The sequence below is a fragment of the Streptomyces sp. NPDC058637 genome (assembly GCF_042717325.1).
Lineage (GTDB): Bacteria > Actinomycetota > Actinomycetes > Streptomycetales > Streptomycetaceae > Streptomyces.
In genome coordinates this window covers 81,440-138,036 of record NZ_JBHXRD010000020.1, presented here as the reverse complement: position 1 = coordinate 138,036, position 56,597 = coordinate 81,440, and the positions used below count along the sequence as shown (strand labels likewise).

General features: G+C 70.7%; 49 protein-coding genes and 3 pseudogenes (2 of these 52 running past the window's edge). 22 read left to right on the top strand and 30 right to left on the bottom strand.

Features of this window, described 5'->3' with window-relative positions:
• The 4 genes from ACFWVP_RS21500 to ACFWVP_RS21485 all read right to left on the bottom strand — a co-directional run.
• Positions 1-1,454: the 5' portion of an iron ABC transporter permease gene (locus tag ACFWVP_RS21500; RefSeq protein WP_384498805.1), read on the bottom strand. Its footprint begins 634 nt before the window's first position; only the first 1,454 of its 2,088 coding nucleotides appear in the window; the start codon lies at positions 1,452-1,454; its stop codon lies off the left edge, out of view.
• A gap of 11 nt (positions 1,455-1,465) precedes the next feature.
• On the bottom strand, positions 1,466-2,530 hold the full coding sequence (locus tag ACFWVP_RS21495) for an iron-siderophore ABC transporter substrate-binding protein (RefSeq protein WP_384498803.1): 1,065 nt from the start codon (positions 2,528-2,530) through the stop codon (positions 1,466-1,468).
• A 107-nt stretch (positions 2,531-2,637) separates the two neighbouring features.
• Positions 2,638-3,501, bottom strand: a complete 864-nt coding sequence (locus tag ACFWVP_RS21490; RefSeq protein WP_384498802.1) for an ABC transporter ATP-binding protein — start codon at positions 3,499-3,501, stop codon at positions 2,638-2,640.
• Positions 3,502-3,668: 167 nt separating this feature from the next.
• Entirely contained in the window at positions 3,669-4,544 is an 876-nt protein-coding gene (locus ACFWVP_RS21485; protein WP_384498800.1) for a helix-turn-helix domain-containing protein, read from the bottom strand.
• A 267-nt stretch (positions 4,545-4,811) separates the two neighbouring features.
• Here ACFWVP_RS21485 and ACFWVP_RS21480 point away from each other — a divergent pair, with 267 nt between their 5' ends.
• Entirely contained in the window at positions 4,812-5,426 is a 615-nt protein-coding gene (locus tag ACFWVP_RS21480; RefSeq protein ID WP_384498798.1) for a GPP34 family phosphoprotein, read from the top strand.
• 304 nt (positions 5,427-5,730) lie between these two features.
• Here ACFWVP_RS21480 and ACFWVP_RS21475 read toward each other — a convergent pair whose 3' ends face one another.
• The 3 genes from ACFWVP_RS21475 to ACFWVP_RS21465 all read right to left on the bottom strand — a co-directional run bounded on the left by ACFWVP_RS21475 (position 5,731) and on the right by ACFWVP_RS21465 (position 10,219).
• Entirely contained in the window at positions 5,731-7,590 is a 1,860-nt protein-coding gene (locus ACFWVP_RS21475; RefSeq protein ID WP_384498796.1) for an NAD(P)/FAD-dependent oxidoreductase, read from the bottom strand.
• Positions 7,590-8,903 (bottom strand): diaminopimelate decarboxylase, encoded by a 1,314-nt coding sequence (gene lysA / locus ACFWVP_RS21470; protein ID WP_384498794.1) that lies wholly within the window; start codon positions 8,901-8,903, stop codon positions 7,590-7,592. Before lysA ends, ACFWVP_RS21475 begins: the two co-directional genes overlap by 1 nt.
• A gap of 104 nt (positions 8,904-9,007) precedes the next feature.
• A complete protein-coding gene (locus ACFWVP_RS21465) occupies positions 9,008-10,219 on the bottom strand; it encodes an MFS transporter (RefSeq protein ID WP_384498793.1) in 1,212 nt (403 codons plus the stop codon).
• A gap of 1,451 nt (positions 10,220-11,670) precedes the next feature.
• Here ACFWVP_RS21465 and ACFWVP_RS21460 point away from each other — a divergent pair.
• Entirely contained in the window at positions 11,671-12,576 is a 906-nt protein-coding gene (locus ACFWVP_RS21460) for a hypothetical protein (protein WP_384498791.1), read from the top strand.
• A 185-nt stretch (positions 12,577-12,761) separates the two neighbouring features.
• Here ACFWVP_RS21460 and ACFWVP_RS21455 read toward each other — a convergent pair whose 3' ends face one another.
• The 4 genes from ACFWVP_RS21455 to ACFWVP_RS21440 all read right to left on the bottom strand — a co-directional run bounded on the left by ACFWVP_RS21455 (position 12,762) and on the right by ACFWVP_RS21440 (position 15,634).
• Entirely contained in the window at positions 12,762-13,595 is an 834-nt protein-coding gene (locus tag ACFWVP_RS21455) for a PIG-L family deacetylase (protein WP_384498789.1), read from the bottom strand.
• A 178-nt stretch (positions 13,596-13,773) separates the two neighbouring features.
• The gene (locus ACFWVP_RS21450) at positions 13,774-14,004 is read right to left on the bottom strand and encodes a hypothetical protein (RefSeq protein WP_384498787.1); all 231 of its coding nucleotides are present in this window, start codon (positions 14,002-14,004) and stop codon (positions 13,774-13,776) included.
• 71 nt (positions 14,005-14,075) lie between these two features.
• Positions 14,076-14,858, bottom strand: coding sequence for a type I methionyl aminopeptidase (gene map / locus ACFWVP_RS21445; protein ID WP_384498785.1), 783 nt, complete (start codon positions 14,856-14,858; stop codon positions 14,076-14,078).
• 200 nt (positions 14,859-15,058) lie between these two features.
• The gene (locus ACFWVP_RS21440; protein WP_384498784.1) at positions 15,059-15,634 is read right to left on the bottom strand and encodes a TetR/AcrR family transcriptional regulator; all 576 of its coding nucleotides are present in this window, start codon (positions 15,632-15,634) and stop codon (positions 15,059-15,061) included.
• 74 nt (positions 15,635-15,708) lie between these two features.
• Here ACFWVP_RS21440 and ACFWVP_RS21435 point away from each other — a divergent pair, with 74 nt between their 5' ends.
• Positions 15,709-16,758, top strand: a complete 1,050-nt coding sequence (locus ACFWVP_RS21435) for a zinc-binding dehydrogenase (protein WP_384498782.1) — start codon at positions 15,709-15,711, stop codon at positions 16,756-16,758.
• A gap of 211 nt (positions 16,759-16,969) precedes the next feature.
• On the opposite strand, the gene ACFWVP_RS21430 is transcribed toward ACFWVP_RS21435, so the two are convergent.
• Positions 16,970-17,797: a glycoside hydrolase domain-containing protein gene (locus ACFWVP_RS21430; protein ID WP_384498780.1), complete on the bottom strand. Its 828-nt coding sequence runs from the start codon at positions 17,795-17,797 to the stop codon at positions 16,970-16,972.
• Positions 17,798-18,358: 561 nt separating this feature from the next.
• On the opposite strand from ACFWVP_RS21430, the gene ACFWVP_RS21425 reads away from it, so the two are divergent.
• Complete coding sequence (locus tag ACFWVP_RS21425; RefSeq protein WP_384498778.1) at positions 18,359-18,799, top strand: hypothetical protein; 441 nt, start codon at positions 18,359-18,361, stop codon at positions 18,797-18,799.
• Positions 18,800-18,918: 119 nt separating this feature from the next.
• On the opposite strand, the gene ACFWVP_RS21420 is transcribed toward ACFWVP_RS21425, so the two are convergent.
• The 4 genes and pseudogenes from ACFWVP_RS21420 to ACFWVP_RS21405 all read right to left on the bottom strand — a co-directional run bounded on the left by ACFWVP_RS21420 (position 18,919) and on the right by ACFWVP_RS21405 (position 24,298).
• Entirely contained in the window at positions 18,919-19,704 is a 786-nt protein-coding gene (locus ACFWVP_RS21420) for a HEAT repeat domain-containing protein (RefSeq protein ID WP_384498776.1), read from the bottom strand.
• 1,009 nt (positions 19,705-20,713) lie between these two features.
• Positions 20,714-20,848: pseudogene (locus tag ACFWVP_RS21415) on the bottom strand (IS5/IS1182 family transposase); the annotation flags it as partial.
• A 123-nt stretch (positions 20,849-20,971) separates the two neighbouring features.
• Positions 20,972-23,002 (bottom strand): CocE/NonD family hydrolase, encoded by a 2,031-nt coding sequence (locus ACFWVP_RS21410; RefSeq protein ID WP_384498774.1) that lies wholly within the window; start codon positions 23,000-23,002, stop codon positions 20,972-20,974.
• A gap of 39 nt (positions 23,003-23,041) precedes the next feature.
• Complete coding sequence (locus ACFWVP_RS21405) at positions 23,042-24,298, bottom strand: acetyl-CoA carboxylase biotin carboxylase subunit family protein (protein ID WP_384498838.1); 1,257 nt, start codon at positions 24,296-24,298, stop codon at positions 23,042-23,044.
• A 209-nt stretch (positions 24,299-24,507) separates the two neighbouring features.
• Here ACFWVP_RS21405 and ACFWVP_RS21400 point away from each other — a divergent pair, with 209 nt between their 5' ends.
• The gene (locus tag ACFWVP_RS21400; protein ID WP_384498772.1) at positions 24,508-24,741 is read left to right on the top strand and encodes a hypothetical protein; all 234 of its coding nucleotides are present in this window, start codon (positions 24,508-24,510) and stop codon (positions 24,739-24,741) included.
• A gap of 279 nt (positions 24,742-25,020) precedes the next feature.
• A complete protein-coding gene (locus ACFWVP_RS21395) occupies positions 25,021-26,427 on the top strand; it encodes an MFS transporter (protein WP_384498770.1) in 1,407 nt (468 codons plus the stop codon).
• An 83-nt stretch (positions 26,428-26,510) separates the two neighbouring features.
• On the opposite strand, the pseudogene ACFWVP_RS21390 reads toward ACFWVP_RS21395, so the two are convergent.
• The 4 genes and pseudogenes from ACFWVP_RS21390 to ACFWVP_RS21375 all read right to left on the bottom strand — a co-directional run bounded on the left by ACFWVP_RS21390 (position 26,511) and on the right by ACFWVP_RS21375 (position 30,104).
• A pseudogene (locus ACFWVP_RS21390) lies at positions 26,511-26,997 on the bottom strand (NUDIX domain-containing protein).
• A gap of 1 nt (position 26,998) precedes the next feature.
• Complete coding sequence (gene lnt, locus ACFWVP_RS21385) at positions 26,999-28,624, bottom strand: apolipoprotein N-acyltransferase (RefSeq protein ID WP_384498768.1); 1,626 nt, start codon at positions 28,622-28,624, stop codon at positions 26,999-27,001.
• Between the two features lie 51 nt (positions 28,625-28,675).
• A complete protein-coding gene (locus tag ACFWVP_RS21380) occupies positions 28,676-29,248 on the bottom strand; it encodes a hypothetical protein (RefSeq protein WP_384498766.1) in 573 nt (190 codons plus the stop codon).
• A gap of 70 nt (positions 29,249-29,318) precedes the next feature.
• Complete coding sequence (locus ACFWVP_RS21375) at positions 29,319-30,104, bottom strand: glutamate racemase (protein ID WP_384498765.1); 786 nt, start codon at positions 30,102-30,104, stop codon at positions 29,319-29,321.
• A gap of 58 nt (positions 30,105-30,162) precedes the next feature.
• Here ACFWVP_RS21375 and ACFWVP_RS21370 point away from each other — a divergent pair, with 58 nt between their 5' ends.
• Positions 30,163-31,344, top strand: coding sequence for a glycosyltransferase (locus ACFWVP_RS21370; protein ID WP_384498763.1), 1,182 nt, complete (start codon positions 30,163-30,165; stop codon positions 31,342-31,344).
• 26 nt (positions 31,345-31,370) lie between these two features.
• On the opposite strand, the gene ACFWVP_RS21365 is transcribed toward ACFWVP_RS21370, so the two are convergent.
• Complete coding sequence (locus tag ACFWVP_RS21365) at positions 31,371-32,687, bottom strand: TerD family protein (RefSeq protein WP_384498836.1); 1,317 nt, start codon at positions 32,685-32,687, stop codon at positions 31,371-31,373.
• 496 nt (positions 32,688-33,183) lie between these two features.
• Here ACFWVP_RS21365 and ACFWVP_RS21360 point away from each other — a divergent pair, with 496 nt between their 5' ends.
• Positions 33,184-33,363 carry a hypothetical protein gene (locus tag ACFWVP_RS21360; protein ID WP_384498761.1) on the top strand — a complete coding sequence of 60 codons (180 nt, stop codon included), beginning with the start codon at positions 33,184-33,186 and terminating at the stop codon, positions 33,361-33,363.
• A 177-nt stretch (positions 33,364-33,540) separates the two neighbouring features.
• Here ACFWVP_RS21360 and ACFWVP_RS21355 read toward each other — a convergent pair whose 3' ends face one another.
• The 4 genes from ACFWVP_RS21355 to ACFWVP_RS21340 form a co-directional block, all read right to left on the bottom strand.
• Positions 33,541-34,008: a GNAT family N-acetyltransferase gene (locus ACFWVP_RS21355; RefSeq protein WP_384498759.1), complete on the bottom strand. Its 468-nt coding sequence runs from the start codon at positions 34,006-34,008 to the stop codon at positions 33,541-33,543.
• Positions 34,005-34,523 carry a hypothetical protein gene (locus ACFWVP_RS21350; protein WP_384498757.1) on the bottom strand — a complete coding sequence of 173 codons (519 nt, stop codon included), beginning with the start codon at positions 34,521-34,523 and terminating at the stop codon, positions 34,005-34,007. Before ACFWVP_RS21350 ends, ACFWVP_RS21355 begins: the two co-directional genes overlap by 4 nt.
• Positions 34,520-34,912 carry a hypothetical protein gene (locus tag ACFWVP_RS21345; protein WP_384498756.1) on the bottom strand — a complete coding sequence of 131 codons (393 nt, stop codon included), beginning with the start codon at positions 34,910-34,912 and terminating at the stop codon, positions 34,520-34,522. Before ACFWVP_RS21345 ends, ACFWVP_RS21350 begins: the two co-directional genes overlap by 4 nt.
• Positions 34,913-35,095: 183 nt before the next feature.
• Positions 35,096-35,458: a hypothetical protein gene (locus tag ACFWVP_RS21340; protein WP_384498754.1), complete on the bottom strand. Its 363-nt coding sequence runs from the start codon at positions 35,456-35,458 to the stop codon at positions 35,096-35,098.
• 101 nt (positions 35,459-35,559) lie between these two features.
• Here ACFWVP_RS21340 and sigJ point away from each other — a divergent pair, with 101 nt between their 5' ends.
• Positions 35,560-36,471, top strand: a complete 912-nt coding sequence (sigJ, locus tag ACFWVP_RS21335) for an RNA polymerase sigma factor SigJ (protein ID WP_384498752.1) — start codon at positions 35,560-35,562, stop codon at positions 36,469-36,471.
• A 119-nt stretch (positions 36,472-36,590) separates the two neighbouring features.
• Here the strand turns inward: sigJ and ACFWVP_RS21330 are convergent, their stop codons facing one another.
• Positions 36,591-38,366 (bottom strand): protein kinase, encoded by a 1,776-nt coding sequence (locus ACFWVP_RS21330; protein WP_384498750.1) that lies wholly within the window; start codon positions 38,364-38,366, stop codon positions 36,591-36,593.
• 1,687 nt (positions 38,367-40,053) lie between these two features.
• Here ACFWVP_RS21330 and ACFWVP_RS21325 point away from each other — a divergent pair.
• The 4 genes from ACFWVP_RS21325 to ACFWVP_RS21310 all read left to right on the top strand — a co-directional run bounded on the left by ACFWVP_RS21325 (position 40,054) and on the right by ACFWVP_RS21310 (position 44,831).
• The gene (locus tag ACFWVP_RS21325) at positions 40,054-40,536 is read left to right on the top strand and encodes a DUF6643 family protein (RefSeq protein WP_384498748.1); all 483 of its coding nucleotides are present in this window, start codon (positions 40,054-40,056) and stop codon (positions 40,534-40,536) included.
• A gap of 47 nt (positions 40,537-40,583) precedes the next feature.
• A complete protein-coding gene (locus ACFWVP_RS21320) occupies positions 40,584-41,408 on the top strand; it encodes an MOSC domain-containing protein (protein ID WP_384498747.1) in 825 nt (274 codons plus the stop codon).
• Positions 41,409-41,542: 134 nt separating this feature from the next.
• A complete protein-coding gene (locus tag ACFWVP_RS21315; protein ID WP_384498745.1) occupies positions 41,543-42,160 on the top strand; it encodes a hypothetical protein in 618 nt (205 codons plus the stop codon).
• 232 nt (positions 42,161-42,392) lie between these two features.
• Complete coding sequence (locus tag ACFWVP_RS21310; protein WP_384498744.1) at positions 42,393-44,831, top strand: right-handed parallel beta-helix repeat-containing protein; 2,439 nt, start codon at positions 42,393-42,395, stop codon at positions 44,829-44,831.
• Here ACFWVP_RS21310 and ACFWVP_RS21305 read toward each other — a convergent pair.
• The gene (locus ACFWVP_RS21305) at positions 44,801-47,077 is read right to left on the bottom strand and encodes a hypothetical protein (RefSeq protein WP_384498834.1); all 2,277 of its coding nucleotides are present in this window, start codon (positions 47,075-47,077) and stop codon (positions 44,801-44,803) included. The genes ACFWVP_RS21310 and ACFWVP_RS21305 overlap by 31 nt on opposite strands.
• Positions 47,078-47,414: 337 nt before the next feature.
• Here ACFWVP_RS21305 and ACFWVP_RS21300 point away from each other — a divergent pair, with 337 nt between their 5' ends.
• Entirely contained in the window at positions 47,415-48,245 is an 831-nt protein-coding gene (locus tag ACFWVP_RS21300) for a DeoR/GlpR family DNA-binding transcription regulator (protein WP_384498743.1), read from the top strand.
• Positions 48,246-48,541: 296 nt separating this feature from the next.
• Positions 48,542-48,976 (top strand): SRPBCC family protein, encoded by a 435-nt coding sequence (locus ACFWVP_RS21295; RefSeq protein ID WP_384498741.1) that lies wholly within the window; start codon positions 48,542-48,544, stop codon positions 48,974-48,976.
• 33 nt (positions 48,977-49,009) lie between these two features.
• Here the strand turns inward: ACFWVP_RS21295 and ACFWVP_RS21290 are convergent, their stop codons facing one another.
• Positions 49,010-50,143, bottom strand: a complete 1,134-nt coding sequence (locus tag ACFWVP_RS21290; protein WP_384498739.1) for a PLP-dependent cysteine synthase family protein — start codon at positions 50,141-50,143, stop codon at positions 49,010-49,012.
• A 229-nt stretch (positions 50,144-50,372) separates the two neighbouring features.
• On the opposite strand from ACFWVP_RS21290, the gene ACFWVP_RS21285 reads away from it, so the two are divergent.
• The 4 genes from ACFWVP_RS21285 (at position 50,373) to ACFWVP_RS21270 (ending at position 52,967) form a co-directional block, all read left to right on the top strand.
• On the top strand, positions 50,373-50,690 hold the full coding sequence (locus ACFWVP_RS21285; protein WP_384498737.1) for a hypothetical protein: 318 nt from the start codon (positions 50,373-50,375) through the stop codon (positions 50,688-50,690).
• A gap of 217 nt (positions 50,691-50,907) precedes the next feature.
• Positions 50,908-51,432, top strand: coding sequence for an ATP-binding protein (locus ACFWVP_RS21280; RefSeq protein ID WP_384498735.1), 525 nt, complete (start codon positions 50,908-50,910; stop codon positions 51,430-51,432).
• 367 nt (positions 51,433-51,799) lie between these two features.
• Positions 51,800-52,369 carry a TetR/AcrR family transcriptional regulator gene (locus tag ACFWVP_RS21275; protein ID WP_384498733.1) on the top strand — a complete coding sequence of 190 codons (570 nt, stop codon included), beginning with the start codon at positions 51,800-51,802 and terminating at the stop codon, positions 52,367-52,369.
• A gap of 10 nt (positions 52,370-52,379) precedes the next feature.
• Positions 52,380-52,967, top strand: coding sequence for a DUF4865 family protein (locus ACFWVP_RS21270; RefSeq protein ID WP_384498731.1), 588 nt, complete (start codon positions 52,380-52,382; stop codon positions 52,965-52,967).
• Positions 52,968-53,019: 52 nt separating this feature from the next.
• On the opposite strand, the gene ACFWVP_RS21265 is transcribed toward ACFWVP_RS21270, so the two are convergent.
• Complete coding sequence (locus ACFWVP_RS21265; RefSeq protein ID WP_384498729.1) at positions 53,020-54,234, bottom strand: ROK family protein; 1,215 nt, start codon at positions 54,232-54,234, stop codon at positions 53,020-53,022.
• Positions 54,235-54,356: 122 nt separating this feature from the next.
• Here ACFWVP_RS21265 and ACFWVP_RS21260 point away from each other — a divergent pair, with 122 nt between their 5' ends.
• The 3 genes and pseudogenes from ACFWVP_RS21260 to ACFWVP_RS21250 form a co-directional block, all read left to right on the top strand.
• The gene (locus tag ACFWVP_RS21260) at positions 54,357-55,583 is read left to right on the top strand and encodes an MFS transporter (RefSeq protein ID WP_384498727.1); all 1,227 of its coding nucleotides are present in this window, start codon (positions 54,357-54,359) and stop codon (positions 55,581-55,583) included.
• A 79-nt stretch (positions 55,584-55,662) separates the two neighbouring features.
• Complete coding sequence (locus ACFWVP_RS21255; protein WP_384498725.1) at positions 55,663-56,028, top strand: SCO4225 family membrane protein; 366 nt, start codon at positions 55,663-55,665, stop codon at positions 56,026-56,028.
• A gap of 34 nt (positions 56,029-56,062) precedes the next feature.
• Positions 56,063-56,299: pseudogene (locus tag ACFWVP_RS21250) on the top strand (deazaflavin-dependent nitroreductase); the annotation flags it as partial.
• A 261-nt stretch (positions 56,300-56,560) separates the two neighbouring features.
• On the opposite strand, the gene ACFWVP_RS21245 reads toward ACFWVP_RS21250, so the two are convergent.
• On the bottom strand, positions 56,561-56,597 hold the 3' portion of the coding sequence (locus ACFWVP_RS21245) for a geranylgeranyl reductase family protein (RefSeq protein WP_384498723.1). The gene runs 1,181 nt beyond the window's last position; only the last 37 of its 1,218 coding nucleotides appear in the window; its start codon lies beyond the right edge, outside the window; it ends in the stop codon at positions 56,561-56,563.

The window sequence follows — 56,597 nt, the reverse complement described above, 5'->3', positions numbered from 1 at the left end:
ATGAGCACGGGCCGTCCGCCGGGCAGGCCCGACGTGACGACGCTCGCCGCACCGAGCCCCGCGCCCGCCGTGATGCCGAGCACGCCCGGCTCCGCCAGCGGGTTGCGTACCGCGCCCTGCACGACGCATCCGGCCAGCCCGAGCGCCGCACCGGCGAGGACGGCGGCGGTCACGCGCGGGACCCGGTCGTCGAGCGCCTGGCCGATGAGGTCGGGGGCGAGGCCTTGGATCCAGAGGGCGATGTCCCCCGTCCGTAGCCAGAGGCTTCCCGCCAGGACTGCCACGACGACCGCCCCGGCCAGGAGTGCTGTCGCGCCGGACACGACGAGGAGGAACCCGCGGCGTGACCGTGCGGCGACCCGCGCGTGCGGTGGTTGCCGCAGCTGACCCGTGTCACGGAGGCGCATCGCGAGGACCACGATCACGACGGAGCCGAGCAGTGCGGTCGGTACGCCGGTGGGGATGGAGGCGGCTCCGTCCGCACCCTGCACGGCGCGCAGGGACGCGTCCGCGAGCAGGATGAGCAGCGCGCCGAGCAGCCCGGCCACGGGCACCAGGAGGAGATGCCGGCGCAGCACCCCTACCCGGCCGGCGATCAGGCGGGCCAGGACGGGGGCGCCGAGGCCGACGAAGGCGATCGGGCCCGCGAGTGTCACCGCCGTGCTGGTCAGGAGTACCGCGCAGACCACGGCGGTCACGCGGGTGGTCCGGATCGGCACGCCGAGGGTGGACGCGGCGTCGTCGCCGAGGTTCATCACGTCCAGCCGCCGGGACAGTGCCAGGGCGACGCACAACACAACGGCCACGAGGGGGAAGGCGCGTATCGACGCGTCGATGTTCAGCTGCGCGAGAGAGCCGCTCCCCCAGGCGAAGAGGCCGGTCGTGTTCTGGTTGAACAGGATGAGGAGCATCCCGGTCGCCGCGTCCAGGGCCATCGCCGTCGCCGATCCGGCGAGGATGAGGCGGGTGCCCGCGGTGCCCGCGGCCCGGCCGGCGAGGAGCAGGACGAGCGCCGCCGCGACCATGCCGCCGGCGAAGGCGACGGCACCCGACGCCCACAGCGGGACGGCGATGCCGAAGGCGGCGACGAGCGTGATGGTGAAGTAGGCCCCGGCCGTGACCGCGAGGGTGTCGGGCGAGGCGAGCGCGTTGCGCGTGACGGACTGGAGCAGCGCGCCGGCACAGCCGAGGGCGAAGCCCACCGCCACGCCCGCGAGCAGGCGCGGCAGGCGCGAGCCGGTGAAGATCTCGTCGACCGGCGCCCCACCGGTGTTCTCCCGTTCCCCGGTGAGATGGCGCACCAGGTCGCCCACACCGACGCCGGATGTCCCCTGCGTCAGGTGCCACATGCCCACGAGGGCGGTCACGACGACAAGGAGGGTGAGGACGAACACCCCGGTGGGGCCGCCACCGCGCTCGGCGCGCGGCAGCGGCTCCCCTCCGGGTGCCGACATGTGCGGTGTGCTCACTTCTTGTCGAGTACGTCGACGTACGCGTCGATCGCCTGGGCGCACGAGCGCGGACCACCGGCGCCCCACACCCGGGCCGGGAACGCGTGCGCGCGCCCTTCCTTCACGGCCGGGAGGGTCTTCCAGATCGGGTTCTTGGCCAGTGCCCCGACGTATCCGCCGGCTCCCTCGTCGTTCGCGTAGAAAAGGTTGGCGTCCCCGACCGCGGTGAGTCCCTCGACGTCGGTCTGCGCGAGGCCGTAGGCGGGGTCGACACCGCCGTCTCCGTGAGCCTTGTTGACGTCATCGGTCCAGGCGGGGTTCATGCCGAGTTCCTTGCCTATCTCGGTGAACAGGGCGCCGTCGCTGTAGGGGCGGACGGTGAGGTTGCCTCCCTGGAGCCATCCGTCGAAGAAGAGGAAGTCCTTCGTCGGCAGATCGGCGTCGGTGACCTGCTTCTTCGCCGTCGCGAGGTGCTGGTCGAACTCCTTGAGCACCTGGTCGGCGCGCTCGGTGCGTCCCGTCGCCTCGCCGATCATGCTGAAGACCTCGCGCATGTTCCCGATCGGGTCCTTCGGGTTCGCGCCCCGTGTGGCCATCACCGGGACACCTCTCTTCTCCAGCTTCGCGATGGTCTCGTCGTCGGCGGCGAACGCTTCCACGACGATGAGGTCGGGCTTGGCCGCGTAGAGGGTGTCGAGGTCGGGCTCCTCACGGGTGCCGATGTCCGTCACCCCGCCGGGCAGCTTCTCGGCGCTGACCCAGGTGCGGTACCCCTTCGCGTCGGAGACCGCGGTGGGGGTGACGCACAGTGTCAGCGCGTCCTCGATCTGCTGCCATTCCAGGACCGCGATCCGCTGGGCGGGCTTGTCGAGCTTCACCTGCCGGCCGACGCCGTCCTTGAAGGAGACCGGCTTCGTCGAGGTGGTCGTGGTGTCGTCGGCGCAGCTCTGCGACGCGGGCGACGCGCTGGGGCTGCCGCCGGCCGTGGCCTTGTCGACGTCGGTCGTGCCGCAGGCCGTTGCGGCGAGGAGGGCGAGCCCTGTGGAGGCTGACGCCGCCAGGCGACGGGCACGGTTCATGGAGGGGCCTCTTTCTCGTGGTTCGTTCGTGATGCGCCGGAGCGGCCGTGGTGGGCCGGATCTCGGCTGTGACGCGGCGGAGGTGGCGGGGCGGCGGACGCGTCGCGTCAGGAGGGGTGCCGCCCGAGCGGGTCGATACGGAGGCGTCCGGTGCGGGGGTCGACACCGACCTCGACACGGATGTCGTAGACCGCGCCGATGTTCTCGGCGGTGAGGACCTCGGCAGGTGCGCCTGCCGCGTACACGCGGCCGGAGTGCATCAGGACCAGCGTGTCCGCGACACGGGATGCCTGGTCGAGGTCGTGCAGTACGACCCCGACCGCGATGCCGTGCTCCTCGACGAGGTCGCGCACCAGGTCGAGCGTCTCGATCTGGTAGCGCAGGTCCAGGTGATTGGTCGGTTCGTCCAGCAGCACGACGCCGGTGTCCTGGGCCAGGCACGCCGCGAGCCAGACCCGCTGCATCTCCCCGCCGGAAAGCTCTCCGACCGGCCTGCCTGCCATGTCCCGTACGCCGGTGATGCCCATGGCCCGATCGATGGCGGTCCGGTCCTCGGCGGTCTGCCCGGCGAAGCCACGCCGGTAGGGGTGGCGTCCGAAGGCGACGACCTCCGTGACCGTCAGCCCCTGGGGGGCGGGCCTCGACTGGGAGAACAGCGTGACCTCGCGGGCGAACTGGCGAGGGCTGAGCAGGGACGCGTCACGCTCCGGTTCACCGTCAGGGGCGCCGAGCGTCACCCGTCCGTCGTCCACCCGGTGCAGTCGGGAGAGCGCGCGCAGCAGCGTGGACTTGCCGCTGCCGTTCGGCCCCACCAGGGCGGTCGCGCGGCCGGGTTCCAGGACGAGCGATACGCCGTGGACGACCGGCGTGCCGCCGTACCGCAGCACGAGGTCGTGCCCGTTGAGGGCGGCGGCCGGCACAGCGGGGCCGGCCACGGCGCGACCGGCACGGCGGAAGGGGCTTGTGAACATCGGGGGGTTCCGGACGGTCGGAGGGGCAAGGACTGCGACACCCTCCGTCCGGCCTTCGCCGGTCGGGCTGCGGACTCCCCCGCGCACGGACAGCACCGTGCGGGGCGAGCTCCAACTAAGGGTCACCTAACTCCGAGAAGGTTATATTCCGGTTGCCGTGTCGACAATCAGGAGTTCTGGACACGCGATACGGGATTCCGGACATTCCCGGAGACGTCGTCCTCCGCGTCGAAGAACGCGCCCGGCGTGGTTCCCATGACCCGCCGGAAGGCGGCGATGAAGGAACTGGGCTGCGCGTAGCCGAGCGTCTCGGAGACCGTCATCACGTCGAAGCCCTGGGAGAGGAGCATCAGCGCCCGGTGCACACGCAGCATCTGCCGCCACTGCGCGAAGGAGAGGCCTGTCGCATGACGGAACGCGCGGGTGATCGTGCGGTCGCTGATCCCCAGCCACCGTGCCCATTCCTCCAGCGATCGGCAGTCGGCGGGATCGTCCAGGAGGGCTTCGGCGATCACGCCGATCCGGGCGTCACCGGGCAGCTGCAGCGCGAACGGGCGCTCCGACGGCTGGAGCACGTCGAACACGACGGACTCCGCCCGCGCCCTGGCCGCCGCGTCGAGATCCGTACGGGACAGATGGGTCAGCAGCGACTCGAGCAACGGCGTCATCGCGATCGCCTTCGGTTCCCCGAACGCGAACGGCGTGCGGTCGGGGGCGAAGAAGGCGTCGTGGAACTCCGCGCCCGCCGTCGCCCGGCCCCCGTGCACCACTCCGGCGGGCATCCACAGCCCGTGCCCCTCGAACACGGTGAAGACGCGGTCCCGCACCCGGGACGTCAGCGTTCCCCTGCGTACCCAGACGAGCTCGTGCAGGGGGTGCGAGTGCGGCGCCCACTCCGTGGGTACGGGAGGTATCCGGAATCCGGCGACGATGGCGAAAGGGGCTTCCGCCTCGTCCGGGAGCGCCACCGACCGGCGCACCGCGGTGCCCGCCTCGCGCCGCCACATCCCGGGGGTCGCGTCATCACGGGACGGTCGGACCATACGGAGGAGTCTATCCGGGGCCCGCACCGGTGCCGGTGCCCGGGACCGCGACAAACCGGCGAGCGTTCGGTGAGGGGGCCGGGAGCTCATGTGAACCGCGTCCTGCGACAGGTCTTCGGGTGACAGTTCTTCGGGTGACATGCCTTCGGGTGCACGTGCGGAGGTGATACTGATCGTGACAGTCGCGTCGCCGTGAACCAGCTCCGGACGCGGGCCGGTGGGCAGGGGGCGCGCACCTTTGTCGATGTCTTCGAGGGGAGCCGTTTCATGACCACGGCGAGAGACCTGTTCATCATCACCCTGGATCCGAAGCCGGAGCACGCCGTGGGGCAGGGTGATCTGTCGCTCGCCCTCGCGGGAGCCGAGCTGATCGATCTCATCGGCGCGGGGGCCGTCACCCTGGACGGCGACCGCATCGTGCCGGGCGGGGCGGACGGGGCGCCGTCGCCGGATGATCGGCTCCTCGGCGAGGCCGCGGCACAGGCCACCCGGCAACCGCCCTACGAGCGGATCGAGGACTGGCTGTGGCGCCGGGGCCGAGACCTCTCGGCCGCGTACCAGGCCGTGTTGGAGGAGGACGGCGAGCTGACGCGGAAGCGCAGCGGCCGGTTGCCCTTCGGCCCGGAACACGTCGAGCCGGCCGATACGCCCGGCCGCCGCAGGGCAGTCGAACGCCGGGAGGGGCAGGAGCCCGTCCTGGTCGCCCTCGCCTCCGCGGTGGGCATCGACGACGCACGGTCCGACGACGAACCCGGCTTCGATGACGAGGCGGTGACGACCGTGGTGGCCGCCGTCCACGACGCGGTGATGGAGCTGGAGGCCGTACGCCAGAGGCGGACCATCGAGAGCTCGGCCTTCGCCAACCTCTGGCGGGGGCCGTGAGCCAGATCCGCGGTCGAGGCCGACGGCGGGGTGAGGGGCGTCGCCCGGTCGTCGGGCGACGCCCCTGGCGTCTCCATGGGTGCGCCCGAGCAAGGGCGGTCGCCCGGTACGCCCTCCCCCCCGGAGGCACCTGGGAAACTGACGCGTCCGGGGATCAGGACCGACCGGTACGCCCACCTGAGGCCTCAGGCCGCGCCCGCCCGACAGGCCCCGTGGTACGACCCACCGTCCGCCGAGCACATACCGACCCCGAATCCGGCCCCGAATCCCCGGATGCCCTTCGGCCCCTGCTCAGTGCGACACCTCAGTGCGACACCTTTCCGAGCCCGGCCATCGCGTTGAACACACGCCGGGTCCGCAGCGGATGGTAGAGGGTGTGCATGGGGTGGTCGACGCCACGCAGAGCGTGGGCGACCGCCTCGGCGATGACGGGCGCCTGGGCGAAACCGCCGGTGTTGTGCCCGGCCGTGACGACGAAGGCCCCGTTGCCGGCCGCGCTCGTCTCGAAGATCCCGAGGTTCGACGCGGTCCACGGGCGTACGCAGTGCTTCTGCGACCCACGCAGTCCGTCGCGGCCGCCGATCCTCTCGTAGGCTTCGGGGAACAGCAGTTCCACCGTGTCCGCGACGGCGGCGTGAACGTCCTGGAGCTTCCGCTCGTCGATGTTGCGCGGATCGCTTCCCGTCCATCCGTAGCCGGAGCCGATCATCAGGACGCTCTCCCCGGACTCGTCACGGCCGACGGTGATGTTCGCGTCCTCCGCCACGTGACCGCGCCGCGCCACCTTCAGTGAGTGTTCGAGGGCGGGGGTGCCGTTCGGGACCGTGGCCCAGCAACCGAGAACCCCGTGCACCTGGTGAAGAGACGGAATCTGACGGCGCAACGCGTCGTTCCCGACGCCTGGCGACACGACGTAGTGGTCGTAGATCAGCGGACCGTCGGCGGTCAGCACTCCGGTCACCGCGGACGTCTCGTCCCTCATGATCTCCTCGACCGGCAGGTCGAAACGCATGCGCACCCCGCCTGCCTCCAGGTCGTCGAGCAGGCGGGCCATGAAGTCGTGCACGTTGACGGTGAAGCCCTCGACGACGATGCCTCCGGCGAAGGCGTCGGTGGCGGCGTGTGCGAGTGCCGGGAACCTCTCACGCACTTCGGCGGACCCGTAGGAGGCGACGGTGGCCCCCACCGCGTTCTGCCGGTGCCGGGCTGCCTTCAGCTGCGAGCCGTCCTGGTACAGACGCAGGATGTCGTGCCGCAGGTCCACGTCGTCGAACAGGTGTGGCCGGGTCTGCAGCCAGGTCTGCCACAGTTCCCCTCCCCGCCTGTTCAGCCCGAGGATGTCGCCGTTGTACGCCCGGGCCAGCCAGGGCCGGACGCGCCGGAAGTCCTGCACCCACTGCCGGTCCTCCTCGCCCTCGTGGCGACGGACGTCCCAGCCGAGTCGGGACGGGGGGCGGTCGAAGACGGTCGTGCAGTCGAGTTCACCGACGGACTTCGCGTGGTAGTCGTCCATTTCGGTGTAGGTGAACATCCGCGCGTTGCCGCCCCCGCGTGAGGCACCGTACGCGGTCCAGGGTCTCCCGGCCCTCGGGTCGGGCGCGGCGTCCACCATCGCGACGTCATAGCCTTCGGCATGCAGCAACCGTGCGGTGACCAGGTTCACGACGCCGCCGCCGACCATGAGGACCGACGCTCTCCCGGACGCGGTCCCGGACGATCGCGTCATGACCCGTGTCGGGCCGGTGAGCTGTTCCCGGTCCTGCGCGAACCGTTCGGCGACGGCGAGTGCTTCGAACAGGCTCGCGTCCTCGTCGACGCCACCACCGGCGTCGGGCTGCCGCGGGACGGTGTACATCGGTATGCCGAACGGAAGTACGGCCGAGGTCGGCCGCCCGTACATGGTCGGTAGGCGTCTGAGCGTGCCGTGGGACTCCGTGAGCCGAACGACCGCGACCGGCTTCTCGGGCATCGCTTCGCGCCAGAGGCGCAGAACCTCCCGGCCGATCGGGCGATCGGTGACGATCGCCTGGGGGCAGATCTCGCTCAGCGCGCCCGCGAGCGTGCTGTCGTCCGCGCCATGCAGATCCGGACGGCATCGGACGCCGCTCCCGGCCAGTGACTCGGCCACGGAGGGGGAGACGGGGACGGTGACAAGGAAGCGCACTACTTCTCCCCATCTCGGTGGGACGAGCCGGCGGGCGTGCTCTGTATCTCGGTCAGGATCGTGTCCGGGAACTGTTCCCTGCGTACGACGAGCCTGGACCCGCCGTCGCGTACGAAGACGACGGGCGGCTTGTCGAACCTGTTGTGCTGGTTGAACATCGAGTGGGTGTAGGCGCCTGTGCACTGAACGGCCAGCACTTCACCGGGCGACAGATCGGGAAGCCGTACACCATCGATCAGTTTGTCCGTCTCGCAGTGCCGACCGAAGATCGTCACGTCGTGCAGTTCCACGTCCCTCAGTTCGGGATTGGACGGGAGTACGACGTTGTGCACCGACCGGTACATGATCGGCCTCGGGTTGTCCGAGAGCCCGCCGTCGACGGCCACGAGCCGGTGTGCCCCGTTCCTCTTCGTCGGGCCGACGGTGTACAGCGTGACCCCCGCCTCGGCGATCACCGATCTGCCCGGTTCGATCCCGAACATCACGTCCGGGGCGCAATGGGGTGCGACCTGTTCGCCGAACACGGACAGGAGGTCCCGTGCCCATTCCTCGGGTGAGGGCGGCGAGGACATCCCGTCGTAGTTGACCCCCATCCCTCCTCCCACGGTGACGCTCTCGGGCTTCCACGACGAGACGGCGGTGACCGCCCGGATGAACTCACCCAGTTCACTCAGGGCCTGCTGATGGAATTTCGTGTCCAGAACCTGGGCGCCGAGATGGAAGTGCAGGCCGCGGAGCCGGAGGTTGTCGCGTTCGAGGACTCTCGCGACAGCGGCAGTCGCGTCGCCGGTCCGGATCCGCAGCCCGAACTTCGACTCCACGCTCCCCGTCGTGTACTTGGGGTCGGTGTGGATGTCGATCCCGAGGTTGAGGCGGATGTCGACGGCCTGGACCTGACCGTCCTCCCGGGCCTGACGGTCGATGAGGTCGATCTCGTCCAGGCAGTCGATCACCAGGGACCGGACCCGGCTGCCCACCGCGAGCTCGATGTCCTCCCGGGTCTTGTAATTGCCGTGGAACGTGATCTTCGAGGGTGACGCACCGGCCCAGAGCGCGAGGCGCAGTTCGCCCGCCGAGACGACGTCGAGGCTGAGGCCTTCCTCCGTGGCGAGGCGCACCATCTCGCCCACCAGAAACGCTTTGGACGCGTACGCGACGTCCACGCGGGGCCATTCCGAACGGAAAGCCCGTACGTAGGAACGGCACCTGTCACGGACGGACGACTCGTCGATCACATAGACGGGTGTTCCGTATGTCTTCGCCAGATCCAGTACATCGCATCCCCCGATCTCCAGGTGTCCACGACTGTTCACGGTTTGTGTACCGTATGTGTGCACTGCTTCCTCACATGACTTCGCAGGGTTTCGCTTCGTCGAGCGACGTTCGCGGGAGCGGTCAGCTTTCTCACCGCACCGGTTCATGTTCCGAAGATGACTTTCCGTACAGCCGCGTGGGTCGCCACCGAGATCAGGAGAGCGAATCCCGCGATGGCGAGCAGTGCCGCGGTGACATCGCTGATCAGCGCGAGCATTCCGGCACTGACCGCGGATCCCAATCCGAACAGGGCGAACTGCGCGGAGAATCCCTGGGTGTGCAGTGACGCTGGAATGCTGGCTTCGAGGCTGATCGATCGCTGCGTGTTGAACGGGGTGATGAAGAACCCCGACACTCCGACCCATACGGCGATCCACAGCGCGCTGTGACTGAACGCCAGGGCGACCACGGAGGTGAGTACACCGAGGAGGGTGAGGAGCGACTGGACGGTGATGTGCAGCGGAATCCGTCCCGCCGCTTTCCCGTAGCAGAGAGTTCCGGCTATCCCGGTGCCCGCCAGCAGACTGACGAGGATCCCGGACCACGCGGGTGATGCCCCGCTCTTCGGCAACAGGACGGGAAGTACCGAGACGATCCCCGTCACCGCCATGCCGACCGAGACGGAGTCGACGAGACCGGGCCATGCCCCGCGGTAGGACCACAGGGATCCGGGTGCCTTCTCCGTAACTTCCGGCGGTGTCCCGCCCCGCCCCTCCCCGACCAGCGGACCGAGGAACAACTGGACACCGAGGAAGGTGACGGCCATCGCCACGACCTCCACCCACGGGAGACCGAGCAGGCTCAGACCCGCGATGACGACCGGCCCCAGGATCCAGCCGGCTTCCGTCATGATCGAGTCCCATGAGAGCGCCAGGTTCCGCAGACGCGGATCGGCGTACTTGACGAGCACCGAGCGCGAGAGGCCGGGAATCCCTCCCGGCAGCGCGGCGCACAGGGCGGTGAGCACGGTGATCAGCACCAGGGAGAGGCGGAAGGTTCCGAAGACGGCCAAGGCGACGTGGAGGAGGAATGATGACGTCGTCATGATCAGGACCAGGCGTCGCGGACGGGCGGCGCGGTCGATCAGCCTTCCCGCGGTGGTCGCTGTCAGCGCGCCGGTGAACGCATACACACTCACGAGGAAAGCCCCGTAGGAATACCCGCTGACAAAAATTCCCAGGCTGATGAGGGCCAAGGTCGCCATGGGCTCGGTGATACGGGCGAAGCAGGTGCCGAGTGCCCACCGCCACCACCAGGACGTGGTGAACAGTTTCGGCTTCGCATCGGACCCGACCGTCAATGAGGTCGCATGCATCAGAATCCTGTCACCTTCGGTCGTATTCCCGGCGCGATTCCACATCCCGGGCGCGCGAAATCACCCCCCTGATCCGGCTCGACCGCTTCTTTTCTGCGTAGGCTGAATTGCTTTCCGGCCATGAATACGTGACTGGACCGCCGAGTACGGCGCGGCACGGCCATTTCCGGATCCGGCCACCAGCTGGACCGGCCACTTCACCCTCTCCGGAATACGGGACTCGCACCCCGTGTACGGCTCGTCGCTCCGACCACAACCTTTGCAGGCGAAGGCACGCCGCGCGTCCGTGGTTTCCCGGACACGTGATACGTACGTACGGAGGCAGTTCACGCACAGGCCGGCACGGGAGGTGTATCGGCCGCGGATCAAGGTTCTCGCCTGCACCTGACCCGTCGACCGAGGCGAGGGCGAAGATCACCGAATTCGCCGGTGGCCGCACCGACGAGGTCACTGTCTCCAGCGTGAAGCTTCGGCGCACCAACGGCGCCGATTTGACCACCGTGCGCACCGCCGGTGGCTACGACGGCTGGGCGGGGCCCGACCAGCCCGTCGGGCGGTGCGATCGCACGCCCCTGTTGATCACCGTCCACGAGAAGACCCGACAGATGCACACACTCCTCAGCGGTACGCAGCCGAGGGCGAAGGCCTTGCATTCTCCGCTGGCCTCATGGGCTCCAGCGGCAAGGTGGAGAATTGGCGAGGCATCTGCCCGCTCGTGCGGGCGTGGTGGCTGGCGTACGCGTACCGCGGCCCCGGACACGGCGCGGAAGTGTGCCGACCAGCAGCTCCCACACAGCAACCGGAACCTCGCCAGGTATGGCGCATGGTGCATGGTGCATGGTGCATGGTGCATGGTCAGTTGACCGTGCGCAGTATCACCCGCACAACTGCCATGGCTCCACGACCGATCCACCCGAGCAGTCCTGTCTCCACGGCCAGCTCGGCAGCGTCCGCGGCCGCGTCACCCCGGTCGGCCCCAGAATGGCACCGGGAACAAGAACGGGGCCAACGGCGCTTTCCCGCACCGCACTTCTTGCACTTCGCCATGCCTCATTTCTTTCCTACCTCAGGACAGTCGCCACACACGGACCCCCGACCGCTGTCCCGCCGTCCGTGTCCCCGGCTCGGGTGAGGGCGCCGCCGACGGCGGCCTGCACCGGGCGCGTTGCGGACCGGCGAACAGGCAGCACGGCCGAGGTATCGACGCGAGGACGGTACGAACCTTTCGACCCGTCTGCCTTCCTCCGGTCGCCCGTCGCGCCTTCACGTCCGCCCCGAGTCACGGGCCCGGTGCGTGCGCCCGCCGAGTCCGCCTTCGCGCCCCGGCGAATGGCGCAACGGCTGCTGGGCTCCGCTGGTCTTGATCAATAGCCTGACGCCCGGTACGCAACTGCGCGCCTGCCGAACAGAGAGGGCGAGCGGCCCCAGTGAAACTCCCTATGTTGCAGCGCATGGCCTGGCTCACCGCGGCGACCGCGCTCCTGACGACCCTCGGCGCCGCCCCGGCCGGCGCGAGCGGCGAATGGCAGAAGGCCGGTGTCGACGCCCGCGGTGGTATCAGCGGCCTCGCGTACGAAGGCCGTACCGGCGACGGCGCCGGGGTGCACCTGCTGGTCGTGCACGACAACAAGGGGGTCGGGCAGCAGCGTCTGTCCCGGATCACCCACCGGGAGGACTCCGACCTCATCGCCCCGATCACCTGGGACGGGCCGGAACCCGTCGACCTGGAGGCCATCGAGGCGATCCCCGGGGTGCCAGGACAGTACCTGGCACTCACCAGCCGCGGCATCGTCTACCGCCTGGAGGTCACCGGCTCCACGGCGACGGTCATCGACTACTCACCGCTGCCGTCGATCGGCGAGGGCGACGACTTCGAGAGTCTCGCGCTCGTCGCCCGGAACGGGAAACTCGCCGCACTGCGGGCGGACCGCGGTGCCGGCGCGGATCGTCCCGCCACGCTGTACACGGCGCCCCTGACCTTCGCCTCGTGGGGACGGCCACTGTTCGGCGCCGTGACGCGCCGGGCCTACACGGCGGTGTACCCGACCGACGACGGCACGCGGCACATCTCCGACATCTCGGTGACCGGCTCCGGCCGGATCATCGTGAGTTCGGCGGCGGACGCCGGTGACGACGGCCCGTTCGACTCCGCGATCGGCGACGCAGGCCGGGTGACCGTGTCGGCTGACGGCCGGGTACGCGTCACCCTCGCCGCGCCCCGGACCGTCCTGGGCACGTTCCGGCAGTACAAGGTCGAGGCGGTGGAGTGTCTGCCCGGGACCGCCGATGCCGTCCTCGGCACCGACGACGAGAACCTCGGCGGATACCTACGGAGCATGCCGTTCTGCCGGACCTGACCCGGTCGCCGCAGACAGTCGCTCTCCGGACCTCTGGAACCCGGCGAGACGGAGGAACTCGCCTCGCCCCGGAGTTCCTGCCAGGGCCTGGCCCTCCCCCTTCACCAGGCCCTGGACCTCCTCCCACACCTGCCACCGGCCCGGACCGGCACATGAACTGCCCCGCCCCCGGTCGGACGAAGGGATCAGCGCAGTCCGGCGAAGAGATCGTTCTCGGGGAAGGCCGCGCCGGTGGCGTCCTTCACACGTACGAAGGTCTCCACGCCCATCAACTCACCGAACCTCTCCTTGCCCATCCTGAGGAAGAAGATGTTCTCGCCCTGACTGGCGTGCGCAGCCAGGGCATCGAACTTCTGACCGCTGAACGCGGTGGTGTCCACCCATGTGGTGATCTCGTCGTCGGGGAGGCCGATCTCGGCCATCGCGGCGGCCTCGGCGGGATCCGGCTCCGGCATCTCCTCATGGAACTCACGCATGGTCTCCCCGAACTTCTGCATCATCGAGCGGGGCATCGTCGTCCAGTACACCTTCGGCGTCAGCTCGGTCATCTCCAGAGCCGCCATCGTGATGCGGTGGGCCTGGATGTGGTCGGGGTGGCCGTAGAAGCCGTTCTCGTCGTAGGTGACGACCACATCGGGCCGGTAGTGCCGCATGAGATCCGCGAGTCGGGCGGCGCCCACCTCCACAGGGGTCTGCCAGAAGGATCCGGAGGCATCGTTGCTCGGCCAGCCCACCATCCCGGAGTCGGCATAGTCCAGCATCTCCAGATCGCTGATCTTCAGGACGTCACAGCTCGCCTCGAGTTCTCGGCGGCGTATCACGGCGACGGCGGCCGGATCGTGCCCAGGATCGCCCGGCTTGGCACCCCCTGGTCCGTCACCGCAACCGCCGTCGGTACATGTCACGAGAACGGTGCGGATGCCTTCCGCCGCGTACCGCGCGAGGACCCCTCCGGTTCCGGTGGCCTCGTCGTCGGGGTGAGCGTGCACCGCCATGAGCGTCAACGGCCTGTCAGTCATGGAACAATCCTCCAGCAGAAATACGTCTTGGTTCGGATGCGCGGCGGGCGCGCCGCGATCTCGGAGCCCGGACCCCGGTGGGGCGGCCGGTCGTGTGGTCTCCGTATTCTCCGCCGTACGGGGCCGGCCCCTCGGTCGATGCAACCGTGCCGACCCGACCGGCTGTTCCCGGCGCAGCTTATGGGTCTTCCAGGGGCGTCGGAGTCTCGACGCGAACGGGGTGCAGGCGCGTCAGCTCGACGAATCGGTGGGTGCGAAAGGACGTCAGCCGGTCGGGTTCGATGCTTTTCGAGGCCACCCGGTAGCGGCCGGGGAGGAGTTCGGGAACGGTGCTCTCCGTGAGTGTCCCGACCTCGGTACCGGAGCAGGCGGCGTCGAACATGACGCTGTCGCCGGTCGTGCTCAGCACAGGCCTTCGCGAGGTCCAGGACCGCGCAGGCCCGGTCGTAGCCGCCCTCCGGTCCCGACCGGCCCGTCTCCTTACGGCTGCGACGGCTTCGGCAGCGTGAGGATTTCGGCTCCGTCCTCGGTGATCGCGATCGTGTGCTCGCTGTGTGCCGTCCGGCAGCCCGTCGCGCTGCGGAGCGTCCACCCGTCGGCGTCGGTGACGAGTTCGGCGGTGTCCGCCATGACCCACGGCTCCAGCGCCAGCAGCAGCCCGGGGCGCAGTTTGTACCCACGGCCGGGCCGTCCGGTGTTCGCGACGTGCGGGTCCTGGTGCATCGTCGACCCGATGCCATGTCCTCCGAACTGGGTGTTGATCTGATATCCGGCCTGGCTGAGGACGGTACCGATCGCGTGGGAGATGTCGCCGATGCGAGCTCCGGGTCCGGCGGCGGCGATCCCTGCGGCCAGTGCGCGTTCGGTCGTCCTGATCATCGCGACGCTCTCCGAGGGCTGCGCATCGCCTACGACGAAGCTGATGGCGGCGTCCGAGGCGACTCCACGCAGGGAGACGGCGAGGTCGAGCGTGAGCAGATCACCGTCGGCGAGCGTGTAGTCGCTGGGCCGCCCATGCAGCACGGCATCGTTGACGGCCGTGCAGATGTAATGACCGAACGCGCCGCGCCCGAAGGATGGCGCGTAGTCGACGTAGCAGGACAGGGCCCCCGCCTCGACGATCATTTCCTTGGCCCACCGGTCGATGTCCAGGAGGTTCGTGCCGATCACGCTACGGCTCCTCAGCGCCTGCAGAATGTCTGCGACCAGGGCGCCCGTGTCCCTCGCTCGGGCCAGCAGAGCGGGGTTCAGGATCTCGATCATGTGCCACTTTCCTCACGGGACCAATAACTATACCGGTCAAACTATACCGGTAAAAGAATTGGAGTCGCGGTCGGACCGTCACCCGTCCCCCGAGGGGTCGCACGCAGTCGGCACCCCGGCACCCCGACCAGGCGAAGGCGGCCCTGCTGCGCAGAGCAGACCAGATGGGGCCGGGCCCTCCAGCACCACCACGACCCGCTCTACCGGTGGGGCGATGTGCTGACTCGAACCAGGAATCGCGCCAGATCGATGCTCTCCGGAAGACTGTCGAGCGAGAGCGGCTGCGTGGCGACGGCGCCTTCGTGCAGCACGAGGAGCCGGGTGGCGAGGGTGGCCGGACGCGAGCAGCCCGCCGTCGTAGCGAGTCCCTTGAACAGGTTCAGCAGCCAGAGCTTCTGGTTCGTGGCGATGTGGTGTGCAGGATGCGCGGGGTCGGGGAGTTCGGCCAGTGCGTTGATGAAGGCGCACCCCCGGGCATTGGTCTCGCTCCAGGTCCGCAGGGCCTCGAAGGGTGCGGTGACGGCTTCGACGGGAGTGCCGGCGGCGTCGACGGCGGCCTCGACCAGCGACCGCCAACGCTGGTCGCGTTCCGTGAGATAGGTCGCCACCAGGTGGTCCTTCGAACCGAACTGGTTGTACAGGGTTCGCTTGGTTACGCCCGAGTGCTCAGCGATCAGATCCACGCCGACCGCTGTGATGCCGCGGTTGTAGAACAACTCGTCGGCGGCCGCCACTATGCGGCGACCCGCCGGCGTCATAAGCCGCGCTTCCCGCATGGCGGATTCCTTCACTGATCGGTGTACGGTGAGAGAGGTTCACAGATCAGTATACTTGCGAGGAGGTTGGAGCGATGGGACTGTCCGATCTCATGCGAGCGGTGCGCATCACCAGGCACGGGGGACCGGAGGTCCTTGAACTGACGAAGGTCGCGGTCCCCGCCCTCCGGGCAGGGGAGGTGCTGGTCCAGGTCAGCGCGGTAGCACTGAACAACACCGATCTGTGGACCCGGGAGGGCGCCTACGGTCGTCCGGACGACCCGAAGGCGCTGTCGGGCTGGCGAGGCCCGATCGACTTCCCGCGCATCCAGGGCGCCGACGTGGCCGGGCGGGTTGTGGCTGTCGGGACCGGAGTGGAGGGGAGCCTCGTCGGACGCCGGGTGGTCGTCGACCCCGCGATCTACGACTCCGAAGGGCCGGACGCCAATCCGGTGGGCCTGATGGGAAGCGAACGCGACGGCGGATACGCCGAGTACGTGACAGCGCCGGTGAACCGTGTGCACGACGTGACGGAATCTCCGCTCACGGACGACCAGCTCGCGACCTTGCCGACCGCCTACGGCACGGCTCTGGGCATGATCGAGCGAGGCCGGCTGCGGAAGGGGGAAACCGCCCTGGTCTCGGGAGCGTCCGGCGGCGTCGGCCTCGCGCTGGTGCAGATCGCCCGCGCGCGCGGCGCAAGGGTGATCGCCATCAGTAGCGGACCCAAGATCGACGCGGTGCGCGAAGCGGGCGCGCACGAAGTCATCGACCGCGCGGGAGACATCGCCAGGCAGATCCGCGCCGCCGCCCCGGAGGGCATCGACGTCGCACTCGACGTCGTGGCCGGCGAGCTGGTGAGTGAGGGGCTTCCGCTGCTGCGCGAAGGGGGCCGATGGGTCATCGCGGGCGCGCTCGGTGGATACGGCGTGCGCTTTGATGTGCGCCGCCTCTACCTGCACAACGCCCAGGTCATCGGTTCTGCGATGCACACGCCCACGCACTTCGCCCTCCTCATGGACCTGGCTCGTCGGGCAGAGGTCCAGCCCGTCATCGCCGCGACGTTCCCGCTGGACCAGGCCGCTCAGGCGCAGGAAGCACTCTCCAGCAGGCGGCATGTGGGAAAGATCGTCATGCACCCCTGAGTTGCCTCCGGATCACGGTCGGAGCAGGAGGAAGGCTCCGCGGAAGGAGATCGCAGCGACCAACAGGCCGGATCCGGTCCGACCGACGCTCAATCCCGGTTCCGCATGCCAAGCGGGTTCATGCGCGTGGACGCCCGCCTCACTGACCCAAGCGGTTCTGCCCGTCACCCGCGTGTGCGGGTGACGGTCGTCGGCGGGCCCGCCCAACGGCTCAGCCGATGATCGCGACCGGGGCGTCCCAGGCGTTGCGGTCGACGGTGATGGTGTGACCGCCGCGCTTTTCCTCGCTGTTGGCCATGTACTGGTGGGCGCGGCTGTGATTGGTGTACTGGGAGGGGTTCCACGGCCAGTCCGTGGTGGTGGTGTTCTTCTTGTCCCACAGTGCGTACCAGAGGTTGCCCGGCAGATCCGTCTTGTTCGTGGCGGTGGCGATGGCCTTGGCGCTGGAGCTGCTGAAGCCGTACAAGCCGCCGCGGTAGGTCGCGTTACGCAGCGTCTTCGTGAAGGAGCGCACGTAGGCGAGGGTGGCGTCGTTGCACGCCTTGTCGGTGATGTCGTACGACTCCATGTTCAGGTAGATCGGACTGCCGGCCTTCATCCCGAGGGCTGAGGCCTTGGCCACCGCGTCCTTCGCGTTACGCGCGCCGACGGAGGCAGCCGTGGAAGCGGTGAACCTCTCCGGGTTTGCGCTCTTCTGGCAGGGCGGCTGGGCACCGACGTAGAGCGGGATGACCTTCCAGCCAAGGGAACCGACCGATTTCACCCACGGTTTGGTCAGGTTCGGCTGGGCACAACCGCGGTTCCTACCACCGATGTAGACCGCCACGCCGCCGTAGAATCCCGTGTTCCAGGCTTTCATCGCAGCAAGCGAGGGCGCCGTGCACGTGTCGAAGGCGCGGCCGGTGTAGGTCTTCTGTGCGGGCCAGGCGGTGGCCGCCATGGATGTCTGTGCGGCGATTCCACCACCTGCGACGACGGCAGCGCCTGCCGTCGCCCAAGCGACGTAGCGGCCCTTTTTGGACAGCCGATGACTGGACAATTCCCACCCCGTTCATAGTGCGGGCACGGCCGTATCCTGCCGGGTCCGCAGATCTGAAGTGCCACGCTGTACGGCTCCGCCGGACGGGCGCGGCGCCTGAGCATACATAGCAGTGGGCGCCGCGGCCGGAGGCCCAAGTCGGTGCGTCGCACCCATGGAGACCGCCGGTCGTGACGGTCGGGCGGCTCGACGTACCGATCACGATGACGTCGATGATGTGCGTCGCGGACGTGCTTCGCGTTGCCGGTCCACGTCCTGTACGACAATCCGCCGTATCGCAGCACGGTCACAGGCACCCGCAGCCCCTTGCCGAGGGAACTGCGCACCCCGAGGAGTCGGGCCCTGGCTGCGGCGACTCGGCCGTGCGGACCGTGCGGGCTTGTCGGTGGCGCTGTTCGGCCGGCACCTCCGCCCGGCGGCCCCGCGGCCGGCTCGCTCCGGCTGCCCGGCTCCCGGTTCCGCGGCGTCTCCGTAACCAGGGCACACAGCTCCGCGGCACGCTCCACGCCGCCCGGGGCCCCTGGTGCGCGGGGCTGCGGCCGGGCAGGCTAGTTTGCTCGGATGAGCCTTCTCGATGATGTGGCCGCGCGCGACGGCTGGCGCTGCTGGGTGTGTGACGAAGCGGTCGACCCCGACGAGTCGGTGAACGACCCGCGAGGACCCAGCGTCGACAGTCGGACCACCGACCGGAAGGCCAAGGTCCCCGAGCGGCTCGCGCATCGCGGATGCAACACACGCAAGGGCGCGGTCAAGGTGGTCATCGCCTGGCCGGACCGCCTGTACGTGGTCGAACCCGCGTCGCTGATCAGCGTTGCCGAGAGGCTGGAGCGCAAGGGGGGCCGCGAGATGGTGGGCCGTTGTCCGACCAGGCAGGACGCCCAAGCGGCGGCGGATTGGCTGGTGGACCGGTTCTCCCGACTGGTGCCGGGGCTCGCGGTGACCGCCGACATCCAGCCGGGCGGCGGCCAGTTCCTCGTCATCCTGTCCACCGGCCGCCGCTGACCAGGGATCATCGGCGCACACGCGCGTCGAACTGAGCCGTCGGCCCACCCGGTCTGTCCTGTCACGGGCTGCCCCTCACGCCCCGAGGAGTCGAGCAGTGCGTAGGTGGTGACGTGGGCTCAGCGAGGATCGGTGTGGTCGGGCAGGGCGCGGCGCAGTGCCTGCGCGGCTTGCAGCCGGACGTCGTGGCGGACTTCTTCGTCCCACGTGACCCAGGCGTCGATGTCCTCGTCGAAGTCGGGTTCCTCTCCCTTCCCTTCGACGGTCATGCGGAACCGCAGCCAGGCGAGGGTCTCTTCGCGCCTCTGGATGGCGTAGCGGGCGAGCTCTCCGACGGCCAGCACCAGGCGCTCCGCCATCCATAGGTCCGGCTCGTTCTCGAAGCAGGTCCGCAAGCGGGGGATGAGGGTGTCCGCGTGGGCGGCGGACTGCGCGAGTGCGCCGACCGCGCCGGCCCGGATGAGGTCGTTCCCGTCGTCGAGCAACGGCAGCAGGGCGTCCGCGACACGTTCCCAGGCGGCCGGCCACGCCGGGGCGACGGTGGGCCGCCACCTGCCTTCGAGGATCGGGTCGACCTTCGCCGAGGGGGCGGTGTTGCCCGTGTCGGCGATATCGGCGATCGTCCGCAGGATTTCGAAGCGCACCGTCACGTCCGGATCCCGTGCGGCCTCGACGAGGAACGGCAGCATCTCGGCGGCCGCCGCCCGCACCGAACTGCCGTCGCCGTTGGCCGTGTAATGCAGGATCTGGCACGTCCTGTCGGCCGTGATGGGGTCCGTCGCCCAGAGCGCTGCCAAAACCTCGGGGCCATACTGTTCTCCGGTGTACGGATCGATCATCCTCGACCAGTCGACCCGTGCGGCGAGCCGCGCCAGGCGTCGCGCTCTCACGTCCTGTGCCGACATACAGCCGCTCGCCTCCCTTCGTCAGCTTCGCGCGGTGAGGCCCAGGAGAGACAGCCTCAGGGGGCGGTTGCCCCTGCGCCCGGCCCATGCTTCGCAGACCAGCGCCTGCGGACCGGTGATCCGCAGGCCGTCGCCCTGGCCGGTCGCCGTCGTTCCCGCCAGTTCGCGACAGGCGACCGAACCCGTACTTCGCCCCCGTCGTCGGTGCCGGTCACCCCTGCGACCAGTCCGCCCGCTTTCCACGCTACGCGACCGCACCGAAGGAGCCGGAAGATTCGGCGACACCCGGCTCGCACGGTTCAACTCCCAGCCCGCGGTTGTGCATGGTCTGCTGGAATCCGAAGCCGGAAACCGGCAGACCTGGCCGGTGGGGCCCGGCCCGGGGCAGGCCCCACCGCCTCCCCGTAGCGCCCGCCCGCACACCGCCTGCCCGGCTCCTGAGCTGTGACGCTATGGAGAACCAGCTCACCCATGAGGCCAGTACCTTCATCAACTTCCGGGACCACGAGTTCCAGGATGTGAGGTCGCACGGCTACAGGTGGGTCGGCATCAAGCACCCGCGGTTCCCCGGGGAGTCCGTAGAGGCTCGGGATCTGCTTGCGGCGCTCATCGGCCATGAGCAGTTCCGGGACGACTACGCGGGAGGTGGGGTCCTGCCGGAGGGTCCAGGCACGGCCCGTACCGGCTGGGATCGGTCACCTCTGATGTCTACGAAGCCGTCGGTCGGGAGAAGAGCGCGCGCGTCCTGTGGGGTGGGCGAGCCGGTTCGGGGATGTGCCCGCCGAGCTGGAGGCGGATCTGCGGCAAGAGGTCTTCGACCGCCTGGCCGTGGCCGACCACGTCCACTACCTGGACGAGCTCGGGGACAAGGCCATTCATGACTGGGGTCGTGTGCACGAGTACTTCCACGAAATGGTGCTCATCGACCGCTCAGCCGGACGGATTACGCTCCTTGTTCGCAGCCGACGACTGAGTCGATCGGACACAGCGGCGGAAGACGCCTGGGGGATCAGGGACGGAGCCACAGCCGAGGCGCGGCCGGAGTCACCGTGCCGTGGAACGCACAGGCCCTCTTGTCACAGCGGGTCGCCACGGCCCTGGGTCCTTTGAGCGTATTGATGTACCGCTCGACCTCGTTCCTGCGGGTTCGCATCCGGAAGAGCATTCCGTTGATCACACGTCGGTAGCAGTGCCGACGACCGCCTCGCCCCACATCAGGCAGAACGATCCAACTCCTGGCGGGTCTGCCGGCGGGGTGTGGACGGGGTCAGACGTTCTCCCTCGGAATCCGCTCGTTCCAGGTACGGGAGAAGACCCTGCGCCCGGCCTCGTACCCGTCCAGCGTCGCGTCCACGTGGAAGTCGTCCTCGTCCGAGGTCAGCACGGTCCGCGTCTCGACCCGGACGTCCCAGTCGGGACGGCGGAAGCGCATCTCCCACGCCGACTCGCCTCGCACCGAGCCGAAGTCCTCACCGACCCAGCTGTACTGCTCGCGGGCCCGGAGACCGGTCTCGATCCCGTTGGCCTCGTACCGCTGGAGTCCTCGGTCCTTCACGATGTCCAGCACCGAGCGGTAGTCGACCAGGTTCCTGGAGACGGTCCACGCCTGCTCCGGTTCGCTCAGCCGGGTGACGGCGGGGGGTGCACATCCCTCGGGCTCGCCGAACGGCGGCAGAGCCGCGTCCTGTGGCACGTCGGTGGGGCGGACCGGCAGCGTGAGGCTGCTCCCCTGCTCGTACACGCTGAGCAGTACCGGTTCGGGGGCCGGCCACACGAGCGGCCAGTACGAGGTCGACAGCGACAGCCTGACGCGGTGCCCTGCGGGGAAGACCTGGGCGACGCTGTGGAGCGGCACGCGCACCCGGTAGCGGCGGCCGGGCTCCAGCGCCTCGGGCGCCTCCTCGCCATCGCGGTAGGCGAGGTTGAGCACGCCGTAGGTGACACGGGTCGAGCGTCCGTCCGGTGCCACGTCGGACAGCCTGACGTTCAGCTGGGCGAGCGGCGCGTTCGCCGACACCTCCACGATGACAGAAGGTGCGCCGAGGATCTCCATGCGCCTGTCCAGCGGGGCGGTCTGGAAGACGAGCGAGCCGCCGTCCTCCTCGCGCTGGTCGTAGGGCAGGTCCGGCGGGGCGTTGTACGAGGCCCACTTGCCCGCGAACTGGCCGACGGAGAGCGGCGACTGCACCGTGTGGACCCGGTCCTCCTGCTGCCTGTCCTCGTCCGGCATCGCGAGGGTGCCGTCGAGCAGCGGGAAACTCGACTCGCCGATGTTCGGCGACGGCCAGGACGGCTCGCCGACCCAGCGGCCCGGCCGCTCCTCGTACGCGGTCGAGGGCGGAACGCTCTCCTGCATCCACGCCTTGAGCATCGGGCCGTCCATGGCGCCGTTGTCGACGCCCTTGAGCCAGTGGTCCCACCAGCGCACCACTTCCTGGAGGTATCCGATGGCCGGCCCCGGTTCGCCGAGGTGGGGGAGCTTGTGCGACCACGGGCCGATCAGACCCTTGCGGGGTACGTCGACGTGACTCAGCAGCCTGGTCACGGCGTTCGAGTAGCCGTCGGCCCAGCCGCTGGAGGCGAGCACCGGGCAGCGCAGGGCGGAGTAGTCCTCGCTCAGGCTGGCGTGGCGCCAGTAGTCGTCCCGCTGCTGGTGGCGCAGCCATTCCAGGACCCAGGGGCGTGCGGCGTCCAACCGCTCATGCCACATCTCGCGCCAGCGTTCGCCGACCACGGCGGGATCGGGCGGGCACGTCGCGTAGGCGAACATGGTCCCGGCCTCGGCCAGGTTGTCGGAAAGCATCGCGCCGCCGAGGTAGTGCATGTCGTCGGCGTACCGGTCGTCGGTGAACGACGAGATGCAGATGGCACGCAGACTCGGCGGCCTGCGCGCGGCCACCTGGAGTGCGGCGAAGGCTCCCCAGGAGATGCCCATCATGCCCGTACTGCCGTCGCACCAGGGCTGTTCGGCGAGCCAGGCCAGGACCGTCTCGGCGTCGGTCTGCTCCTGTTCGAGGTACTCGTCGAGGAGTACCCCCTCCGACTCACCGGTCCCCCGCACGTCGACGCGCACGCAGGCGTAGCCGTGTCCCGCGATGTAGGGGTGGTGGACGGCGTCACGGGTGGAGGTGAGGTCGTTCTTCCGGTACGGGATGTACTCCAGCACGGCCGGTACGGGTTCGGCGTCCGACGCGGTCGGACGCCAGATGCGCGCGGAGAGCTGGACCCCGTCCGGCATCGGGATGGTGACGTTGTTCTCTTCCTGGATTGCGCAGGGCAGTTGGTCGACGTAGCGCATGCCTGTGCGACCTCCTTTCGTCGTGCTGGTCCGGCCCACTCACCGGGTCTTCGTGCCGCGCTCTCCCGGTTCCGTCTCGTCGAAGGTCAGACCGAGGGCGGCAACGCACCGGTCGTACTTGCGGCGGATGTCGTCCTCGTCGTCACCCCCGGTGAAGATGTGGGCGATCTCGTAGCTGTAGCTGTCCTGCTGGGAGATGGTGGAGAGCTTCTGCCCCTCCTCGGGTACCACGTCGATACGGACTCCGGGTATCTCCGCCTCGATGGCGGCGATCCGTTCCGGGGTCGGCACCTCGTGCACCTTCCCGTCACCGAACCAGCGGTAGTACCACTTGGCGGCCACCGCGTAGGGGCCCTTGGCGCCGGTGAGCGCGGGGTCACGGCCGAGGGCGAGACTGAGCATCCGGTGGTGGTTGGGGGCTCCGTCCACGTAGTCGAAGAGTTCGGCGTGGGACTGCGAGTGCCGGGGGTTGATCTCCAGCAGGCTGATGTCGGCCGTCTTCGGGTCGTAGAAGTACTCGATACTGAAGGTGGCCGACTCCATGCCGATCTGGCGCATGGTCCGCTCGCTCACGTCGTGGAGCTTGCGGATGATCGGAGCCGGGAGGGCGCTCGGGTACTGATGGCGCAGGAAGCACGGGGAGGCGGGGTAATTGATCGAGTCCAGCACGCCGTAGACGGTGACATCGCCCTGGTGGACGTAGCCCTCCACGGCGACCTGGATGCCGGTCATGGTCTCTTCGGCCAGACAGACCTGCCCACCGACCCCCTCCATCTCCGGCGGGAGATCGAGCAGTTCGAGCACGGAGTCGAAGGGCCGGCCGACGCGGCCGATCCCCTCACGGATCCGGTCCACAGCAGTTCGGAACTCCGCCATGTCCGACACCCCGTACGCGAGCTCGGACGAGTAGGCGAGGGCGGGCTTGAGCCACATGGGGAAGTTCACGCCCTCGGGCGGCTTCGGGTCGTCGGTATCCAGATCCACCCGTCCGAAGCTGGGATACTCGTCGATGACCTTCTGCTGTTCGAGCCGGCTCCAGTACTTGTGCTCGCACTTGACCACGGACTCTAGGCTCGTCGTCCGCACGCCGTACTCCTCGCCGAGCATCGGGACAAGGGTGCTCACCGGGAAGTCCCAGTAACCGACTATCGCGTCGATGCTGCCGTCGTGCGCGTCGAGGACGGCGCGGGCACGGTCCATCAGTACGGGCACGGAGACCTCACCCTCCTGGAGTTCGTCGATGCCCAGCAAGCGGTGGAACCTGTACGAGTCCGCATTCGGGACGGCCTCCAGCATCGGAAGGTTCGCATCGTCGAGGCCGATCACAAAGACGTTCTTGGGCTGCTCCTGGGGCACGTGCGCGTCCTTTCGAGGGGGAATACTCCGGCACGTCACATCGCCTGCCCGACTCTGCGGCCCATATGCGGGGTCATCGATTCCGGGGCAGGCGGCCGGGACGTACGGGATGGGTGCATGCCGCTCCCGTGCCCCGCGACTGCCGACCGATGTGTGCACTTCATCGGCCCCGGGGCGATACCACCCGGAGTGCCCGCCCCGGGCCTCCTCGCCGGGGCCGGCTCAGCGCGCACTGGCAGACCCTCGACACGGGGACCGACAAGCTGATCCCGCTGCCTACCGAGCAGCCGCCACGCTACGTCGCCATGGCCTCGGTGGAACGCTGGGACAACAACCGCTGGATGGGCACCGAGTACGGGCCGGACGGGAGCCGTTCGTGCTGAAGCTGTCCGCGACGGTGGATGACGTGGACTTTTGGTCAGCACCGGACCAGCACGGGAGTCAGCACCGCCCTCGCGAAACACACCGGACAGTGCGACTCGGACAGTCCCCTCCCACCTACCCCCACAGGGCGGAACCAGGGCCGCAGCACCTCCCCGTAGCGCCCGCCCGCACACCGCCTGCCTGAACTATGGTGTCCCGCCACATACGCCCCTGACCTGCCCCTTCCTACGGTATGGCGACACAGGAACGTCCCCGCCGACCGTCCGGAAGTGGTATCCATGGCCGCCCCAGCAACCGCTCCCCCACCCCCTTCGAACCTCCGCCGCGTCGTCGCCGCGAGCCTCGTCGGGACCACCGTGGAGTGGTACGACTTCTTTCTCTACGGATCGGCTGCCGCGCTGGTCTTCAACAAGCTGTTCTTCCCCGACTCCGACCCGCTCGTCGGCACACTGCTGTCCTTCCTCACCTACGCGGTCGGATTCGCCGCACGCCCCCTGGGCGCGCTGGTGTTCGGGCACTACGGGGACCGGCTGGGGCGCAAGAAGCTGCTGGTGCTGAGTCTGTTGCTGATGGGTGGTGCGACCTTCGCCATCGGGCTCCTGCCGACGCACGCCACCATCGGATCCGCCGCTCCCGTCCTGCTCACCGTCCTGCGGCTGGTGCAGGGCTTCGCCCTAGGTGGCGAATGGGGCGGGGCCGTGCTGCTGGTGTCGGAGCACGGTGACGCGAAGCGCCGTGGATTCTGGGCGTCGTGGCCTCAGACGGGGGCGCCGGCCGGGCAGTTGCTCGCGACGGGGGTGCTCTCCGCTCTCACCGCGCTGATGTCCGAATCCTCCTTCGAGGCATGGGGCTGGCGGATTCCCTTCCTGCTCTCCGGTGTTCTCGTGATCCTCGGACTGTGGATTCGTCTCTCTGTCGACGAATCCCCTGTGTTCAAGGCCGCCCTGGCCCAGGCCGAGCTGCGCAAGTCCGCCAGCGCGCCCGCCGAGAAGATGCCGCTCGTCGCCGTACTCCGGCACCACTGGCGCGATGTGCTCATCGCCATGGGCGCCCGCATGGCGGAGAACATCAGCTACTACGTCATCACCGCGTTCATCCTCGTGTACGCGACCACAGCCGCCGATCTCAGCAAACAGACGGCTCTCAACGCCGTACTCGTCGCGTCCGCGGTGCACTTCGCCGTGATCCCGCTGTGGGGCGCGCTGTCGGACCGGGTGGGGCGCAGGCCCGTGTATCTGGTCGGTGCGATCGGGGTCGGGCTGTGGATGTTCCCGTTCTTCGCGCTCATCGACAGCCAGAGCTTCGGAAGCCTCCTGCTCGCCGTCACCGTCGGGCTGATCTTCCACGGCGCGATGTACGCACCGCAGGCGGCGTTCTTCTCCGAGATGTTCGCGACGCGGATGCGCTACTCGGGCGCGTCGATCGGCGCCCAGTTCTCCTCGGTGGCCGCAGGTGCCCCGGCGCCGCTCATCGCCACCGCGCTGCTGGCGGACTTCGGCACCTCGACGCCGATCTCGCTGTACGTCATAGCCGCGGCACTGATCACGGTGGTGGCGATCCTCTGCGCCAAGGAGACCCGGAACCGGGACCTCTCGGACATCGACGCGGGGGATGCGGGAGAGATCCCCGGGACGGATGCCGTCGGCGCGCAGGCCGGGCTGCCCGCCGAGGCACGCAAGGCCTGAACCGGCCACGGACCGCACAGGACCAAGCGGGACCACGCAGAGGTCCTCTCCCGCCATCCGGGCGGGAGAGGGCCTCCGTGCCGTCAGGCTCCGGCGGGCTCGAACCAGGTGGGTTCGTCCGCGACGGACTGCTTGATCCGGGACAGTGAGAACTCGCTCAGCGGCGGCAGCGCGTCGAGGCCGAACCAGCCCACCTCGGGCGACTCGTCGTCGTTCACCCGCGCCTCACCGCCGGTGGCCCGGCAGCGGAACGTGATGTCGAGGTACTGGGACACGTCCCCGTTGGCGTACGTCACCGGTTCCAGCGCCTGCGTGAGCACCACCCGCTCCGCCACACCGTGCACGGCCGTCTCCTCGTACACCTCGCGCACGGCTGTCGCCGCGGGCTTCTCGCCGGGCTCGGAGATCCCGCCGACGACCGACCACTCACCGGTGTCGGACCGCCCTGCCGAGAAGAACTCTTCCCTCGTCGTCGAAGACGATCGCGCTGACGCCCGGTAGCAGAAGCAGCTGGTGACCGGCGGTGGCACGGATCTCGCGGATGAAGTCGGGAGTAGCCGTACGGCGGATCCTACGTGGCCGACGGGACGCTCTCCGGCTCCTTCCGGCGGTCCTTCCTGGCCCGCACGGACCGGACCGTGACCCAGCCGAGGCCGGCCACCGCGAGCAGCGCGAGGACACCCTCGGGCAGGGTTCCCAGCCGGGTCGCCGGTGTCAGGGAGGAGCGCAGCGGTACCTCGTCGACCAGGGCGTCGGCGGTGAACATCCCGGTCTTCCGCACGATCGTGCCGTCCGGCCGGATCACGGCGCTGACTCCGCTGGTGACGGGCACGACGACGGACCGCCCGTGCTCGACGGCACGCACCTGGGACATCGCCAGCTGCTGGTAGGTCATCTCGCTGCGCCCGAAGGTCGCGTTGTTGCTCGGTACGGCGATCAGCTGGCCGCCGTTCTTCACGGTGTCGCGCACGGCGTCGTCGAACGCGGCCTCGTAGCAGGTCACGAGGCCCACCTTGGTGCCCGCCAGGTCGAACACACCGACCTCGGTGCCGGACCCGAAGTCCCGCTGCACCCGGTCGACGTCCTTGCTGAAGATCCGCACGAAGGACCGCATCGGCATGTACTCGCCGAACGGCTGGATGTGCCGCTTGTCGTACGTGCCGACGGGGCCCTCCTCGGGGTCCCACTCGATCAGTGTGTTGCGGAGCGCTCCGGTGTCGGGCGTCAGGACGGCACCGATGACGGTGGGGACGCCGATCGCCCGCACGGCCCGGTCGATCGCCTCACGGGCGTCGGGGTTGCGGTAAGGGTCGAGGTCGGAGGAGTTCTCCGGCCACAGGACGAAGTCGGGCCGGGCCACCTTGCCCGCCTTCACGTCCCGGGCGAGCTGCTCCGTACGGTCGGCGTGGTTGTCCAGGACGGCCCGGCGCTGGGAGTTGAAGTCGAGTCCCAGACGGGGCACGTTGCCCTGGATCGCGGCGACGGTCGCGGTGCCGTCCTCGGCCGAGTCGTCGACGAGCGGAAGTGCCGCGAGTGCGGCCACGACCGGCACGGCGACGGTCACGGCTGCCGCCACCACGGCGGCGCGGGGGACGGTGCCGGTGGTGCGGTACCCGCGGACCTGCCGCGCGGCTTCCAGGAGGCCGAAGCCGCAGAGCACCACGGCGAAGGAGAGCAGCGGGGTGCCGCCCAGCGCGGCGAGCGGCAGGAACGTGCTTTCGGCCTGACCGAAGGCGATCTTGCCCCAGGGGAAGCCGCCGAACGGCACCCGGGCCCGGACCGCCTCGTCCAGCACCCAGACTGCAGCGGCCCAGACGGGCCAGTAGGCGAGCCGGGAGACGGCGGCGATCCCGACGCAGCCCACCGCGATGAACAGGGCTTCGGCGAAGGCGAGCGCGAGCCACGGGACCGGGCCGACCTCCTCCCCCGTCCAGTGCAGCAGGGGAAGCATGAAGCCCAGGCCCGCGAGGAGTCCGAGGCCGAACGCGGCACGCGGCCTGCGGGCGGAAAGGACCCAGCCCAGCAGTGCGAAGCCCGGCAGTACGAGCCACCACAGGGGCCTGGGCGGGAAGCTCGCGTAGAGCAGCGCACCGGACAGGAGGGCTGCGGCCGGCCGGACGAACCGCGGCCACAGCTTCCTGCTGCGGGGCGCGGGGGCGGGGGACGGCGGTTCGACGGTGGTGATGGTGGCGCTCACCTGGCGGAGTCTACGGTGGCGGGCTGTGGGAACGGCAGTCGCTCCGGCCGTTCAGGCCCCCGCCGGGCCTCCCGGCTTCCCGCCGGCCGTCAGGTGCAGGCGGTCGCGGATGAAGCGTACGGCCGCTTCCGCGTCGTCCACGGTGACGGTGAAGGTCCTGCCGTCACCCAGTCTCAGCACCAGTGCCTCGCCCCGGCGCACGACCACGGCGGTGCCCTGTTCGGGGCGCCAGCGGTAGCCCCAGCCGCCCCACTGGCGCGGGGTGACCTTGGGCGCGAAGTCCGCCCCGACCACATGGGTGAGCAGGATCCGGCGCCTGGGCAGTCCGATGTGGCCGCAGCGCACCTCGAGGGCGTCGCCGTCGACCTTGACGGCGACGTGGACGAAGGCGAGGGTCCCGTACAGGATGAGCAGTCCGGCGGCGACGCAGCCGATGACGGACATGAGGAGCGGCGCGATTCCCGTGCTCCAGGCGGAATCGACGGCGAGCTTGATGCCGAGCGCCATACATCCCGCTCCGGCGGCCGCGAGCAGCCACTGGAGGCGATTGGTGGCCCGGCCCGTCCAGACCGTGCTCGGGGCCTGGCTCGAACCGTGCCGCGCGTTGCCGGAGTGGTCCGTCATGTCAAGCAGCGTACCCACGTTCCGCGCCCCGAGGGGGTGACCGGAGCCGCCTCGGGCGGGCCGCTGAAGGTCAGAGTGCGGGGCTGACGGCCTTGAGGAGCAGGCCTTCGGCGTAGGCCAGAGCGGGTTCCGGGAGGGGGGCGGTGTGTCCGCCGAGGAGGACGGTGAGGGTGCCGAGGGGTTCGGCCGACGGAGCGGCCGCGGCGCCGACGCGGCGGAGAGCCTGTGCGGCGACGGCGTCGGCGGAGCCGTGCAGGCCGACCTGCGGGCGGCCCGGCCGCTGTACCGCGGCGCGGATGCGGTCGGCGAGCAGCTCGTAGTGGGTGCAGCCCAGGACGACGTGTCCGACATCGGGCGGGGTGAGGGCGGCGGCCGCGGCCACCGCACGGCCGATCGCGGCCTCGTCGGCGTTCTCCACGGCGTCGGCGAGCCCCGGGCAGGGAACTTCCGTCACGTCGGCGGACCGGGCGAATTCGTGGATCAGCCCGCGCTGGTAGGGGCTTCCGGTGGTGGCGGGGGTGGCCCAGATGGCGAAGGGTGCGCCGCTCCGGGCGGCCGGCTTGATCGCGGGCACCGTGCCGATGACCGGCAGGTCCGGTTCCAGCGCGGCCCGCAGGGCGGGCAGGGCGTGGACGGACGCGGTGTTGCAGGCGACGATCAGGGCGTCGGGCCGCTGGGCCGCGGCGGCACGTGCCACGGCGAGCGCCCGGGTGGTGACGTCCTCGGGCGTACGGGGGCCCCAGGGCATCGAGGCGGGGTCGGACGACAGCACCAGATCGGCGTCAGGCCGTAGCCGGCGTACCGCGGCCGCTGCCGCGAGCAGGCCGATTCCCGAGTCCATGAGTGCGATCTTCACCCGGTCACCATAGTCGACACCCCTTGCGGGCCCGTCGAAGTGGGGCAGACTTCGGCGGATGAGCGCCGTTGCCTGGATCGCCGTGGGTTCGCTGGTCGTGTGGGTGTGGCTGCTGCTGGGCCAGGGTTTCTTCTGGCGGACCGACCAGCGGCTTCCCCGGCGTGCGGAGCCGGTGCGCTGGCCTTCGGTGGCCGTGGTCGTACCGGCGAGGGACGAGGCCGAGGTGCTGCCTGCGAGCCTGCCGTCGCTGCTCGCCCAGGACTATCCGGGGGACGCGGAGGTCTTCCTCGTCGACGACTGCAGCACCGACGGCACCGGCGATCTGGCGCGTGGGCTGTCCGTACGGCTCGGCGGGCTGCCACTGACGGTGGTGTCTCCGGGTGAGCCGGAGCCCGGCTGGACGGGCAAGCTCTGGGCGCTGCGGCACGGGATCGCGCTGGCCCGGCAGCGGAAGCCCGAGTTCTTCCTCCTGACGGACGCCGACATCGCGCATGAGCCGGACAGTCTGCGGGAGCTGGTCGCGGCGGCGGGCGAGGAGGGGGCGGACGGTTTCGACCTGGTCTCGCAGATGGCCCGGCTGCGGGTGACGAGCACCTGGGAGCGGCTGGTCGTACCGGCCTTCGTCTACTTCTTCGGGCAGCTCTACCCCTTCCGCCGGGTGAACCGGGCGGGATCGCGTACGGCGGCCGCGGCGGGGGGCTGCGTGCTGCTGCGGACCGGAGCGGCCGAGCGGGCCCGGATCCCGGAGTCCATCCGGCAGGCGGTGATCGACGACGTGTCCATGGCGCGTGCGGTGCGGCGCGGCGGCGGCCGGATCTGGCTGGGGCTCGCGGAGCGGGTGGACAGCGTGCGCCCGTACCCGCGGCTCACGGATCTGTGGCGGATGGTCTCGCGGAGTGCGTACGCGCAGTTGCGGCACAGTCCGCCGCTGCTGGTGGGTACGGTCCTGGGGCTGGGCCTGGTCTATGTGGCACCGCCCGTGACGCTGGCCGCCGGGCTGCTGACGGGTGACGCGGTGGCGGCGTGGGCGGGCGGGGCGGCGTGGGCGGTGATGGCGGGCACGTACATGCCGATGCTGGGGTACTACCGGCAGTCGCTGTGGCTGGCCCCGCTGCTGCCGTTCACCGCCGTCCTCTACCTCCTGATGACGGTGGACTCCGCGGTGCGGCACTACCGGGGCCGCGGTGCGGCCTGGAAGGGACGTACGTACGCCCGTCCCGAGGCCGCCCCGGAACCCTGAGCCCTGCCTGGATCCGCCCCCGGGGGTCACTTGCGGCCGGGGGTCCAGTTCATTCCCCAGCCGTAGGCGGCGTCGATGGTCCGCTGGGGGCTGACTCCGCGCTGGGGGACGAGGTAGCGGGCCTCGCGCTGCACGGTGAGGTCTCCCCCGTCGTTGGTGATGAGCACGAGCGCGCACACGGTGGAGGGCACGGTGCACTCGTCGAGGGAGAAGTCGATCGCCGCACCGTTCTGCGGCTGGAGGGTCACGGTGGCGTGCAGATCGGCGAAGCTGCGGGCGCCTTCGTAGATGGTGACGAAGATCAGGACGCGGCGCAGCCGGCCCTTGTGGTCGAGGTTGACGGTCAGGTTCTCACCGGTGGAGAGCGCGCCGGTGCGGTCGTCCCCGTCGAGGAGGATGTACGGCGGCCGGTCGAGGGAGCCGAAGGCGTTGCCGAGGGACTGGACGACACCCTTGCTTCCGTCGGTGAGTTCGTACAGGGCGCAGAGGTCGAGATCGAGGTCGGCGTGCATGGCGACGGCCCTGCCGAGCTTCGCGCCCCAGCTCTTGAACTGCTTGCGCACCTCCCAGTTGAGATTGACCCGCAGGGCTCCGGAGGTGCCGCCCTGCTTCGCCAGCGAGACGGAAGGGGTCTCCTTCGTCAGCGTGACCTTGGTGAGCCGCACGGGCTGCGCGGCGGGGGGTGCGACAGGAAGCGCGGGCGGGGGCACGGGAGCTGCCTGGGGCGTGACGAAGGCGCTCGGGGCGGGGCGGGCCGGAGGAGTCTGCTGGGGCGCGGGGGCCTGCTGGGGTGCCTGCGGTTGCTGCGGTTCGTCGACGGAGATTCCGAAGTCCGTCGCGAGGCCCGTCAGCCCGGTGCCGTATCCCTGACCCACCGCCCTGAACTTCCAGGTGTCCTGGCGCAGATAGAGCTCCCCGAGGATGAACGCGGTCTCGACCGTCGCGTCCGTGCTCTCGAAGCGGGCGATCTCGGAGCCGTTCGCCGGGTCCACGAGCCGTACGTACAGGCCGGTGACCCGCCCGAAGCTGCCACCGTCCGCGGAGGCGGCGACGACCACACGGTCGATCACGGGCTCCATGCGGGCGAAGTCGACGGTGAGGGTGTCCGTGACGCCCTCGCCCGCGGTCCGCTTGCCCTCGTGGCGCACGGCGCCGGACGTGTGGGACGGCTGGTTGTAGAAGACGAAGTCCGCGTCACTGCGCACCTTTCCCGATACGAGGAGGAGCGCCGAGGCGTCCACGTCCGGTGTCCCGGGTGAGGCACGCCAGCCCAGCTCGACGCGCACGGTCTGCGCCGGCACCGCGACGTTGGTTCCCTTTTGCATGGTCATGCTCGCCCCCATCACGAGTCCGGCAGCCCGGAGATTTCCCGCCAACCTAATCCCCGGCCGACCATGTGCCCACAGCTCTGCCGGGACGGCTTCCGGCGATCCGTCGGCCTACCCCCTGTACATCCCGCTCTCCGCACGAGCACCACACCTCCTGCTGCCCCTTTCGCCCGAGCGCCGCACCGGGCCGGTGTGCGGCCGGTGCGGCGTCGGGTGGTTCCGGTCGAAACCGGCCCAGGTCCCGCCCGGGGCCGGTTCCATGACCAGGTGACGAGCGTCCGGCTCCCGTGCGGGGCCTCGCCGTAGCCGTACAGGGCCGCGATGTCGGTGCGGGTGAGGCTGCCGACGAGTTCGGCCTTCGGAGCGAACGCACCCCGCCCCGGCAGCTCGGCCGACTCGTGACGCTCTTCGAGCACATCCTGCGGCCGCAGCCGCTCCCCCGGGTCCGTTCGGTTCCGGGCCCTCCCGCTCCACCAGGGAACAAGGCGCGGCCGACGGGGACGGCGGGCGGATGTCCGTCGGCTTTCGCCGCGAACCGATTGGGCGCGCGGTCGGCTGGGCGTACGGCTCGCCGGGCGCGCGGTCCGGTGGTGTGGACTTGGCCTCGGTGGCTTCCGTACTGGCGGTGCTCTGCGGGCTCGCCTTCATCGGCACGGGGTTCACGCATCTGCCGGACGACGGGGCGGTCTGACCAGCAAGATCCACCTGGCCTGTGACGGCCGGGGCCGTCCTCCGCCTTCGTCGTCACAGACGGCGACACCCGCGACAGCACCCGGTTCACCGCCGTCAAGGAAGCGATCCGGGTACCCCGGACCGGACCAACGGTGGGCAGCCGCAGCCATAGCGCGCTTCGAGGAGTTCGGTCAGGTCAGTTCGGCACCGTGAGGCTGTAGCGGAGTTTCGCCTTGGAGTTCGCGCCGAGGCGATCGTAGAAACGGACGGCTCCTTCGTTCCAGACTGGGGTCTGCCACTGGATCTCGGCGAGACCGAGGGTGCGTGCCTCGGCTGTTACGGCATCCATGAGCAGTGCACCGAGGCCCGAGCCCCGGCTGTCGGAGTTCAGGAAGAGACAGTCCATGTGGAGGTATTCGCGGCCCTCCCAGGTGGAGATTTCGGGCGTGCAGGTGGCGTAGCCGACAACCTCTCCGTCGGGCAGTTCCGCGACCAGGCAGCGCAGCCGTGGTGTCAGGGTGTCGAAGAGCAGGGCCTCGAGCCGGTGCGCGAGGTCGGGGGCGGGTGGCGGGGCTTGTTCGTAGGCGGCGTGCTCGGCGGCCAGTTCGGCGATTCGCGGTACATCGTCGGGGCGTGCATGCCGTACGTTCGGGGCGCTGTTCACCGGACGGCTCCGGTCAGGGTGTCCGCCCCCCAGGCGGTCAGGCGGTTCTTGACCGGGCCGCTGCCGTCGAGTACGTGTCGTGAGAACGCGTCGCGTTCGTGGGCCAGGATGGCGGCTTCCCAGACACAAGGGGCAAGGCCGGTGCGGCCCGGACGGAGCTGGTCGGGGTGTCCAGCCGGTCCGGTGAAGATGGCCAGGTCGGACATGTGCCCCTCGATCCAGCTGTGGACCAGGACGTAATCGCCGTCGCCGCCGGCGTGCATGATCAGGACAGCGAGCCCGAGCGACCCGCGGGTGCGTCCGAGCTCCAGGTGTGCCGCGGCGATGCGCAGGGCGGCGGCTATGTCCTGTTCCGTCACGGTGCGGCCTGGCGCCAGAAGGGAGTAGGTCTTCACCAGGTGGCCGCCGGCTTCTCGGGTGCCTGTGGTCCGCGCGGTGCGCTCGTGATGCTCCTGGGCCAGGGTGATCAGTGCTTCCGCGTGCACTGCTGCTGGAAGTTCCTCGGGTTCGCTCATTCGTCCATGATGTACGCGTTCACGACTGGTACGGCCACGCCGCCGACCAGACTGCCGAACATCACGCACTGGAGGAAGCGCGCCACAGCGGTCAACCACCAGACGTGCGTCCTCGTGCTTCGGCCGACCCTGCTCCAGCTCCGAAGCCGTCGTCGCTCGCCCCATAAGGTTCCGTCGTCAAATGTCACGCCCACATCGAAGGTGACCGGTGGGCCGAAGCTGCTGCCCGGCTTCACGCCGCCGATCGGGGCGATGTCACGTACGACCAGCTCGGCGGCGGCTTCATCGGCTACGGCAGTGGGCGTCACGCCCAGCGCGATCAGACCGGCGGCGCCCAGCGCGGCGGCAGCGCCGAGGGAGGTACGGCTGACGCGTGGGGGGATCAGCACGTGGAGAACCTCCGCGGAACGCGGGTGGCCCGGTGGCGCCCTCGGGAGCAGCAGTCCTTCGACACTCAAGACAGCTGTCGATACCGAACGGTTGCCTGTGCGAGCGGTCCTCCGAGGCGACCGGACACACACCGGACCCTCACCCGTCGGTTCCGGTGCGTCCCGTGTCCCCCTTCCCCGGGGTCAGCGCCGCGCCAGCGCCAGCAAGCTCAGTCCGAACATCAGCACCCCCAGCGGGAGATGGACGGACGGAATGTGCGCGATGCCCAGTGCGACCTGCGCGGAGGCGAGCACGAGGAAGCCGGAGGCTTCCAGTACGGGCCGGGGCGAACCCCCGCCGGGCTTCCACGCCAGCACCGCCGCGATCACGTACAGCATCGACGCCCCGTACATCACACGGGCGCCGACACTGTGCAGTGCCTCTCCGTAGGACGAGGTCAACAGCAGTCCGGCGGAGACCGCCTGGAGGAAGAGGGTCAGGGTCTGCAGGGCGATCGCGATCTGCAGAAGCGGGAAGCGGCGTCGCGCCGTCGCCTGGATTGTCATGCCACGGTCCCCTTGTCCCGCCCGGGGGCGGTAGATCGATAAGGTCTCACCGGCCCGACGAAGCGGGCCCGCGAAAGGTAAGGCGAGGGGGCGGCCGGAGCATGGGGACTGCTGTGACGAGCACCGATGAGCCTGCCGGTGAGCGGCGCCAACTGATCAATGTCGCCTACCGGTTGCTCGGCTCACTGGCCGAGTCCGAGGACGCCGTACAGGAGGCCTACGCCCGTTGGTACGCGCTGCCGAGCGGCCGGCGGGAGGAGATCGTGGCCCCGGGCGCCTGGCTGACGACGGTGACCAGCCGCATCTGCCTGGACGTGCTCGGCTCCGCCCGGGCCCGGCGTGAACGCTATGTCGGAGCGTGGCTGCCCGATCCGCTGCCCGACCGCACCGAACGAGCCCACGGACAGGGCACCGACCCCGCCGACCAGATGGTCCTGGACGAATCGGTGACCATGGCCTTCCTCGTCGTCCTGGAGGCGATGACGCCGGCCGAGCGGGTGGCATTCGTCCTGCACGACGTCTTCCGGTACCCCTTCGCCGAGATCGCGGCAGTTCTCGGCCGGACCCCCGCGGCCAGCAAGCAGCTCGCGGCCTCCGCCCGGCGGCGGGTGCGCGACGGGCGGGCTCCGGGGGCGGCGGCCGGGCAGGCCGAGGCGGTACGCCGTGTCAAAGAGGCGTGGGAGACCAAGGACATCGCGGCCCTCGTCGGCCTCCTGGACCCGGCCGCCGTGATGACCGCCGACGGCGGCGGCATGGTCGGCACCACCCTGCACCCGGTCGAAGGCGGTGCGCACATCGCCCGGTACATGGTCGCCATCGCCGACAGGGCTCCCGGCCTCGCCCTCCTGGAGCGGTCGGTCAACGGCCTGCCGGGGCTGGTGGCCGTGCGCGGCGGAGCCGTCATGACCGTGGCCTCGTTCGATGTCGCCGACGGCCGCGTCTCACGGATCTGGGTGGTCCGCAATCCGGAGAAGCTGCGGCCGTGGGTACGGGACGGCGACGGTGCCGCCTGACCGTGGCCCGGCCTGCGGCGGTGCCCGGACCCGGCGTTCGTCACCACGCGACCGCCGCCGCCCGCCCCGGGCTACCCGGCCGCGCCGTCTCCACCGTGGCGTGACCGGTGCGCGAGACCCTAGGCCGCGTCACGCCAGACGGTCAGGTCTCCCAGCAGGAAGGCGAGCTCCGGTATGGCGGTCGACTTCGTCTGGACGACGTACAGCCCGATGTTCCCCTCGGTGTCCTTCATGCAGATCTCGGTGCCTGCCGCCGTCGCCGCCAGCGGCCAGGTGTGTTTCGCGGCGCTTCCGAGCATGAGGCGGCACTCGTCGAGGGTGGTGCCGTTTCCTCCGAATATCTGCATGAACACGGTGCTGTCGCTCTTCAGTTCGCAGCCGTTCGACTCGCAACCGAAGCGGACGTCCCCCTTGCGGTTCTCCGGCCCCGGCTCGGGATTCTTGAGGCTCAGCGAGTTCGTCGCGTCCAGCTGCACCAGGACGAACCCCTCCGGCCGCGGGTCCTTGGGCACGTCCGGCGAGGACGCGGCATCCCGGGACGCGCCGTCACCGGCCCCGACCGCCGAGGAATCCGGAGCATCCGAGGAGGAGTCCGACGAGGATCCCGGTACGGAAGCCGACGACCGTGCGGCCGGTCCTGTGGCGGACGTCCTGGCGCCTGCGGTGTCACGGTCGGCGAGCCGGTTTTTCGCGTCCATGAGCGACCACGCCAGTGCCACGACCAGCAGCACACCTCCCGTCACACTCCCGGCCGCGATCAGCGCTGTGCGCCGTCCGCTGCGGGCCTTCCGCCGCACGGGCGGCGGCAGCGGCCACCCGGACCGCGCCTGCGGGTACATCGGCGCGGGCACCGGCGGCTGCGGATCCGTCGATGTCACCCCAGGCACCGGCGGCTGCGTATCCGTCCGTGACACCCCAGGCACCGGCGGCTGTGAACGGCCCGGTGTCGACCCGGGCACCGGCGGCCGCGGGTAGGCCGGTGTCTCCTCGGGTACGGGCGCCGGGACCACCGCCCGCGGCCCGATGACCTCCTGCCACACCGCAGGCCCCCCGCCACCGTCGGCGTCCGCCCCCAGCCGCTGCCTGCACCACTCCACGACCTCCGCCGGCGTGGCCCGGTCCGCCGGGTCGGCGGCCAGGCAGCGGGCGAACAGCGGACGCAGCGACTGCGGCAGCAGGGACAGGTCCGGGTCGGAGTGCACGATCCGGAACAGCACGTTGACGGCCGACCCGTCGCCGTACAGCGGCCTGCCCAGCGTCGCGTACGCCGCCGTCTGACCCAGCGCGAAGACGTCGGTCGCCGCCGTGATCTCGCCTCCGGACGCCTGCTCCGGAGCCATGTAGTGGGGCGTGCCGATCGTGCCGCCCGTAGCCGTGTACGAGGTCCCGTCGGCGGCCAGCGCGATCCCGAAGTCGATCACCCGGGGGCCGTCGGCGGCCAGCAGCACGTTCGACGGCTTCAGGTCCCGGTGCACGATGCCCTCGGCGTGGATGGCCTGCAACGCCTCGGCCACCCCCGCCATCAGCCACAGGACCGCGGGCACCGGCAACGGCCCGTGCCGGGTCACCGCCTCCGTCAGCGAGGGCCCCGGCACGTACAGCGTGGCCAGCCACGGCGGTACGCCGTCCGCGTCCGCGTCGATCAGCTCGGCGGTGTACGCCCCCCGGACCCGCCGGGCGGCCTTGATCTCCCGGCCGAACCGCCGGCGGAAGTCCGGATCGTCGGCCAGCTCCGGCCGTACGACCTTGATCGCCACGGGGCGGCCGCCCTGGGTGTGCGACAGATATACGCGCCCCATTCCGCCGGCGCCCAGTCGCGCGGCGAGCCGATAGCCCGCCACCGCGGTCGGGTCGTCGGCCTGGAGTCGTTGGAAGACCTCCATCGCATGGCTCATCGGCCCTGTACCCCCCACTGTGATGCGTCGGCCCGGGACAGCAGCCTAAGCGGCCCGCCACGGGATCTCCCCATGATCGACACCGGGGCCGCCCCGACCGCCAACGGCACCCCAGGGAACTGCCGCCGAGGCCCACTTCGGCCAGCACCTCGGGAAGTCCGTGGCCGGTGAACCCCCGGGGTGGGTCCTGCTGGGCAGGACGTGGAAGCCGTCCGGACGCCGTGGCTCCGAGCGCCGCCCGTGGAGAACCTGTAGGCGGCATCCATGGTCACCTCCATGGTCACCCGACGGAAGGGGATTTGGTCCGCGATCGCACAGCGGGCATTCGCTCCCTTTTCCCGTCGGGCCGCCGACCGAGGGCGACGAGATCGTGAAGCGGACTGAACCGCACGGCTTTTGCACGTGGCACGGAAACCGTACGCACCGGAAGGCTCGCCAATTCATTGCCGGTGGATCAAGACGGGTGCCATTCGCGGCCCATCGCCCGCTCAACACGACTCGGACGCCGGCGCTCTGACCGGTCGGCGGGCCAATGTCCCGCGAACCACCGTAAGCCGAAGAACCCGCCGGGCGCGCTCCGCAGGCGGCCGAATAAGATCACCCGCAACGCGCCATCCCCGGTGGCCTGCCACACCCCCCGGACGTGGCCTGCTCCGCCCCGCATGCCGCCTGACAGCGGCACGAACCATACGGCGAATCACCGGACCAGGAGCCGCTCCCGCACGATGATATCGCCTCCGTCACCCGGGTCCTCTCATCATGCGCATGCCCAGATCCGCAGGTCAGACGCCCTCCGTGGCGGGTTCGACGTCCGCGACGCACTCCGGGCGGCACGTCATCGGGAACCGCACGACGACACGAGCCGCCCGAACGACGGGGCGTGGGACGCATCCTGACCGGCGAGATCGGCCGCCCACCGGGCCAGGTGCGGGCCGCGGGTCGCGGTGGCAGGTCGCAAGGCAGATCGACCCACATGCCGTCGCCGGTCGGCCTGAGTCGCCGGACCGGGCGAAAGGCGAAAGCAGTCGCGACCCGCCCACGCGAACCGTCCGGAACGCGTACCGCACGCCGCCGCCGCGGCGATGTGGTCCCGGCTCCTCCGTGCCGCCATCGGCCGCCTGCACCGCGTCCGCCCGGACGGCCGCCCCTTCGGCCGAAAGCGTCTCCCGACAGGGTGAGTCGCACGATCCGCCGGACGGAGCCCCGCATGACCTGGCGGTACGAAACGGCCGAGCGTCCGTTGCGCCCTGCCGGAAGGCCTTCGTTCCGTCGCAGTTCACCGCCGGGGGCTCCGGCCGTCCACTCGCCGGTGCCGAGGCCGGGAACGATGCGGCTACGGACGCGACCGTGGGCCACGCCGCACGGGCGCCCGTACCCGGCGTGGAGCGGTGGGACACGGCAGCCGGTGAGCACGCCGGCGGCCGGCGGCGGCCACCACGGGCGGTCCCCGTGAGGTGCCGACACTCCGGGCCGAGAAGCGCGCGTCCTGACGAGTCCCGTACGGGCGTCGCCCTTTGTAGCTCGACCGCCACTTCTCGTCAGCCACGCCCTCCGACAGAAAAGCCCCTGCTGTTAACGAGGGATTTAACGATGTCTTGGCACGTCGGGCCGACAAAAGCAGCGTAAAACGGATGGCCCCGAGATTGGGTCTCCCCAATCGGCACATCGTGGGCTTAACTTATGTGTCATGACCTCCCCTCGCTCCACCTACGGAGGCGGCTACTACGCCGCGCCGTCGTTTGCCGACACCCCGATCTACGACTCCCTGGTCGCCGAGCGGGGTACGCCTCAGATCGCACCGATCCGAGTTCCGGCCGCCTACGACACCGGCAACAGCTACCTGCCGGCTCTGCCGTCGGCGCTTCCGGCCCTGCCCGCCGGCCCGTCGCAGCACAACGGCTCCTACGGCTACCCGCAGCAGGCTCCGCAGCCGCAGTACCAGAACGCCGGAACGCAGCAGGCGCCGATGATGCAGCCCGCGCAGCTGCAGCACGCACCGGCTCCGTACATCCCCCAGCAGCCCGCCGCGCCCCGTGGCTACCAGCAGCCGCAGCAGCCGCGCCCGGCTACGGGCTACGAGGCCATGCGCCCGGCGTCCCCGAGGCCGGCACCCGCGCCGTCCCCGTACGAGGACCCGTACAACCGTCCGTACCAGGGCCGGGGGTACTGAGCGGGGCGAGACAGCCCGCTGTCGGTGGCGGCTGGCAGGATGGACGCATGGTTTCTCCGGTACTCAGGGCCATCCGCATCCACCCGGTCAAGTCACTGACCGCGTGCACGACCGACGAGGCCGTCGTCGAGCCGTGGGGACTCGACGGCGACCGACGCTGGATGCTGATCGACAGCGAGGACAGGGTCGTCACACAGCGTCAGCTGCCCCGCCTGGCACAGCTGTCCGCCGCGCCGCTGCCGGGTGGCGGGGTGGTGCTGTCGGCGCCCGGAAGCGCGCCGCTGACCGTGGATGTGCCCGATCCGGCGTTCACCGTCCTCGCTGAGCTCTTCAGGAGCAAGGTCGAGGTGGTGGAGGCGGCAAGGGCCGCCCACGCCTGGTTCGGTGCGCGTCTCGGTGCGGAGGTCCGGCTCGTCCATCTCGACGAGCCGTCGCACCGCAGACCCATCGACCCGGCATACGCACGCCCCGGCGAGACCGTCTCCTTCGCCGACGGATTCCCGCTCCTGCTCACCGCGCGTGCCTCGCTGGACGCGCTCAACTCCCTGGTGGAGCAGGGAGATCACGCGGACGAGGGCCCGCTGCCCATGAACCGCTTCCGGCCGAACGTGGTCGTGGACGGCACCGCGCCGTGGGCCGAGGACGGATGGCGGCGTATCGCGATCGGGGAGGTCGCCTTCCGCGTGGCCAAGCCGTGCGGACGCTGCGTCGTCACCACCACCGACCAGTCGACGGCGGAGCGCGGCAAGGAACCCTTGCGTACGCTCGCACGCCATCGCCGGACGGGGACGGGCCTGCACTTCGGCCAGAATCTGATCCCCGACGGGACCGGCGTGATCCGGGTGGGGGACCCCGTGCGGGTCCTCGAGTGATCCACGGGCTCCCGGCTGCCCGAGGGAACTCATGGGACAGGGCGGGGCGTTGGCGTAGTGAGGTTGCTCTCTCTTCGCCGCTCCGGCAGGTGATCGGGGCCGTATCGGGTTATGACGGATACGGAAGGCGGTGCGTGACTGTGCGAGCGGTCGTGGGGATCCGGCGGTGGCGGCACAATCCCCTGTGCCGGCCCACCGATCGTCACGAGGCCTGGGTGGCTCTCGTCGCGCTGCTGCTGATGCTCGTCGCGGCCCCGGCGCTCGGCCGACTGTGCGGTGGTCTCACCGACGACGCACTCCAGCGGGCGGTGCGGGCCCAGCACGCGCAGCGCCACCTCACCACGGCCGTCGTGGTCCGTGAACCCTCCGGTGCGTCGCGCTTCGCCCAGGACCCCGAGAGCGCCGTCGCGGCGGGCACCACACGCACCTCGGTGGTGGCCCGCTGGCAGGCCCCGGACGGCACCGCCCGTACGGGACAGGTGGCGACGGCGTCCCGCACCACCACCCCCGGGGCCCGGGTACGGATCTGGACCGACGACGCGGGCAGCGCGGCGATACGCCCCATGGACACCTCCACGGCCCGCACGCACGCGGTGCTGGCCGGTGTCGGCGTGACGCTCCTCGCGGCCGGACTGGTGGAAACCGCCCGCAGGCTGGTCGTATGGCGCATGATGCAACGGCGGTACATCCGGCTCGACCAGGCCTGGGCCGAAACGGGCCCCGACTGGGGCAGAACGGGTACGGGCGGCTGAAGCCGAAGGGCGCGGGGGCCGGTCCGGGGCGCCGGGCCGTGCTCCTCAAGGGGGCTCAGGCGCGAGCGACGCGTCAACTCCCGCCCGCCGCGCGCGCTACGGTGGACCGGCCCGCCCGACTCCTCGGCAGGCGGACCCGGAGCTGCCCAGGGCGGACGGCACCGGCGGTCGCCCGGCACGCGGGCAGGCACGAGGCAGCGCACACGGCACGAGGTGGGGGCACAGCAGCACCATGGCACAGGGCACGGTCCAGGTGACGCACACCGGCACATCGCGATGGCGGCGCCGCACGGGCGAATACGCTTCCCTCACCGCAGCCCTGGAGGCCGCGGCCGAAGGTGACGTCCTCACCATCGCCCCCGGTACCTACCGGGAGAATCTCGTCGTCCACCGCGCGGTGACACTGCGCGGCCCCGAGGGCTCCGTCGGATCGGTCCGGATCGCACCGGTCGACGGCGTCCCCCTGACCCTTCGTGCCTCCGCCGTGATCCAGGACCTCCATGTGGAGGGCCAGGACGCGGCCGCACCCGCCCTGCTCGTCGAGGAGGGCGCACCGGAGCTGTCGGACCTGCGCGTCGTGACCAGGTCGGCCGCCGGGATAGAGGTGCGGGGCGCGGCGGCCAGGCCCACCGTGCGCCGCTGCACCGTCGACAATCCGGCCGGGGTCGGCATCGCCGTACTGGACGGCGCCGGGGGCGTGTTCGAGGAGTGCGAGGTCGTCTCGGCGGGGCAGTCCGGGATCTCGGTGCGCGACGGCGCACATCCGAGGCTGGAGCGCTGCCGCGTCCACCACGCTTCGGGGGCGGGCCTGAGCGTGACCGGGGAGGGCAGCGGCCTGGAGGCGGTGGGCTGCGAGGTGTACGAGATCAAGGGCAGCGGGGTGCAGATCACGGCCCGGGGCACGGCGCACCTCACCGACTGCACCGTGCACCGCACGTCCGCGGACGGGGTCACGTTGGACACCGACGCGGTCCTCACACTCGCCGACTGCGACATCCACGACATTCCGGAGAACGCGGTGGACCTGCGCTCCCGGTCGGTGCTCACCCTGACGCGTTCCACCGTGCGCCGGTTCGGCCGCAACGGCCTGTCGGTGTGGGACCCGGGCACGCGTGTCGATGCCAACCAGTGCGAGATCCACGACAGCACGGGGGACTATCCGGCGGTCTGGGTGAGTGACGGGGCGACGGTCATACTCGATTCGTGTCGTGTCCACGACGTGCCCGACGCCCTCTTCGTCCTCGACCGGGGCTCGCGTGCCGACGTCGTGGACAGCGATCTGTCGCAGATCCGGAACACGGCGGTCTCGGTGAGCGACGGGGCCACCGCCCAGCTCGACGACTGCCGGATCCGTGAGGCGTCCACCGGGGCGTGGTTCCGTGACCACGGCAGCGGCGGCACCCTGAACAACTGCACCATCGACGCCGCGCAGACGGGTGTCATCGTCACCAAGGGCGCCGACCCGACGATCGAGCGCTGCACGGTCACGTCGCCCGCCGAGGCGGGTTTCTACGTCTCCGCCGAGGGCCGCGGGACCTTCAACAGCTGCCGGGTCACGGGCAGCGAGGGGTACGGCTTCCATGTCATGGACGGCTGCCGTTCCACGTTGACCCACTGCCGTACCGAGCGGTGTGCGCGCGGTGGTTACGAGTTCGCCGACGGCGGCGCCTCCCACGGCGAGGGGCGCACCGGCGGCCCGGTCGTGGAGGACTGCACCAGCGACGAGAGCGGGTTGCGCAGCGCCGCTCCCCCGGCCCCGGCTGTCCTGACGGCGTCCCGGTCCACGCCCGGGCTGCTCGGCGCGATGCCGGTGCAGCGGGCTGCGGAGACCGCGGCCCCAGCGGCCCCGGCGGAGCCCGCACGGGATTCGGCTGCCGTCCTCGGCGAGCTGGACGCGCTGGTCGGCCTGGACAGCGTCAAGCGTGAGGTGCGGGCGCTGACCGACATGATCGAGGTGGGCCGCCGCCGTCGCCTTGCCGGACTCAAGGCCGCGTCGGTGCGCCGGCATCTGGTCTTCACCGGCTCCCCCGGTACGGGCAAGACGACGGTGGCCCGGCTGTACGGCGAGATCCTGGCCTCGCTCGGTGTGCTGGAGCACGGGCACCTCGTGGAGGTTTCCCGGGTCGACCTGGTCGGTGAGCACATCGGGTCGACGGCGATCCGCACGCAGGAGGCGTTCGACCGGGCGCGCGGCGGGGTGCTGTTCGTCGACGAGGCGTACGCGCTGTCGCCCGAGGACTCCGGTCGGGACTTCGGGCGGGAGGCCATCGACACGCTGGTGAAGCTGATGGAGGACCACCGGGACGCGGTGGTGGTGATCGTAGCCGGGTACACCCACGAGATGGAGCGCTTCCTCACGGTCAATCCGGGTGTGGCCTCGCGCTTCTCACGGACGATCACGTTCAGCGATTATGTGCCGGAGGAGTTGCTGCGGATCGTGGAGCAGCAGTCCGAGGAGCACGAGTACAGCCTGGCGGACGGGGCCGGGGAAGCGCTGCTCAAGTACTTCACCGCGCTTCCCAAGGGTCCGGCCTTCGGTAACGGCCGTACGGCCCGTCAGACCTTCGAGTCGATGGTGGAGCGGCACGCGGGCCGGGTCGCCCAGCTCGCGGAGCCGAGCACGGACGACCTCACCCTGCTCTATCCGGAGGACCTGCCCGAGCTTCCCTGAGTCTCCGCTCCGGCCTGCTGGGGCAGGACGGGCCCGAGCCGTTCGAGGAGCATGGCCCGCTGTACGGCGAAGTCGGGGTCGGCCTGGTAGTCCGAGTGCCCCAGGATCGGTTCGGGCAGCGGGTGTTCCGGGGTGCGGCCGTAGACCAGCGGGTCCCTCAGCGGGCCCCGGTCGACCTCCGGGCCGCCGGCCTCGTCGATTGCGACGGGGCCGCCGATCGGGTCCGTGGCGCGCCACAGGTTGCGCCAGCAGTGGACGGACCGGTGGAGCCCTTCCAGCGGGACGGGCCCGAAGTAGGCCGGGAACCAGCGCCCGTAGAGCCGCTCGATCGGCGAGCCGTAGGTGAGCAGTGCCACCCGGCGTCGCGTCGCGTCGGGCAGTTGCCAGACGGCGGCCGCCGCGAGCACGCTGCCCTGGGAGTGTCCCGAGATGACGAGCCGGCCACCGGTGAGGCCCGTCCAGGCGGACATCCGGGACGACAGGTCGGGCACGGCCCGCTCGGCGTAGCAGGGCGGTGCGAAGGGGTGGGCGGCGCGCGGCCAGAACGTACCGACGTCCCAGAGGATGCCTATGGTGCGCCGGGCGGAGACGTCGCGGTAGGCGCGGCGTCCCCAGGTGACGAAGAGTATGAAGCCGAGGCCGATCAGCCATGAGCCGGTCGACTGGGCGGCCTCGGCGAGCGATTCGACGACCGGGCTCGTGCCGTCCATGGCCCGGCCGGGCACCTCGCCGCTGATCCAGGAGCCGGCGACCGCTCCGACACCGAGCAGCAGGGTGGCACCGGAGACCAGCCCGAGGATCCGGGGCGCGGAGTCCGTGAGCGCCGCCGTGGCCCTCGTGCGGGCGATCCGCCGGGTGCGGCCTGGGTCATTGAGTGTCTGTTCGTACTCGGCCTCGATCCCGGGCCCCATCCGGCGGGCACGCCGGGCGGTGCGGAGGACCAGCCAGGTGACGGGGACGAGCAGGAGCAGCAGCAGGACGGGGATGGCGGAGGCCTGCCAGCTGAGGACCACGGGCGGGCCCTCGATCGCGGAGCCCTGGCCCATGCCCGGGGTGCCGGGGCCGTCGAGCCAGTCGGCGACGCGCTGGGCGACGCCTCCGGTCATCACGCCGCCGAGCGCGCAGGCGAGCATCGCGACGGCGGGGCCGCCGAGGCCGCGCAGGGTGGTGCGCGGGTCGGGTGTGCGCCGGTACAGGCTCATCGCCACTGCGGCGAGGACGACGACGAGGATGCCCTGGCCCAGCGCGAGGAGACGGAAGGCAGCCTCTCCGGGGAGGGTGCCGGAGGATGCCCAGCCGGGGCGTGACCAGGCGGCGTACACCGTGCCGGTGGCCAGGAGGGCGAGCGCGGCCGGGGGCAGGAAGGAGATGACGGCACGGTCGAGCCGGTTGTCGAGACGTCGCTCGCTGCGGCCACGGCGGCAGACCACCACGACGACGACGAGGCCGCACAGGACGAGGGCCGCTTCGAACAGAAAGCCGAGCACGGCGGGTACGGGGCCGTCGGCGGCCCGGTCGTGCCGGGCGGCCGCACCTCCGACGGCGGCGGCGACGGTGAGGAATCCGGCGGCGGTGTGCGCGGCGCGCAGCCGGGCGACCAGTCGGCGGCCGTACCAGAATCCCGGCCTGCCCAGCGCGGGGCGCACGACGGGGGCACCGGAGGGCGGGGGCAGCGGCTCCTCGTCCTCGCCGGGTTCGTCCCAGGTCAGCGGGCGCTGCGATTCGTAGGCGCTCCAGGTGCGGTTGGACAGGTACCAGAGCAGGCCGACGAGGGCGGTGGGCACGGCCGCCGCGACGGCGAGCCTGCGTCCGGGCTGGGACCACCAGCCGCCCTGTTCCGTGGCGAGGAAGCCCAGCCAGGACCGGCGCCCGGAGCATTCGGCGACGCCCGCGCACTGCCAGGCCACCAGGTCGAGGGCCACCTCGCAGGCGGCGGCGGTCAGCAGCACGGTGAGGCTGAGGGCGACGAGCCGCACCACGGCTCCGTACAGCCGGACCGCGACGGTGCGCCCCCGGGCGGTGGGCCGCATCCAGTGGGCGAGGTTGACCACCATGAAGGGGAGCAGCAGGAGCCAGAGGGCGCGGGAGCCGTTGCCGGAGGTGAGGTTGGACCAGCAGTAGGCCTCGGCGAGGGGTCCGTCCCGGTGGCGTTCGGGGTGCTGCTCGGCCGCGACGTCCTCGGTGCGCCGGTAGACGGCGGCCGTGGCGTCACCGGTGATCCTGGTCGTCCGGGGGTCGCCGAGCATCTCCTGGGGGGTGGCTCCGCCGACCCCGTGGACGAGCAGTTCCAGCGCCGCCCCGGATCTTTGCGGGGCCTGGGGTGCAGGGGGCAATTCGGTGACTCGCTCTCTGGTCCGTACGGCGTCCCGGCCGGGCGGGGAGAAAAAGGGGTCGGGTCGGGGCGTGGGGCTTTTGGGCTGATGCGCAGTCACCACCATCCCGGACGGAGGGTGTCCGCCGCACCGCTCTCACCGAATCTCCCCAGTGACGCGGCCTGTAGGGGTGCGTGGCAGGATGAGGGCGTCCCGCAGGCCGCTGCCGGACGGTGTGGACGGGTGGACAGAGGGAAGGGCCGGGTCGGCTTTGAGCGAGAACCAGAACCTGCTCGCGGAGCAGCGGCGCGCGCTCATTCTCGACGAGGTGCGCAAGCGCGGCGGGGTCCGCGTCAACGAGCTGACCCGCAAGCTGAGCGTCTCCGACATGACCATCCGCCGGGACCTGGACGCGCTGGCGCGTCAGGGTGTCATCGAGAAGGTGCACGGCGGGGCCGTCCCGGTGGTCGAGGCGAGTACGCACGAGCCGGGGTTCGAGGCGAAGTCGACGCTGGAGCTCAGTGCCAAGGAGGACATCGCGCGGGCGGCGGCGGCGATGGCGGTGCCCGGCAGCGCGATCGCGCTCTCCGGCGGTACGACCACGTTCGCGCTGGCCCGGCATCTGCTGGAGGTACCGGCGCTGACCGTGGTGACGAATTCGGTGCGGGTCGCCGATGTGTTCCACGACGCGCAGCGGCCGACGGCGGCGGGCGGTTCGCGGGCCGGGGCGGCCACGGTGGTGCTGACCGGCGGGATCCGTACGCCTTCGGACTCGCTCGTGGGGCCGGTCGCGGACCGGGCCATCGACTCGCTCCACTTCGACGTGCTGTTCCTCGGGGTGCACGGCATCTCGGTCGAGGCGGGTCTCTCGACGCCGAACCTCGCGGAGGCCGAGACGAACCGCCGCCTCGTCCGGGCCGCGCGGCGGGTCGTGGTGGTCGCCGACCACACCAAGTGGGGCACGGTGGGCCTGAGTTCCTTCGCGACGCTCGACGAGGTGGACAGCTTCGTCACGGACGCGGGCCTGCCGGACGGTGCACGCCGGGAGATCGAGGAACATCTGCCGGGCCTGGTCGTGGCGGGCGGATCTCCGGACGCCTGAGGCTGTCCCGTAATCCCTGGCGGACCCGCGCGCGGCGTCGGATGCGGTGAATCGCAACACGGAGGGACGTCCCCGTACCGGATGTACGCGGGCTTCCGGCAACGCGGCGAGGTGCCGTGGCTGTCGTCGTGCGCCCGCGTCGACTGGACAGTCCTTCGGGCCTCTCGGTGCCGGATCGACCTCGTCGGTCCGGATGCCGGGATCGTGGGTCGCCATGATCCGGACGAGGGGAACGTGCGGCCCCGCACGTTCCGCTCCGCACCCCGAGGGAGCGGTGGACGTCCTAGGATCGGGGTGTGGCCGTCTTCCGGATCGAGCGTTTCACTCCCCTCCCCGCCGCCGAGACCTGGCGCCGGGTGACCGATTGGGAGCGGCATGGCGGGACCGTCCCGTTCACCTCGGTCACCGTCCCGACGGGTCCGCCCACCCGCACCGGGACGGTCTTCGTGGCCCGTACGGGTCTCGGCCCGTTGGGCTTCGACGATCCGATGGAGGTCGTGCGGTGGACCCCGCCGGCGGGCGGCCGGGCCGGACTGTGCGAGCTGGAGAAGCGCGGCCCCGTGGTGCGGGGCCGGGCCTCGATCGATGTCCGCCCGACGGGTGCGGGGTCGCATGTGATCTGGGTCGAGGAGCTGCGCGTACGGCTGCTGCCCCGCTGGGGCGATCCCCTGCTCTCGGCCGCGGGCCGCAGGCTCTTCGGCCGCGTGCTCGACACCCTGCTCGACGACTGACCCACGACCGCCGTGCGGACGTCGGGCGGGCGGTCAGGCGGTCCAGGTGCCCGTGGCCAGGAAGCGGTCGATCGTCTCCGTGTACGGCCCGATGTCGAGGCCCTGCTCGCTCAGCCAGCTGTCCGAGTAGTACTTGTCGAGGTAGCGGTCGCCCGGGTCGCAGAGCAGCGTGACGACGCTGCCGGTGCTGCCCCGCTCCACCATCTCGGCCACCAGCTTGAACGCGCTCCACAGCCCGGTACCCGTCGAGCCGCCCGCCTTGCGGCCGAGGACGCGCTCCAGCACGCGGACGGCGGCGACGGTGGCCGCGTCCGGCACCTTCATCATCCGGTCGATGGCACCGGGCACGAAGCTCGGCTCCATCCTGGGCCGGCCGATGCCTTCGATGCGTGAGCCGCAGTCACTGGTGGCCAGCGGGTCATGCCTGGTCCAGCCGTCGAAGAAACAGGAGTTCTCCGGGTCGGGTACGCAGATCCGGGTGTCGTGCTGCATGTAGCGGACGTAGCGCCCGATGGTCGCCGAGGTGCCGCCCGTGCCGGCCGTGGCGACGATCCAGGCGGGCTCCGGGTACCTCTCCAGTCTCAGCTGCTGGTAGATGGATTCCGCGATGTTGTTGTTGCCGCGCCAGTCGGTGGCCCGCTCCGCGTAGGTGAACTGGTCCATGTAGTGGCCGCCGGTCTCGGCGGCGAGGGCGGCGGACTCCTCGTACAGCCTGCGGGAGTCGTCCACGAAGTGGCACTGTCCGCCGTGGAATTCGATCAGCCGGCACTTCTCGGGACTGGTGGTGCGGGGCATCACCGCGATGAACGGGACACCGATCATTTTCGCGAAGTACGCCTCCGAGACGGCGGTCGAGCCGCTCGACGCCTCGATGACCGGCTTGCCCCGGCGGATCCAGCCGTTGCACAGCCCGTAGAGGAAGAGCGAACGGGCCAGCCGGTGTTTGAGGCTGCCGGTGGGGTGCGTCGACTCGTCCTTGAGGTAGAGGTCGATGCCCCACTGTTCGGGCAGCGGGAAGCGCAGGAGGTGGGTGTCGGCGGAGCGGTTCGCGTCCGCCTGGACCTTGCGTACCGCCTCTTTCAGCCAGGTCCGGTAGTCCGGATCGCTGCGGTCGGTGTCCGCCGTCTCCACGACCCCGCCGTCACCTCGGTGCTCACTGGCGTCCATCAGGGATCTCCTTGTCGTGACGGCGGTACTCGGTGGCCTCCACGATATTCCCCCCACCTGCACAAACGATCGCTTTGATGGCCCATAGCCCTGCCTTTGCACAGTTGCCCGGTGGGTGTGCGACCGGCGCGGCGGCCCGGCGGATACCGTCCCGATGTGGTCTGGTGCAAGCGCCCCTGTCCGGGGCAGACTTCTCAGTAGAAGCCGGGACAAGGGGGGTGAAGTCGCCATGGCCGAGACAGAGTTCAGCGCGACGGATGTCAGGATCGAACGATGGGCCCGTTCCCTCACCAGGGCCGGCCAGGTGATCGTCAAGGACGGTCGGCTGGCCCTGCTGACCAGTAACGGCCGGGAGATCGACAGTGCGCCGGTGACCTCGGTGCGCGCGGGCAAGCGGTGGTTCCTGGCGGCCGACTCCGCGGTCGCGCGGATCAACGGGGTGCGCTACCGGCTGACGATGGGGCAGCGCAACCGCAGGCCGGGCGGGGCGGCCCCGGTCCGCAGGTTCCTGGAGGCGCTGCGGGGGGCGGGCGGGCGGCGGACCTGACGCAACGGTTGCGTACGGGCACCGCGAGTTGCGGAGCCCAACCCCCTGGGTCACGCTGGTCCCACGTCACTGATGGTGAACCGGCGGTGACAGCGCAAGCCGCTCCGCCGGGCCCACACAGGGCGGACCACGCATCACCAGACCAGAAACAGCAGTCAGCCATCTGCTGGATCCGTCCCTTCGTCTTCTTCCGGACCTATTTCGGGGAGTCGCAGCCGTGATCAGCGAGCCAAGCAGGCACTGCGCGGTGGAGCTCCAGGCCCTGCCGTCGCGGATCGGTCAGGTCCGCAGAATCATCTCGGCGCAATTGCGCTACTGGCATCTCGATCCTCTGATCGACCAGGCAGCGCTCGGCGTCACCGAACTGCTGACCAATGTCCACCGGCATGCACAGCCGGACAAATCGTGCACCGTCGAGATCGAGCTGCTGCTCGACCGCCTGACAATCTCCGTCCACGACCACGACCCCCGGCTGCCGACCATGTGCGATGCCGATTCCTCCGCCACTTCGGGGCGCGGAATGGCACTGATCGCGGCTGTCAGCGAGAGCTGGGGCGTACGACCGAGCGACGACACGGGGAAGATCGTCTGGTTCACCCTTCCCGCTCCTTCCCTCGCCACCGCTCTGCATCCCCTCCCGGTGTACGGGTCGATGACCGATGGTCCGTTCGGTTCCGGGCCCGGAATCCTCATGGAGCCCACGGCAGCGGCGACGCGTGCCCGGTCGGCCGTCGTCGGCTGACCGGGGTGGCACCGCGGCCCTCACGCGGATCATGAGGGAGCGCGCCGGTCACTCGTGACCGGCGCGCTCCCTCGCCCCGCGTCCCGGTGCGGTGGGCGCGGTCAGACCGGACCGTCCTTGCCGAAGCGGCCGTAGGGCTCGTCGAGGACGGAGAGCCTGCGCCGGTACTCGTCCTCATCGCGCCGGCCACGAACCGCCCGCCCAGTACGCCAGGGTGTCCATCTCGGTGAACTCCTCGGTGGGGGGTTCGGCCACGAGTTCCTGTCGCTTACGAGCCTGTCTCCGGGAGGGGGCCCTGGCTTCGCCCGGCACCTGCTCCCCGGCGGACACCCTCACTTCTGTACCTACTGGTATGTACAGTGCCCGCATGAGCACTCCGGACCGTCTGATCGAGGCAACCCAGGAGCTCCTCTGGGAGCGCGGCTACGTGGGTACGAGCCCCAAGGCCATCCAGCGGCTGGCCGGCGCGGGCCAGGGCAGCATGTACCACCACTTCACGGGCAAGCCCGATCTGGCCCTGGCCGCCGTCCTGCGCACGTCCGCACAGCTCCGCGCGACGGCCGGTGACCTGCTGGACGGTCCAGGCTCCGCGTACGAGCGGCTGTGCGCCTATCTGCTGCGCGAGCGCGAAGTGCTGCGGGGCTGCCCGGTGGGACGGCTGACCATGGACCCGGAGGTCGTGGCGAGCGATCAGCTGCGCGCTCCGGTGGACGAGACGATCGGCTGGCTCCGTGGGCGGATCGCCGAGATCGTCCAGGAGGGCCTGGACAGGGGCGAGTTCGCACCCGGCATCGCGCCCGCCGCGATCGCGTCCACCGTGGTGGCCACGGTTCAGGGCGGCTACGTCCTGGCCCGCGCCTCCGGCTCGGCCGCCGCCTTCGACTCGGCGGTCGAAGGACTGCTCTCCCTGCTCTCCCCTCGCACCCCGTCCGCCTGAGGAGTACGCCATGCACGTCATGCAGTACGAGATCACGCTGCCCGCCGACTACGACATGAAGATCATCCGTGAGCGGGTCGCCACCAGGGGCCATCTCCTGGACGACTTCCCCGGCCTCGGGCTGAAGGCGTACCTGATCCGCGAACGGGGCGCGGCGTCACCGGTCAACCAGTACGCCCCGCTGTACCTGTGGTCGGCCGCGGAGGGCATGAACACGTTTCTCCGGGGACCCGGATTCCAGGGCATCGTGGACGACTTCGGGCGACCCGAGGTGCAGCACTGGTCGGGCCTCGCCCATCTGGAGGGCCCGGCTTCCGGAGCCGTTCCCCGTACCGCCGTCCGCCGCCGTGAACGGATCGCGGACACGGTCCGGCCGGCCGAGGCGATGGAGGCCGCGCTGGAGGCGAACCGCCGGCTCGCCGCCGCCCCGGGAGCCGTGGCCTCGGCACTGGCCGTCGACCCGCGCCACTGGGAGCTCTTGCACTTCACGCTCTGGGAGGACGAGCCCGACGGGACCGCCGGCGAACGCTACGAGGTGCTGCGCCTCTCGGCGCCGGAGCGTGCCGCGCTGAGCGCGGACGGGCAGGGAGTGAGGTGAGGCCCGGCCGGTGCGGCCCGGGGTGACGCCCGGTCCGCACCGCCGGCGCGGGTCAGGCGAGGGCGGCCAAGGGGTCGTCGAGCACGGGCTGCCAGGCCAGTTCGGCGGCGCCCACCAGGCTGTTGTGGTCCAGGGTGCAGGACAGGATCGGCACACTCCCGCTACGGCCCCACAGGCTGCGGTCGGCCACCACCGCGCGGAGCCGCTCGGGGTCGGCCTCCAGGAGATCGCGGTGCAGGCCGCCGAGGATGATGCGGTCCGGGTTGAGGATGTTGACCAGCCCGGCCAGGCCCAGGCCCAGGCGGTCGATCAGCTCCTCCGCGGCGGCGCGCACACACGGGTCGTCGTACTCCGTGCGCAGCAGGTCGCCGGACTGCTTGAGGAGTGATTCCTCGGGGCCGGGTTCGCGGTGCGCGGCGGTGAGGAAGGCCAGGGGGTCCGTCTCGACGTCCAGGCAGCCGCGTCCGCCGCAGTGGCAGGGGCGGCCCTCGGGATTGACCGTGAGATGGCCCACTTCCAGGGCGAGGCCCGAACTCCCGCTGTGCAGACGACCGTCCAGGACGAGGGCGCCGCCCACGCCCCGGTGGCCGGTGGCCACACAGAGCAGGTGCTGGGCACCGCGCCCCGCCCCGTGCCGGTGCTCGGCGAGGGCGGCCAGATTGACGTCGTTGCCGGTGAACGCCGGTCCGGAGATACCGGCCGCGCGTACGCAGGCGGAGAAGATCTCCCGGACGGGAGCACCCGGCGGCCAGGCGAGGTGCATCGGGTTGAGGGCGGTGCCCTCCGGTTCGGCGACCGCCGAGGGGACGGCCAGCCCGGCGCCGACGCAGCGCAGCCCGCTGTCGCGCAGCAGTTGGGCGCCGGCTTCGACGACCTCGCCGAGGACCTGTGCGGGGTCGGCCATGACGGCGACGCAGCCGGGCGCGGTGGCCACGATCCCGCCCCCGAGCCCGACCAGCGCGGCGCGGAAGCCGTCGGCGTGCACCTGGGCGGCCAGGGCGACCGGACCGCGGTCCCTGACGGACAGCCGGTGCGAGGGGCGGCCCTGCGAGCCTGCCGCCGAACCCGGGCTGGAGTCGACCCTGATGAGTCCGAGGGCTTCCAGCTCCGCGGCCACCGCACCGGCGGTGGCCCGTGTGACACCGAGTTCGGACGTCAGTACGGCGCGCGTGGGCGCGCGGCCTGTGTGGACCAGCTCCAGGGCGGGCCCGAGCGCGCTGCGGCCCCTCTCCAACTTCGTCCGCGTGGTGGTCGACTTGCCGTTCATGGGGGCGAGTCTCCCATGATCCGGAGCCGCCGCCGACGCTCCGGGGTCCCGCACCGTTCACCGGCACGTCATCGGGGGCAGCCGTCTTGCGTACGTCGTCCGCGCGCCCCTATGCTGAGTTTGTGCCGCAACTAAACAAACTGCGGACGGCCCTATCGGGGGAATCCGGCGGAGACACCGCCCCACCCTCGTCGGCCCGCCTCCGTACCGCGCTGACCATATTCTTCGCCCTCGACGGGTTCCTCTTCGCCGGCTGGGTGGTCCGTATCCCGGCCATCAAGCACCAGACCGGGGCGACCGCCTCCACCCTGGGGCTCGCCCTGCTGGGCGTGTCGGCGGGCGCGGTGATCACCATGATGCTCACCGGCCGGCTCTGCCGTCGCTTCGGGAGCCACGCCGTCACCGTGGTCTGCGGCGTGCTGCTGCCGCTGAGCATCGCCCTTCCCGCCCAGACGCATTCGGCGCTCTCCCTCGGTCTCGTCCTTCTGCTGTTCGGCGCCGCGTACGGGGGCATGAACGTGGCGGCGAACAGCGCCGCCGTCGATCTGGTCACGGCGCTGCGCCGCCCCGTGATGCCGAGCTTCCACGCCGCGTTCAGCCTGGGCGGCATGACGGGAGCCGGACTCGGCGGGCTGGTCGCGGGCAGCCTCTCCGCCTCGACCCACCTCTTCGCGCTGGCCGGTATCGGACTGGTCGTCACCGCGGTCACCGGCCCCGTACTCCTGCGCCACAGCTCGGCGCCCGGTGCCGCCGCCGGCCGGGAGCCGGTGCAGACACCGGCGCATCCGCGGCGGATGAGCAGCCGGGCCCGCCGGATCGTGATCCTGTTCGGCGTCATCGCCCTCTGCACCGCGTACGGCGAGGGCGCGCTCGCGGAGTGGGGCGCGCTCCACCTCACGCAGGACCTGCACGCCGATCCCGGTCTCGCCGCCGCGGGCTATTCCCTGTTCGCCCTGACCATGGCGATCGGCAGGCTCACGGGTACCACGCTCCTCGAACGGTTCGGGCAGACCCGCACGCTCGTGGCGGGCGGGGTCACGGCGGCGGCGGGCATGCTGTTCGGGGCGCTCGCACCGACCGTCTGGCTCGCCCTGCTCGGCTTCGCCGTGGCCGGTCTGGGCCTGGCCAACATCTTCCCCGTCGCCGTCGGCCGGGCCGGGGCGCTGGCCGGCCCGAGCGGAGTGGCCGCGGCGTCGACGCTCGGCTACGGCGGGATGCTGCTGGGGCCGCCGGTGATCGGCTTCATGGCCGACTGGTTCTCCCTGCCGGTGGCCCTCACCACCGTGGCCGCGCTCGCCGCGACCGCGGCCGTACTGGGCTACGGCGCGCGGAACGTTGCGCACACCTGAGCGATTGAGTAGCCGTACTCAGGCACCGGCCGCTTCCCGGGCGCACGATGGAAGCATCAACGACCACGGGGAGCGGGACATGAGTCATCAGATGATGAACAAGCGGCTGCGTACGACGGCGCGGCTGACCTTCGGCAACGCGGCTTCGCGGATCTACCTCGGGCTCGTCCTGGCGGCCGTCGTGTTCGTCGCGGTGGACACGCTGTTCGTGGCTCACGACGACGCCTCGTTCGCCGGGGTCTGGGTGTTCTTCCTCGCGGCACCGACCGTGTTCCTCTTCCTCGTCGGCGGTTCCATGGCCGGTGCGGAGTCGGGCGGACCCGCCTGGTTCGTCTATCTCGCACTGATCGTGTCCGTACTGGCGCAGGCCTGCGCGCTTGGCTGGTTCGCCCGCCTGGTACGCCGCGCGGGCCGCGAGCACTCCGCCCACCCGCAGGGCGCCTGACCCTCCGGGTCGCGCCCGCGGCCGGTTTTCCGGACGGGCGGCGGGCGGTACCAGGATCCGCCGAGTGACCGGGGTGCGGGGGCGTGCCGCGTTCACCGCGCGGGAGATCGCGGACGACGAGCAGAAGATGCTGATCGTCCGCGCCTACCTCGACCGCTGGGGCTGGGAGGTCAACCAGTACTTCCAGGGTGTCACCGCGAAGTCCACCGACGCGGAACTCCTGGCGGCCTGCCCCGACCACCCGGTCTTCCGGGTCAGCATCGAGAGCTGACCACGTTCAGGAGACCGGCAGTCGCAGCGGCCCCACGGGCCCAACGACCTCAGTCAACGACCCCGACAGCGGACAGCCTCGGTACTCCGTGAACCTCGACAGGTGCGGCAGCCCCGGGAGGCCCGACGGCTGCAGAGGTCCCGGAGCTCCGACGCCCCCGAGACCGCAGCATTCCGGAGACCTCAGCGATCCCTCCCGGCCGCACCAGCCCCACCTACCCCGACTCCACCGGTCCGAGCAGTCCCGACAGCCCCACCGGTCCTAGCGATCCATCGCCGACAGCGCACGCTGCGCCAGC

Coding starts and splice junctions, on each gene's coding strand:
- ACFWVP_RS21495 (WP_384498803.1), bottom strand. CDS start 2,530: ATGAACCGTGCCCGTCGCCTGGCGGCGTCAGCCTCCACAGGGCTCGCC.
- ACFWVP_RS21490 (WP_384498802.1), bottom strand. CDS start 3,501: ATGTTCACAAGCCCCTTCCGCCGTGCCGGTCGCGCCGTGGCCGGCCCC.
- ACFWVP_RS21485 (WP_384498800.1), bottom strand. CDS start 4,544: ATGGTCCGACCGTCCCGTGATGACGCGACCCCCGGGATGTGGCGGCGC.
- ACFWVP_RS21480 (WP_384498798.1), top strand. CDS start 4,812: ATGACCACGGCGAGAGACCTGTTCATCATCACCCTGGATCCGAAGCCG.
- ACFWVP_RS21465 (WP_384498793.1), bottom strand. CDS start 10,219: ATGCATGCGACCTCATTGACGGTCGGGTCCGATGCGAAGCCGAAACTG.
- ACFWVP_RS21460 (WP_384498791.1), top strand. CDS start 11,671: ATGGCCTGGCTCACCGCGGCGACCGCGCTCCTGACGACCCTCGGCGCC.
- ACFWVP_RS21455 (WP_384498789.1), bottom strand. CDS start 13,595: ATGACTGACAGGCCGTTGACGCTCATGGCGGTGCACGCTCACCCCGAC.
- map (WP_384498785.1), bottom strand. CDS start 14,858: ATGATCGAGATCCTGAACCCCGCTCTGCTGGCCCGAGCGAGGGACACG.
- ACFWVP_RS21440 (WP_384498784.1), bottom strand. CDS start 15,634: ATGCGGGAAGCGCGGCTTATGACGCCGGCGGGTCGCCGCATAGTGGCG.
- ACFWVP_RS21435 (WP_384498782.1), top strand. CDS start 15,709: ATGGGACTGTCCGATCTCATGCGAGCGGTGCGCATCACCAGGCACGGG.
- ACFWVP_RS21425 (WP_384498778.1), top strand. CDS start 18,359: ATGAGCCTTCTCGATGATGTGGCCGCGCGCGACGGCTGGCGCTGCTGG.
- ACFWVP_RS21420 (WP_384498776.1), bottom strand. CDS start 19,704: ATGTCGGCACAGGACGTGAGAGCGCGACGCCTGGCGCGGCTCGCCGCA.
- ACFWVP_RS21410 (WP_384498774.1), bottom strand. CDS start 23,002: ATGCGCTACGTCGACCAACTGCCCTGCGCAATCCAGGAAGAGAACAAC.
- ACFWVP_RS21405 (WP_384498838.1), bottom strand. CDS start 24,298: ATGCTGGAGGCCGTCCCGAATGCGGACTCGTACAGGTTCCACCGCTTG.
- ACFWVP_RS21400 (WP_384498772.1), top strand. CDS start 24,508: ATGTGTGCACTTCATCGGCCCCGGGGCGATACCACCCGGAGTGCCCGC.
- ACFWVP_RS21395 (WP_384498770.1), top strand. CDS start 25,021: ATGGCCGCCCCAGCAACCGCTCCCCCACCCCCTTCGAACCTCCGCCGC.
- ACFWVP_RS21380 (WP_384498766.1), bottom strand. CDS start 29,248: ATGACGGACCACTCCGGCAACGCGCGGCACGGTTCGAGCCAGGCCCCG.
- ACFWVP_RS21370 (WP_384498763.1), top strand. CDS start 30,163: ATGAGCGCCGTTGCCTGGATCGCCGTGGGTTCGCTGGTCGTGTGGGTG.
- ACFWVP_RS21365 (WP_384498836.1), bottom strand. CDS start 32,687: ATGGGGGCGAGCATGACCATGCAAAAGGGAACCAACGTCGCGGTGCCG.
- ACFWVP_RS21360 (WP_384498761.1), top strand. CDS start 33,184: ATGTCCGTCGGCTTTCGCCGCGAACCGATTGGGCGCGCGGTCGGCTGG.
- ACFWVP_RS21350 (WP_384498757.1), bottom strand. CDS start 34,523: ATGAGCGAACCCGAGGAACTTCCAGCAGCAGTGCACGCGGAAGCACTG.
- ACFWVP_RS21340 (WP_384498754.1), bottom strand. CDS start 35,458: ATGACAATCCAGGCGACGGCGCGACGCCGCTTCCCGCTTCTGCAGATC.
- sigJ (WP_384498752.1), top strand. CDS start 35,560: ATGGGGACTGCTGTGACGAGCACCGATGAGCCTGCCGGTGAGCGGCGC.
- ACFWVP_RS21330 (WP_384498750.1), bottom strand. CDS start 38,366: ATGAGCCATGCGATGGAGGTCTTCCAACGACTCCAGGCCGACGACCCG.
- ACFWVP_RS21325 (WP_384498748.1), top strand. CDS start 40,054: ATGACCTCCCCTCGCTCCACCTACGGAGGCGGCTACTACGCCGCGCCG.
- ACFWVP_RS21320 (WP_384498747.1), top strand. CDS start 40,584: ATGGTTTCTCCGGTACTCAGGGCCATCCGCATCCACCCGGTCAAGTCA.
- ACFWVP_RS21310 (WP_384498744.1), top strand. CDS start 42,393: ATGGCACAGGGCACGGTCCAGGTGACGCACACCGGCACATCGCGATGG.
- ACFWVP_RS21305 (WP_384498834.1), bottom strand. CDS start 47,077: ATGCTCGGCGACCCCCGGACGACCAGGATCACCGGTGACGCCACGGCC.
- ACFWVP_RS21290 (WP_384498739.1), bottom strand. CDS start 50,143: ATGGACGCCAGTGAGCACCGAGGTGACGGCGGGGTCGTGGAGACGGCG.
- ACFWVP_RS21285 (WP_384498737.1), top strand. CDS start 50,373: ATGGCCGAGACAGAGTTCAGCGCGACGGATGTCAGGATCGAACGATGG.
- ACFWVP_RS21275 (WP_384498733.1), top strand. CDS start 51,800: ATGAGCACTCCGGACCGTCTGATCGAGGCAACCCAGGAGCTCCTCTGG.
- ACFWVP_RS21270 (WP_384498731.1), top strand. CDS start 52,380: ATGCACGTCATGCAGTACGAGATCACGCTGCCCGCCGACTACGACATG.
- ACFWVP_RS21265 (WP_384498729.1), bottom strand. CDS start 54,234: ATGAACGGCAAGTCGACCACCACGCGGACGAAGTTGGAGAGGGGCCGC.
- ACFWVP_RS21255 (WP_384498725.1), top strand. CDS start 55,663: ATGAGTCATCAGATGATGAACAAGCGGCTGCGTACGACGGCGCGGCTG.